At 60.1% G+C, this 40,377-nt stretch carries 32 protein-coding genes and 9 pseudogenes; 20 read left to right on the plus strand and 21 right to left on the minus strand.

What is annotated here, in order from left to right; all coding sequences use genetic code 11:
- A pseudogene (locus tag ACGYLQ_RS17155) lies at positions 1-705 on the minus strand (hypothetical protein); the annotation flags it as partial.
- A 91-nt stretch (positions 706-796) separates the two neighbouring features.
- Here ACGYLQ_RS17155 and ACGYLQ_RS17160 point away from each other — a divergent pair.
- Positions 797-1,409, plus strand: a pseudogene (locus tag ACGYLQ_RS17160) (IS110 family transposase); the annotation flags it as partial.
- Between the two features lie 189 nt (positions 1,410-1,598).
- Here ACGYLQ_RS17160 and ACGYLQ_RS17165 read toward each other — a convergent pair.
- The 5 genes from ACGYLQ_RS17165 to ACGYLQ_RS17185 all read right to left on the minus strand — a co-directional run bounded on the left by ACGYLQ_RS17165 (position 1,599) and on the right by ACGYLQ_RS17185 (position 6,837).
- Positions 1,599-3,314 (minus strand): peptide ABC transporter substrate-binding protein, encoded by a 1,716-nt coding sequence (locus ACGYLQ_RS17165; RefSeq protein ID WP_136720581.1) that lies wholly within the window; start codon positions 3,312-3,314, stop codon positions 1,599-1,601.
- Positions 3,315-3,481: 167 nt separating this feature from the next.
- The gene (locus tag ACGYLQ_RS17170) at positions 3,482-4,357 is read right to left on the minus strand and encodes a DMT family transporter (protein WP_394444070.1); all 876 of its coding nucleotides are present in this window, start codon (positions 4,355-4,357) and stop codon (positions 3,482-3,484) included.
- 62 nt (positions 4,358-4,419) lie between these two features.
- Complete coding sequence (locus ACGYLQ_RS17175; RefSeq protein ID WP_394380893.1) at positions 4,420-4,776, minus strand: H-NS family nucleoid-associated regulatory protein; 357 nt, start codon at positions 4,774-4,776, stop codon at positions 4,420-4,422.
- A 565-nt stretch (positions 4,777-5,341) separates the two neighbouring features.
- The gene (locus ACGYLQ_RS17180) at positions 5,342-5,950 is read right to left on the minus strand and encodes an SMC-Scp complex subunit ScpB (RefSeq protein ID WP_394444072.1); all 609 of its coding nucleotides are present in this window, start codon (positions 5,948-5,950) and stop codon (positions 5,342-5,344) included.
- 2 nt (positions 5,951-5,952) lie between these two features.
- Positions 5,953-6,837 carry a DUF1403 family protein gene (locus ACGYLQ_RS17185; protein ID WP_394444074.1) on the minus strand — a complete coding sequence of 295 codons (885 nt, stop codon included), beginning with the start codon at positions 6,835-6,837 and terminating at the stop codon, positions 5,953-5,955.
- 157 nt (positions 6,838-6,994) lie between these two features.
- On the opposite strand from ACGYLQ_RS17185, the gene ACGYLQ_RS17190 reads away from it, so the two are divergent.
- Positions 6,995-8,128: a tyrosine-type recombinase/integrase gene (locus ACGYLQ_RS17190; protein ID WP_067939634.1), complete on the plus strand. Its 1,134-nt coding sequence runs from the start codon at positions 6,995-6,997 to the stop codon at positions 8,126-8,128.
- Positions 8,129-8,231: 103 nt separating this feature from the next.
- Here ACGYLQ_RS17190 and ACGYLQ_RS17195 read toward each other — a convergent pair whose 3' ends face one another.
- Entirely contained in the window at positions 8,232-11,657 is a 3,426-nt protein-coding gene (locus tag ACGYLQ_RS17195; RefSeq protein ID WP_394444076.1) for an SNF2-related protein, read from the minus strand.
- Between the two features lie 117 nt (positions 11,658-11,774).
- On the opposite strand from ACGYLQ_RS17195, the gene ACGYLQ_RS17200 reads away from it, so the two are divergent.
- The 6 genes and pseudogenes from ACGYLQ_RS17200 (at position 11,775) to ACGYLQ_RS17225 (ending at position 19,352) form a co-directional block, all read left to right on the plus strand.
- Positions 11,775-12,656, plus strand: coding sequence for a recombinase family protein (locus ACGYLQ_RS17200; protein ID WP_394444078.1), 882 nt, complete (start codon positions 11,775-11,777; stop codon positions 12,654-12,656).
- Between the two features lie 329 nt (positions 12,657-12,985).
- Positions 12,986-14,188 (plus strand): plasmid partitioning protein RepA, encoded by a 1,203-nt coding sequence (repA, locus tag ACGYLQ_RS17205; RefSeq protein WP_394444080.1) that lies wholly within the window; start codon positions 12,986-12,988, stop codon positions 14,186-14,188.
- Positions 14,188-15,153, plus strand: coding sequence for a plasmid partitioning protein RepB (gene repB, locus ACGYLQ_RS17210; protein WP_394444082.1), 966 nt, complete (start codon positions 14,188-14,190; stop codon positions 15,151-15,153). The genes repA and repB overlap by 1 nt, the downstream gene beginning before the upstream one ends.
- A gap of 225 nt (positions 15,154-15,378) precedes the next feature.
- On the plus strand, positions 15,379-16,473 hold the full coding sequence (repC, locus tag ACGYLQ_RS17215) for a plasmid replication protein RepC (protein WP_394444084.1): 1,095 nt from the start codon (positions 15,379-15,381) through the stop codon (positions 16,471-16,473).
- 137 nt (positions 16,474-16,610) lie between these two features.
- A pseudogene (locus ACGYLQ_RS17220) lies at positions 16,611-18,779 on the plus strand (ParB N-terminal domain-containing protein).
- A gap of 99 nt (positions 18,780-18,878) precedes the next feature.
- The gene (locus ACGYLQ_RS17225; protein WP_394444086.1) at positions 18,879-19,352 is read left to right on the plus strand and encodes a hypothetical protein; all 474 of its coding nucleotides are present in this window, start codon (positions 18,879-18,881) and stop codon (positions 19,350-19,352) included.
- 117 nt (positions 19,353-19,469) lie between these two features.
- Here ACGYLQ_RS17225 and ACGYLQ_RS17230 read toward each other — a convergent pair.
- The 11 genes and pseudogenes from ACGYLQ_RS17230 to ACGYLQ_RS17280 all read right to left on the minus strand — a co-directional run.
- A pseudogene (locus ACGYLQ_RS17230) lies at positions 19,470-19,784 on the minus strand (IS5-like element ISPso2 family transposase); the annotation flags it as partial.
- 270 nt (positions 19,785-20,054) lie between these two features.
- On the minus strand, positions 20,055-21,083 hold the full coding sequence (locus tag ACGYLQ_RS17235; RefSeq protein ID WP_394444087.1) for an IS110 family transposase: 1,029 nt from the start codon (positions 21,081-21,083) through the stop codon (positions 20,055-20,057).
- Positions 21,084-21,171: 88 nt separating this feature from the next.
- A pseudogene (locus ACGYLQ_RS17240) lies at positions 21,172-21,614 on the minus strand (IS5-like element ISPso2 family transposase); the annotation flags it as partial.
- Between the two features lie 116 nt (positions 21,615-21,730).
- Positions 21,731-22,192, minus strand: coding sequence for a hypothetical protein (locus tag ACGYLQ_RS17245; protein WP_394444089.1), 462 nt, complete (start codon positions 22,190-22,192; stop codon positions 21,731-21,733).
- Positions 22,193-24,388: 2,196 nt separating this feature from the next.
- Positions 24,389-24,889, minus strand: a pseudogene (locus tag ACGYLQ_RS17250) (VWA domain-containing protein); the annotation flags it as partial.
- Positions 24,790-25,761 carry a hypothetical protein gene (locus ACGYLQ_RS17255; RefSeq protein WP_394444091.1) on the minus strand — a complete coding sequence of 324 codons (972 nt, stop codon included), beginning with the start codon at positions 25,759-25,761 and terminating at the stop codon, positions 24,790-24,792. The gene ACGYLQ_RS17255 and the pseudogene ACGYLQ_RS17250, both read right to left, overlap by 100 nt.
- A 26-nt stretch (positions 25,762-25,787) precedes the next feature.
- A complete protein-coding gene (locus ACGYLQ_RS17260) occupies positions 25,788-26,312 on the minus strand; it encodes a hypothetical protein (protein WP_394444092.1) in 525 nt (174 codons plus the stop codon).
- On the minus strand, positions 26,309-26,836 hold the full coding sequence (locus tag ACGYLQ_RS17265) for a hypothetical protein (protein WP_394444094.1): 528 nt from the start codon (positions 26,834-26,836) through the stop codon (positions 26,309-26,311). The genes ACGYLQ_RS17260 and ACGYLQ_RS17265 overlap by 4 nt, the downstream gene beginning before the upstream one ends.
- Complete coding sequence (locus tag ACGYLQ_RS17270) at positions 26,833-27,312, minus strand: hypothetical protein (RefSeq protein WP_394444096.1); 480 nt, start codon at positions 27,310-27,312, stop codon at positions 26,833-26,835. Before ACGYLQ_RS17270 ends, ACGYLQ_RS17265 begins: the two co-directional genes overlap by 4 nt.
- Positions 27,313-27,320: 8 nt before the next feature.
- Positions 27,321-27,860 (minus strand): hypothetical protein, encoded by a 540-nt coding sequence (locus ACGYLQ_RS17275; RefSeq protein ID WP_394444098.1) that lies wholly within the window; start codon positions 27,858-27,860, stop codon positions 27,321-27,323.
- Between the two features lie 34 nt (positions 27,861-27,894).
- Positions 27,895-28,374, minus strand: a complete 480-nt coding sequence (locus ACGYLQ_RS17280; RefSeq protein ID WP_394444100.1) for a hypothetical protein — start codon at positions 28,372-28,374, stop codon at positions 27,895-27,897.
- Between the two features lie 136 nt (positions 28,375-28,510).
- Here ACGYLQ_RS17280 and ACGYLQ_RS17285 point away from each other — a divergent pair, with 136 nt between their 5' ends.
- From ACGYLQ_RS17285 to ACGYLQ_RS17295, 3 genes are read left to right on the plus strand one after another with little or no spacing between them, the layout of a single operon-like run.
- Complete coding sequence (locus ACGYLQ_RS17285) at positions 28,511-28,990, plus strand: molybdopterin-dependent oxidoreductase (protein ID WP_394444102.1); 480 nt, start codon at positions 28,511-28,513, stop codon at positions 28,988-28,990.
- Entirely contained in the window at positions 28,987-30,321 is a 1,335-nt protein-coding gene (locus tag ACGYLQ_RS17290; protein WP_394444104.1) for a sensor histidine kinase, read from the plus strand. The genes ACGYLQ_RS17285 and ACGYLQ_RS17290 overlap by 4 nt, the downstream gene beginning before the upstream one ends.
- Positions 30,318-31,283 carry a response regulator gene (locus tag ACGYLQ_RS17295; protein WP_394444106.1) on the plus strand — a complete coding sequence of 322 codons (966 nt, stop codon included), beginning with the start codon at positions 30,318-30,320 and terminating at the stop codon, positions 31,281-31,283. The genes ACGYLQ_RS17290 and ACGYLQ_RS17295 overlap by 4 nt, the downstream gene beginning before the upstream one ends.
- Positions 31,284-31,321: 38 nt before the next feature.
- On the opposite strand, the gene ACGYLQ_RS17300 is transcribed toward ACGYLQ_RS17295, so the two are convergent.
- Positions 31,322-31,642: a conjugal transfer protein TraD gene (locus ACGYLQ_RS17300; protein ID WP_394444116.1), complete on the minus strand. Its 321-nt coding sequence runs from the start codon at positions 31,640-31,642 to the stop codon at positions 31,322-31,324.
- Between ACGYLQ_RS17300 and tnpC (ACGYLQ_RS17305) the strand changes: the two are divergent.
- Positions 31,541-32,239 (plus strand): annotated as a pseudogene (gene tnpC, locus ACGYLQ_RS17305) (IS66 family transposase); the annotation flags it as partial. The gene ACGYLQ_RS17300 and the pseudogene tnpC (ACGYLQ_RS17305) sit on opposite strands and share 102 nt — an antisense overlap.
- Before the next feature lie 2 nt (positions 32,240-32,241).
- Positions 32,242-32,463 carry a hypothetical protein gene (locus tag ACGYLQ_RS17310; protein WP_394444107.1) on the plus strand — a complete coding sequence of 74 codons (222 nt, stop codon included), beginning with the start codon at positions 32,242-32,244 and terminating at the stop codon, positions 32,461-32,463.
- Positions 32,464-32,511: 48 nt separating this feature from the next.
- Here the strand turns inward: ACGYLQ_RS17310 and ACGYLQ_RS17315 are convergent, their stop codons facing one another.
- Positions 32,512-33,138, minus strand: coding sequence for a hypothetical protein (locus ACGYLQ_RS17315; RefSeq protein WP_394444109.1), 627 nt, complete (start codon positions 33,136-33,138; stop codon positions 32,512-32,514).
- Positions 33,139-33,455: 317 nt separating this feature from the next.
- On the opposite strand from ACGYLQ_RS17315, the gene ACGYLQ_RS17320 reads away from it, so the two are divergent.
- The 5 genes from ACGYLQ_RS17320 to ACGYLQ_RS17340 all read left to right on the plus strand — a co-directional run bounded on the left by ACGYLQ_RS17320 (position 33,456) and on the right by ACGYLQ_RS17340 (position 38,407).
- A complete protein-coding gene (locus ACGYLQ_RS17320; RefSeq protein ID WP_394444111.1) occupies positions 33,456-34,979 on the plus strand; it encodes a serine hydrolase in 1,524 nt (507 codons plus the stop codon).
- A 387-nt stretch (positions 34,980-35,366) separates the two neighbouring features.
- Positions 35,367-35,762: an IS66-like element accessory protein TnpA gene (gene tnpA, locus ACGYLQ_RS17325; RefSeq protein ID WP_394444112.1), complete on the plus strand. Its 396-nt coding sequence runs from the start codon at positions 35,367-35,369 to the stop codon at positions 35,760-35,762.
- Positions 35,759-36,109 (plus strand): IS66 family insertion sequence element accessory protein TnpB, encoded by a 351-nt coding sequence (tnpB, locus tag ACGYLQ_RS17330; RefSeq protein WP_072630505.1) that lies wholly within the window; start codon positions 35,759-35,761, stop codon positions 36,107-36,109. The genes tnpA and tnpB overlap by 4 nt, the downstream gene beginning before the upstream one ends.
- Positions 36,110-36,168: 59 nt before the next feature.
- Positions 36,169-37,808 (plus strand): IS66 family transposase gene (gene tnpC, locus ACGYLQ_RS17335; RefSeq protein ID WP_394444113.1). Its coding sequence is split into 2 segments (ribosomal slippage): positions 36,169-37,027 and positions 37,027-37,808, totalling 1,641 coding nucleotides; the frame shifts between segments, so codons are not numbered across the junction.
- Complete coding sequence (locus ACGYLQ_RS17340) at positions 37,805-38,407, plus strand: plasmid pRiA4b ORF-3 family protein (RefSeq protein WP_394444115.1); 603 nt, start codon at positions 37,805-37,807, stop codon at positions 38,405-38,407. The genes tnpC (ACGYLQ_RS17335) and ACGYLQ_RS17340 overlap by 4 nt, the downstream gene beginning before the upstream one ends.
- Positions 38,408-38,445: 38 nt before the next feature.
- Here the strand turns inward: ACGYLQ_RS17340 and ACGYLQ_RS17345 are convergent.
- Positions 38,446-38,616 (minus strand): annotated as a pseudogene (locus tag ACGYLQ_RS17345) (ATP-binding protein); the annotation flags it as partial.
- A 339-nt stretch (positions 38,617-38,955) separates the two neighbouring features.
- Here ACGYLQ_RS17345 and ACGYLQ_RS17350 point away from each other — a divergent pair.
- Positions 38,956-39,441, plus strand: a complete 486-nt coding sequence (locus ACGYLQ_RS17350; protein ID WP_370232937.1) for a hypothetical protein — start codon at positions 38,956-38,958, stop codon at positions 39,439-39,441.
- 40 nt (positions 39,442-39,481) lie between these two features.
- Positions 39,482-40,300, plus strand: a pseudogene (locus ACGYLQ_RS17355) (ArdC family protein); the annotation flags it as partial.
- Positions 40,301-40,377: the final 77 nt, after the last annotated feature.

A 40,377-nucleotide genomic window follows, 5' to 3' on the forward strand; every position in this document is an offset into this window, starting at 1 on the left:
GCTATGCTGCCGAAATGACCGCCTGACAGGCAGAGGTCTCGCCCCTCTCAAATAGGCGAAAACAAGTTGGCAATCCCGGGTGCAGTGACAATAGGCGACATTGCCGCCTGGCGCATCGTGGCGTCCCTTGAGCACAGTGAGTAGAGCAATCGCCCGATCAATCTGCGTAGCATCGCGATGCTGACCGACCCCGGACCAGCAATAGTAGGCCACAGATCCGCTGTCCGAGAGCATATGCGCTGCCTCCCGAATCTTATCGGCTTCAATGCCAGTGACAGCCCCAATTCGCTCGGGTGTCCAAGGTGCAAACGATGCACGCAGATGGGCGAGGGCCGGACGGCAAGGGATCGGTCCGTCGGAGCCTGGCACCATGACACTTCGCTCTAGTTCCAGCGCCGCTACATCTGCTGCAAATCGGCGGGTCGCGGGATCATAGGGCACAGCGCCCCGGGCGGAATGCCAAGCAAGATAACATTCTTTCTCAGGTAGTCCTAAATCGGCACCGCGCAAAAAGTCCCTGGTGTCGTCACGAACAAGTAATGCCGCATTGGTCCATCGTCGCAGAAATTCCCGATCAACTCCGCCGTATTCAAACATCAGCCGTAGCAAGCCAAGCGCAAGTGGTCCGTCTGTGCCGGGTCGCACGCGCAGCCAGCTATCAGCGCTCACGGCAAACCCTGCACGGCGCGGATCGACCGAGATCACCCTGGCTCCTTGTGCCTTGGCTGCCGCGACCTGGGTCGCTTGATCCAACCAAACCGCGCTAGGGTTAAACACTTCTACAATGAGAGCGTCCATGAACGAGGTTAGCATCATCGGCCTGGATTTGGCCAAGAACGTATTTCAGGCACATGGCGCCAGGGCGGACGGCTCCGTTTTATTCCGGCGCAAGCTATCGCGTGCGCAGCTGTTGACATTCCTGAGTCATCACCAGCCTTGCGTGGTGGCCATGGAAGCTTGCGCAAGCGCCCATCACTGGGGCCGGGCAATAGGCTATCTTGGCCACGAAATCCGGCTGATCCCGCCTGCTTACGTAAAGCCTTTCGTCAAGCGTCAGAAAAACGACATGGCCGATGCGGAGGCGATCGCCTAGGCAGCGTCCCGTCCGACGATGCGGTTTGTTGCAGTGAAGAGCGAGGCCCAGCAAGCGGCGGCAATGGCGTATCGCACCCGCGATCTCTTGGTCCGGCAGCGCACTCAGACGATCAATGCGCTTCGGGCTCATCTGGCCGAGCGGTATCGTCGCGCCCGTCGGTCCTGTCCATGTTGGCCGCCTTGCCGCAGTTGTCGATGGCGACGACGGCGCCCTGCCTGCGGCGGTGCGGGAACTGGCACGCTTGCTTCTGAACCAGATCGAATCTCTAAGCGTGAAAATCGCCGGCTTGGATGCCGAGCTGCGCAGACGTGCGGTCACCGACGATAACAAGGACATATCGTTCATGCGCTAGATGTGAACATAAACCTAGATAGCAACGTCATTAGTCACAAATGCGGTGTCACTGACTTCGAACTTTTGGCCGAAATCGCTGAGGTTGCGGCGCAGACACGCGTCTAAATGTCGAAGCGGTGGCCCTGGATAGGGGCCACCGCTTTTGCGTTCAACCTTCGGTGCGATACCAATCGGCAACGTTCCACAGGTCACTGTCCCAAGCGTTCAGCTTTACGCCACCAAGGGTGTTGCCCTGTGCCGCCACTGCTGCGCGGTTGATCAGCGGCAACATGGATTTGCTTTCGGTCGTGATGATGTCGTTCAGACGTTTGACCAGACGCGCCCGCTCCTCGATTTTGCTGGTACGAGAGAGCTCATCAAGCAGAGTGTCGTATTCCTCATCGCAAAAACGGTTGATGTTCTCGCCCTGCCACTGGGTCGAAGGCTTCGGCTCATTCCCGCAACGGCGCTGCGCAAGATAGGCTTGCGGGTCGGTGCCGTCATAGAGGTTCGCATACATCTCAACATCGGCATAGAACTTCGGGAATGTGTCGGGGCTGCCGGGATCGCCGCCGAAAAAGACCGAGGCATCGATGTTCCGCAGTTCGACCTCGATACCGATCTGGTTCCACCAATCCTTGATCAGCGCCTGAAAGTCCTGACGCACGGCATTGGTAGAGGTCTGGAACAGGATCGACAGACGCATACCGTCTTTCTCGCGCACGCCGTCTCCGTCTTGGTCCTGCCAGCCTGCTTCATCCAAAAGCTCTTTCGCAGCTTCCAAATCCTGCGTCATACATTCGGTATTGTCAGAGCTATAGATTGGCGGCGCGGGGACCAGATTACAGGTTGGCCGGCCCGCCTGCCCGTAACCGATTTCGTTCAGTAGTTCGCGGTCAATCGCCATGCTCATGGCTTGCCGCACACGGCGATCGGTCAGGAAAGGATGCGGCTCTTCAACCGTCGCGCGGGTTTCGGGCGGCAGGTCCGGAGAGGGGTTCGTCATATTGATCTCGATCCGCTCCACCAAGGGGCCGAACTCGAAGATAGGCTTACCGGTGCCACCTTCGGCGATTTTCTCCAGCACGTCGGGCGCCATCAACAGATCCCAAGCGTAGTCAAATTCGCCCGTCTCCATCACCGCCCGCGCGGCCGAGACGGAATCCCCGCCGCCTTTGAAGTTGAGCTTAGCAAAGGCCGGCTTGCTCGGATCGCGGTAGTTCTCATTCGCCACAAGCTGGATCGAGTCGTTGGGGCGGAAGTCTGTCACCACAAAGGGGCCGCTGCCAATCGGGTTGAAGTTCTCCTCCGTGCAGCCGGGGGCCCGTGCGCCGGTGCAGTCCGCGAACTGGGCCGCCTGAAGGATGGGCGAGGCCGCGCCCACGAAAGGCAGATAGGGGTATGGTTTCGGCTCGTCGAAATGGATCGTCACGGTGCGATCATCAATGACTTCGACTTCTTTCACGTCATTGAACTTTGACAGTTGTGCGCAACCGCCTTCGGGGTTCATGCAATAATCTGCCGTAAACTTCACATCCTCGGCGGTAAGCGGCGTGCCGTCGGACCAAGTCACCCCTTCCTTCAGTTTCCAGGTGATGGTCTTGAGGTCTTCGGTCATGCCACCGTTTTCGACCGTCGGAATTTCGACCGCCAGTTTCGGGACCAGCTCGCCTTTCTCATCGGCGTTGGCCAAAGGCTCCAACACCATGCTGGAGGCATCACGCTCTTTCACGCCACCCGAAAGATAGGGGTTAAGGATCGAGGGGGCCTGCCAGTAGATGATATTAAGTTGCTCATCGCGGCCGCGCTCGCCCTCCTGCGCGATGGCCATCGTTGACAGTAAGGTCAGGGAGGTGGCCCCGAGTAAATGGGCTGATAATCGCATAGTCTATCCTCTCTCTAATTCGCGCCTAACAAAATCACTTGTTAACTAATCAAACATATTTGCGCTAAATTGCAAGTTGCGGGAGGGGGGTGCGGATTGATGCGGAAGAACATCTTCGCCCGACGTGTTTAAGTGATGTCATACCTGTTGACGGCACCCCGGGGCGATCAAACCTTCATCTGACCTTCGCGGTATACGATAAATGCTCCGCTAAATACGATGACCGCAGTCCCGACAAATGTTGCGAGGTCAGGTACCTCACGCCAGATAAGCCACCCCAACAGGGTAGCCCATATAAGGCCAGTATACTCGAAGTTCGCCACGGTAGAGGCTTCAGAGAAACGAAAAGCCTGAGTGATTAGGGTCATGCCAGCTGTGCCAAACACCGTAATCGCCCCGAACCGCCAGAGATCTTCATATTGGACTGGCGTCCAATAAAACGGCGCAAACAGAGCGCTTATCAGCGCGCCTGCGCCGACGAGCCAAAGCATGACGGTCCAAACACTTTCACGTGGGTCCACCCAGCGTGATCCGATCATTAGTAAAGCATAAAATAGCGCCGTTCCGACCGGGAAAAGCGCCGCCGGCTGAAAAGCAGCACTTCCTGGCCGTACGACAATCAGCACACCAACAAAGCCGATGATGACCGCCGCCCCGCGTCGCCAGCCGACGTGCTCTCCGAGAAACAGGCTTGAAAGCGAGATTATGAAGATGGGGGCAGAAAATGTCAGGGCGGTCGCTTCGGCGAGATCCAGATATTTCAGACCCGTAAAATAGAACGTCGCTGCACAAGTCCAGAATGCACCCCGCAACAAATGCGCCAATGGCCGACGCGAACTAACCGCTGTTTTACCTCGCAGGAGAAGAACCACGACCAATGCGAACGGAAGGGCAAGGATGTTACGCAGGAACAAGATTTGAACGGGTGCATATCCCTCGGTCAGCACTTTCGCGAACGCATCGTTAATTGCGATGCATGCAATGCCCGCGCACATGAGAAAGATTCCAGATCCGGAGTGAGAAAACGTTCGGGTTGCCTGCATAATACGCCCCTCCGACAGGTGCCCTGAACGGGCTCGTCCCCTCTACGAGCCCGAAGTTCTCGTCAATTTTTAATGCGCATCGTCTCGGGATCCGTGCCGGTAGCAACCTGTTCACGATACCAGTTCGGTTGCCGCCCCTTCCCAGTCCAAGTCTGTGTCGCGTCTTCCGGATTTGCGAAAACCGGCTTTGATGGCTTCTTGGCCGCCTTTGTTTTGGTTTTCTTCTTCTTGGGAAGCGGCGCTGCGGTTTCGGCAATATCGTTTAGCGAAAAACCGAACTCCGCAGCCGCCTTCGCCGCGGCTTTTTTGGCCTCTCGCTGATCCCGAGCCTTTGCAGACGCCAGTGCTTTTTTGACGTCCGCCAGCAGCTTTTCAAGCTCTTTGCGCGGCATCGCTTTCAACTCACTCTTATCGAACATGAAATTCTTCCGTTTGTTTGCTGGGCTAAGTATTTAAGAAGCCTCATATGCTTGATCATCTTACTATTCAATGTATCGATGCCGACGCACTGCTCTAAACAGGAAAGTTAGATTACATTTTGTTTAACCAACGCGACATTATTCAGATGTTTCGTGGCGGAGATATTGCTTAATCTGAAAGCGTAATCTGTGACCGATTGCGTGGACTACCTTTGGGGCGCGTCGAACGTTGGCCGTAGGGATCGAAATATCCGGCATCGAGGCAATAAAGCGAGAGCAGGCCCCCCGCTATGCAAAGCAAAAGGTGAGCGCTAAGTCAAACCTCACCCGCGAAATCAATACCCGATTGATCAGAAATCACCGCGAGCAACGTGATAGATCAGACGTTCCCATTCTATAGAGAAAGAAAAGCGACGACCCCAGATGCCAGGGAATGGTCGGAGGCCGCCGCAGTTTGGCGAGGCCCATGGGAATACAAGCCTCAGTAGAACAGGGAGTCACCCGACCCCCTAAAGTTGCTTAGGCCAAAACCATTCACAAGGCAAACAGCTCGAGTAACGTCTATTCACCCAGCTTCCCCGTTGTCTACGCTTAAACCGGCATCTGACAATTGTTCCTTGTCCGGAAGGTCTCGCAAGCTCTCAAGATCAAACGCGATCAAAAACTGCTCTGTCGTCACAAACGTGTAAGGTGCCCCTCTCTGAGGTAATCGTGGACCCGTTCCGATCAAATCGCGCGCATGTAAGCGGCCAATCAAATCGCGACTGATCTCTTTACCAAAAATATTCTTCAGCCCGTCACGTGTGATCGGCTGATGGTAAGCAATGGCCGCCAGCACCGCGACGTCGAATTCATTTAGGTCCAACAGCTGTTCTCCAACATCCGCCGCCGCGCGGATCGCGGGGGCATAGGCAGATCGTGTGCGCATCATCCAGCCCCCCGCCACCTTAGCAACTTCGAACGCGCGGCCACCCAGATCGACGGCCAGATCCTCGACCAGCAGATCGACCGACGCCCCCTGCCCCACCACGCGCGCCAGCTCGTCGCGCGGCACCGGGGAGGCAGAGGAAAAGAGCACCGCTTCGATCCGCCGTATCCATTCCCGCCACCGCAAGTCTGGCGGCAGGTCGGGCAACTCACGGTCAAGCTCCGGTTCGGGAGGATTCCTGACCATCGCTACCCCCCATAGAGCCGGAAGGTGTCGCGGCCGGTCAGTTCGCGCACCGCGCCGAGGTCGACCAGCCTGTCACAGAGCCGCCGCGCGGCGCGATCCGGCAAAGGCAAGGCCGAAGGTGCCACGGCGTCGCGGGTCAGGAACATCTGCACCGCTTTCCCTGCCCCCTTGGCGCGAAGTTTGGGCGCAACCGCCTTCAGATGCGCCGCCCGCCGCGCGAGGTCAGCAGAAAGACGCACTACCTCGACCCCCGAGGCGATAAGCGCCCGATGACAGGCCAACCGCAATTCCTCGCCCTGCTTACGTAGATCCACGCGTTTAATGCCAGCCGCCAGCAGCGGCACAATGCGATCCCAACCGAGTGCTTTCGCGAGAGCGGCATCGGCGAGGATCAATGCTGGACTTTCGGCACGTGGCGTCTCGCGCAGAACGGCTTCCAGCGCCATCGCGGCCCGGGTCACCGGCGCCCCTTTCCCCGCATCAAGCCACGTCGCGATCTGGCCCGGCTCGAGGGTCGGCAAGGCTCGGCCCAGAGCCTTGATCGACAGCGGGCGTTCCACGGCGCGACGCCAGGCCAGACAGGTTGCGCCCGCCGGACCGGGCAAGTCGCCGGGGCGCAGAAAATGAACCGCGTCGCGCAACTCCCCCGCCCGCTCCGGTCGGCCCGAAAACCTGACGCAAGCTTCCGCCGCCCGTAGAGCCAGCCGGGCGCGTATTAACGTCACAGGCACGTCGTCCCGCGCCATCAAGAGATGCAGGTGGTTCAGGGCCGCGCCCGACAAAAAGGCCATATCTTCAAGGGTTCCAGAACGCGTGGAGGTGACCCATTCAGGCAACCGAAGTAGCGTATCAAGGTCTCCGCTGTGATCTGGTTGGGCAAAATTCATGCGCGAAGTTTACATCATCGCGGCGCTTTAGGCTATCGATGAAAGCGCAAACCGCCCTACCTTGGCGCTTGTATATATGTCCAATAAGTTTACATTATCGGACACAAAGGAATATGCTGTAACATAGGCTTAAAATGAGTGGATTTTTGGAAAAATGATGGGCGCAGAACACGATAAATCGACCTCAGCACGCTCTGATAAGTTTGATGATGCTCAGGGTGACGAGAGCCGTCAAGAGAAAAGCGACTGGATCGCCCGGCCGGCTCATGTTGCTGGGTCTGGCACCCTCGATCGGCTGGTAGATACCGCCCGCGGCTACGCGCGCGCCGCGGCCTCCGATAACACACTGAAGGCCTACGCAAAGGACTGGGCGCACTTCGCGCGCTGGTGCCGACTGAGGGGGGTGGAGCCCCTGCCCCCCTCGGCCGAGATGATTGGCCTTTACCTCGCGGATCTCGCCTCCGGGTCCGGTCCCTCACCATCGCAGTCCACGTTCGGACCGCAGTCGGCGTCCCGCCCCCTGTCTGTCAGCACGATCGAACGTCGCCTGTCAGGCCTTGCCTGGAACTATGCGCAACGCGGCTTCACCTTTGAACGTAAGAACCGCCACATCGCAACCGTCCTTGCCGGGATCAAGCGCAAGCACGCGCGACCGCCCGTGCAAAAGGAGGCGATCCTGGCCGAGGACATCCTCGCGATGGTGGCCACCCTGCCCTACGACCTGCGCGGGCTCAGGGATCGGGCGATCCTGCTGAACGGTTATGCGGGCGGTATGCGCCGGTCAGAAATCGTCAGCCTCGACGTGCACAAGGACGACACGCCGGATTCTGGTGGCTGGATTGAGATCTTCGACAAAGGCGCCCTGCTCACGCTCAACGCCAAGACCGGCTGGCGCGAGGTCGAAATTGGCCGCGGCTCCAGCGATCAGACCTGCCCGGTCCAGGCGCTGGAACAATGGCTGCACTTTGCAAAGATCGACTTCGGCCCTGTCTTCGTCGGCACCTCGCGGGATGGCAAGCGCGCATCTGAAACACGCCTGAACGACAAACATGTCGCACGACTGATCAAGCGCACTGTCCTCGACGCCGGCATCCGATCCGAACTGTCCGAAAAAGAGCGCCTGGCGCTGTTTTCCGGCCATTCCTTGCGCGCCGGTCTCGCGAGCTCTGCCGAAGTCGATGAGCGCTACGTCCAAAAGCATCTTGGTCACGCCTCAGCCGAAATGACCCGCCGCTATCAGCGTCGCCGCGACCGGTTCCGCGTAAACCTGACCAAGGCTGCGGGGCTGTAATCTTCGGACCTTCGGCGCGTTTGCCAGAAATGGTCAGCAACACCTCAAGCCGGAAGAGCCGCGTTCGCATGCTTTGGCGCAACGTCTAGGCGGCGAGCCCCTGTCACACTCCGAGCGGCGCAAACAGATCTTGCAGTATCGCCTCGTCCAGCAACGGGCCAGCCTGTCCCCCATCCTTGTCGAACAAGGCGTCGGCCAGCGCCTGTTTGTGCGACTGCATGTCCAGTATCTTTTCCTCTACCGTGCCTGCAGCGACCAGACGATGCACGAATACCGGTTTGTCCTGACCTATGCGATGGGTGCGGTCCATGGCCTGACGCTCCACAGCTGGGTTCCACCATGGGTCATAAAGGATCACCGTATCCGCCTCGGTCAAGGTCAGCCCAAGACCACCGGCTTTCAGGCTGAGCAGGAAAACCGGCGCAGTGCCTTTTGCAAAGCTTTCCAGTACATCGGCACGCTTTTGCGTCTGGCCCGTCAATGTCAGATGGGGGATACCGGCGGCCGCAAGATCCACTTCGATCAGATGCAGCATTTCAACGAATTGCGAAAACACCAGAACGCGGCGACCCTCGGCCACAAGCTCGGCCAGCAATTCACGCAAACGCACGCGTTTGGCGCTGTCCGCCACCGCGCGCGCCGCGTCAGTCTTGACCAGCGCGGGGTCGCAGCACACCTGCCGCAGCTTGAGCAGCGCATCGAGCACAGTAATCCGCGCTGCGGCCAGACCACGGGCGCTGATCGCCTCGCGCACCCGGGCATCCATGGTGCTGCGCACGGTTTCATAAAGCGCTTGCTGCGGCTTTGGCAGCTCCACCCGTTCCAGGATTTCGGTCTTAGGAGGAAGTTCGGTTGCGACCTGCTCCTTGGTGCGACGCAGCATGAAGGGGCGCAGCCGACGGTTGAGACGCGATTGTGCGACCGCGTCACCATGCTTTTCGATCGGGGTGCGAAACAGTTTCTGAAACTCTTTTCTATACCCCAGAAGACCCGGATTCACCCAGTCGATCAGTGTCCAAAGGTCTTGCAGCGAGTTTTCCAGCGGCGTGCCGGTCAGCGCCAGCCGCCCCTTGGCAGGAATGTTGCGCAGGCTCTTGGCCATTTGCGACGCAGGGTTCTTGAGGGTTTGCGCTTCGTCCAGGATCACCAGAGGCCACTCTGTCGCTGTCAGCCAGTCTTGATCACGCGCCAGCAACGGATAGGTGGTGACGACCAGATCGGCGCGCAGAGCCTCGTCGCGCAGCGCCGCCCGGCCTGTGCCATGCAGGACCACGAGTCGAATATCCGGTGTGAATTGCGCGGACTGCATCTGCCAGCCATGCAGCAGGCTGGTCGGTACGATCAGAAGCGCCGGGCCAGCTGCTCCTGCTTCGCGACGTGCCTGCAAGAGGGCCAACACCTGAATTGTCTTGCCCAGCCCCATATCATCCGCCAGAACTCCGCCAAAACCGGCTTCGAGCAAGCTGCCCATCCAGGCGGAACCATAGGCCTGATAGGAGCGCAACTGCGCGCGCAATCCCTTTGGTGGAGCAAAACTCTCGGCCTCGGCCAATGCCTTCAGGCTACGAGCCAGCGGAATGATCCCGGCGTTATCGGCGAAGTGTACCGAGCTGCCTGCCAGCGCCTTTTCTGCCAACCGAGCGACATCGGCATCCGACGGGTGCAGCGCGCCCAACTCGGCATAATGCGTCAGCACCAGATGGAGTAGGGGTGCCAGCGGACTGAGGTCCAGGGGGGCATAGCCCGCCTTGCCCCGGTTCAGGTAAACCGGCCTATCGGACAGATGCTGCGACAGGACGTCGACATCCGGCACGGCGTCCCATTCGTCACGCACCTGTTCAAGAAAGGCCGCGATCAGGGGCGCGACATCCACTGGCTTGCCGCCGATCTCGGCTTCAAACCCCAGCGAGAACCAGTCGTTGCCGTGGAATGGGTCGCCTGCTTCGGCCTGTGTTGCAACCGTCAGCGCGGCAGCTTCATCGCTCAAACGGAAGGGCCACTTTGATGTTTCAATGATTTCCCAGCCTTCGGTCCGCAACCCGGGCAGCGTCCGGAACGCAAACTCGAGACCATCGCGCGACGACGGGAGGCGCATACTGTTCGCGCCCATCTCCTCCTCAGCGAAGACGAAATCGCATTGCGGCATTCGAGCGCTCGGCAAAAGATAGTCCATTTCGTCAACGGGTATCGCCCCTGCATCCATCAGCCGGATGACGCAAGCAGCTTCCCATTGATGATCGCGCGTCAGCGTTACGACCTCGTTGTTTTCAACGACCCGGGGGTCGGCGTCGCCTTCCCAAACCTCCTGCCCGTCATAGACAAAGCGCAATGTCAGTGTTGGCAGAGTGACAGAAACGCTGTCCCAACGCCTATAGCCGTCACGTGCGCTCTCCGCTCCAAGCGTCAAACGAGCGATGCGTTTATGGGCCGCGCGCCGTCTCTGTCGCGCCACATGCGGCGGCGGCAAGGCCAGTCCAGCGAGCGTGGCGGGCATCTCCGCAGCCAGGGCCGCCGCTTCATCGGGCGCGACTTGGGGAGCGCTCTGGACAAGCTGCAGCGCCTCAATCTGCACCGGCTGTGCCAGCGCCCCGATCTGACCGTGCGCGGTGTTCACCCATAGCGCTGCCCCGTCCAACGCCCGCAACTCCAACTGTATGCCGTCTGCGTCCTCAAACCCCAGGCTCTGACTGCCATCCGCCGCCATGCGCCAGGCCAGTCTGGCCTTTGGACACGCTTCTGACCAGCTCAACTCCGCGTCCGGAGAATTGTCATGGAGGAAGCGACCCGTGTCGCACAAGCGCCGGATCAGGGGCAAAGCATCCTGCCCCTTTGGCTTGAAAATACCGGGCAGGCCGTAGCTATAGTGCGTTTCCCACAGTTGGGTCTGCGCCAGCGCAGACAAAAGCTCCAGATCGGTCGGTCGGATGAATTTTGCCACAGCGTTGCTGCGCAGGGCATGCAGCGCATCATAGCGCCGGATCGCCTTGTTCAGGCCCGTGCCAGCAGCATTGATACGGCCCTTGTAAATGTCGATCCTGACTTTTGTTTCATTCGGGATCAGGACATAAAGCAGGCGTTCCTTCACCTTGTCCGGATAGTCCTCGGGACGTGCCTCAGGCGGCACTAGGGCTGTCGGCTGCTGCTTGACACGGGTCAGCCAACCCCGCACCGGTGCTGCCAGTTGCGGGGAGCTGGAATCGCGTTCCGCCGATGTCATCAAAACAGCGACCACGTGCTTGCAATTATGCCCCACCGGGCAAGAGCAAATCCCGTCCACAAAGCTGTTGCTCAGGGTAATCCGCTGTTGGTAGCTTTCCCCGCGCCCATTCAACACACGCCCGCGGATACTCCCATCCGGCAGAGGCTCGACCGTCGCGACCAGACCGCGATGCGCATAATCTTCACCGCGTTGCAGCGTGCCGACATCAAAATAATCCCTCAACCGTAAGTCCATGCAACACCCCAATGCCCGCCCCGCAGACCCGGCCCACAGGTCTCCCGCATATTCTTCCAGATAGCGGTTTTCCATTGCGCCGCCTATGTGGAACTTACAGAAAAAAGGTGGCACCAACCTCCGAAACGTTATTCTTCTGCCATCAATCGGTCGTTTATTAGCGATATATTAAATTGCAAACGGCCCGGTTTCATGCCCCTGATTGGCTATGCGCGCGTCTCCACCGAGGATCAGACCCCCCTGCCCCAGTCTGAGGCACTGCAGTCTGCGGGATGCGCCGAGATCTTTGAAGAGCACGCCTCGGGCGGCAATCGCGCGCGGCCCGTGCTTGCACGTGTGCTGGAGCGGATCGGCAAGGGCGACACGCTGGTCGTCGTGCGGATCGACCGGCTTGCGCGGTCTTTGTCGCACTTGCTTGAGGTGATCGAAAGACTGGAGGGCAAGGAGGCGTTCTTCCGCTCTCTGCAGGACCCCATCGACACCGCTTCCCCGCAGGGCAAGTTCACATTGCAGGTTCTGGGCGCCGCGGCCGAGTTCGAGCGCGCGCTGATACGAGAGCGCACAAAGGCCGGGCTTGCCTCTGCGCGCGCCAAAGGGCGCGTTGGTGGCAATCCTGGGCTACGCGCCAAGGATCCCGCTGCGCTGCGCAAGGTGCGGCTGGCGCGACAGGACGGCTACATGGAGCGCCTCAACGAGACCGCGCAGGATTGGGTGCCCCATGTGCGCCGCTTGCGGCCGGATATGGCCTGGGAAGACCTGCTGCGGATCATCAATGGCCCCCTGCCCCCAGATCGCCATTGGACACAAAGCCGCCTGCTCCGCGCTGTGAAGGCATATGTGCGCGACGGGTTCCTTCCTGCCAAGGTGCTTGGACGCGCCGGACGGCGCGAAACCGATGACCGCCTGCCTGCCATCGTGGCGGCCATTAAGGGCGCGGATCCAGACATCACGCTTCAGGCAATCTGCGACCGGCTTGAATCGATGCGTGAGCGCACCCCTCGAGGTCGCACGAGGTGGCAACCATCTACCGTAAGGATGCTGTTGGAACGGGCCGAGCGACTCGGGCTCGTCTAATCGGATATTCGGTGCCAATCGCTTAATCCTTCAGAAGCGACGATTCGTCGGCAGTCCCCGCCGCGATACCTAGGGGTAGGCTGCAGTGAAGCCACAACATGTTCGACACGGCGCTAGAGCGGACTGAGATTTATCCTGATCTACTAAATACTTAGACAACTTTCTCACGCCAGAATGCACGCCCAGCTCAAGTTCGCGCCCTCCGCCTTCAAAAAAATTGTTGTCTGGCGATAAGTTGCGTGTCATGAGTGCTGTAGTCGCAAAAAAGCGAAAATCGCGCACTTTAGCGACGAAACACAATCGACCCACCAAGAGGTCACGAGGGCAGCATGAACAGCAAGGCAGATTTCCCCGGCGCAAAATCCATTGCAGCTTCCATTTCTGCCAACGCCGCGCGTCTGTCGGATGCTCTCAACCATCATATGCGCAACAGCTTTCAACCGGAAAGCAGAAAGACGCTGCGGAAGTTTCACCCTGCAGAGGTCTCTGAGCTGACTGGCATCAGCATGTCGAACCTGAGAACGCGCCACCAGGAAGGTGATTTTCCCGAAGTCGAAACCGACTCTCGCGGCAGGCGTCTCTATTCCGCTGAAGAGATCGATCAAATCCGCAGGGTGATGGCGCGGACCGGTCGTAACGGAGAAGCTTACATGCCAGGCCGGCGGGATGGCGATGGACTTCAGATCATATCCATCGTGAATTTCAAAGGTGGGTCCAGCAAGACGACGACAGCAATTCATCTAGCCCAACGCTACGCCCTTAGAGGGTATCGCGTCCTAGCCGTAGACATGGACCCCCAAGCCAGCCTAACGACTATGTTCGGATACCGTCCAGAAATCGAGTTTGCTGAAAGCGGCACGGTGTACGACGCCCTGAAATATGAAGATCCGGTTCCCCTGAGCCAAGTCGTGCGCAAGACTTACTTCCACAATCTCGACCTCGCGCCAGCCGGATTGTTGCTGTCTGAGTATGAAACCGAGACGGCTTACGCGCTTCAACACAAGGTTGATCCTCCGTTCACTCAGAGGTTGGCCATTGCGCTCGATGAGATCGAAGCCAACTACGATCTGGTGATCATCGATTGCCCACCGCAGTTGGGCTTCACGACGATGACGGCCTTGCTCGCGTCAACCGGCCTCCTGATTACCGTGGTGCCGAGTATGCTGGACGTCGCCTCCATGGCGCAATTCCTTGAGATGGCGGGAGAAACCGTCAGGACTTTGGAGGAAGCAACAGGACCGATCGACTGGTCGTTCCTCAAGTACCTCGTCGCGAGGTTCGAACCGACCGATGTCCCACAATCGCAGATGGCTGGGTTCCTAAGGTCGATTTTGCTCGACCAGGTTCTCACCACGCCCATGCTGAAATCCACTGCCATTTCGGACGCCGGGATGACGCAGCAGACAATCTACGAACTAGAGCCAAGCCAGGTCGTCAAGAAGACATTGGACAGGATACTCGAAAGCGTAAACGGCGTCGCAGACGAGTTCGAAAAGACGATTCAACAGGCTTGGGGGAGGACGGTCGAGTAATGGCGCGTAGAAACCTTTTCCAGCCCCCTCCCCCACCGGACACCACCGAGGATGTGGCAACGGCTGACCTTAAACCTCGTTTCCCCAACACCGGCGCGATGAGCGGTGTGAAATCGACCCTGAAGGATCTATCCAGCAACGCCGTACGGGAAATTCCGGTCGATCTCATCGAGGAAGACGGGCCGAAAGACCGTCTTTCATTCTCCGATGCCGACGTCGCGTCTCTTGCCGCGAGCATCAAGGAACATGGGCAGCAGGTGCCGATCATGGTCCGTCCGCTTGCGGACAAACCGGGTCGGTACAAGATCGTTTATGGTCGTCGCCGACTGCGGGCCCTGCAATCGATCGGAGTATCGGCCAGAGCCTTGGTGCGAACTCTTTCGGACGAGGAGGCGATCCTTGCCCAAGGCCAGGAAAACTCACACAGACTGGACCCTAGTTTCATTGAAAAGGCCCTGTTCGCCGCGCAGCTGAGCGACAATGGCTACGAACAGCCAGTGATCCTCGACGCACTTGCCATCGACAAGCCTATGTTGTCGCGAATGACCAAGGTCGCGCGCACGATACCAGAGACTGTGATCCAGTTGATCGGTTCAGCGCATGGCGTTGGACGCCGCCGCTGGGAAGACCTAGCAGACAAGGCGAAGGACAGCAATGCTGACCTAGTTAGGATGGCCTCCGATTTGGGCTTGGATCAGATCCCTACTTCGGACGACCGTTTTGCGCGCGTCAGCGACGCCGTTGCGGGACTTCGCAAAACTGCAAAGTCCACAAAGTCCGCAGCGCATATGGTTGTCTCAAGCGACGGCAAGACACTTGCAGAGGTCAAAGATAGCCCGCGCGCTTTGACGGTGAAAATGTCCAAGGTTGATACCCCAGAGTTCGCTCAATGGATGCGAGACAACGCGGAAGTTGAGTTGAAACGTCTCTATGAGGCGTGGAAGTCGGGCCAGAAATCCGGCTGACAGACAGGCGAGCAGAGCAACAAAAAGGAGCACGAAAAACAGCCAGAAAAGAAAGAGCCCCCCAAGGTCATCCCCGGAGAGCCCAATCTGTTCTTAGCACCCTCAGATGTACCAGCTTCTCCGTAGCAGTCAATAACAACCGAATCGGTTGAACGATGATCTGTTGCCTTTTCTCAAGAAATCGGGGGATCTGGGCCTTTCCCGACCGGTTGTCGTGAAAAATTCATGGCATTTACTCAGGCATCCGCCTCTATTGGAGAGCGGACAGAGATACTGTTGTCCGCGGACAACGACCGCCCCGAACGTCACATAATCATCGACACACTGCGCCAGGCGGCTCCGTTGATGGGTCTAAAAGCATCAGTCATTGCCACGCTCGACGCGATGCTCTCGTGCCTTCCGCCGAAAAGGCAGCACAACACCGTTTTCGCATCGAATGCCACGCTTGCGTTCCGGCGAAATGGGATTTCTGACCGAACGATAAGGCGCCACGCAGCCATTCTCCAAGAACTCGGGCTGCTTGTTCGCCGCGATAGCTCAAATCGAAAAAGGTTCAGCAAGCGAAACGTAACCGAAGGCACCGCCCTTCGATTCGGGTTCGACATCACACCCTTGTTTCAACGCTTCCCAGAGATCGCAGAGCTCGCCGCCCAGGCCGTTCGCGAAAACGACCAGATCGCCTACCTCAAAGCGAAGATACGAGCCGCAGCAAACGACATCCTGCAAACCGAACCCGAAGACGTTGGTGCGTTACTCGCTATACGCACTCTTCGCAGAAAGCTTTCACTGGATGAATGCTGCAACCTCTTGGCTGGCCTAGACGTCAAGGCCATGGAAGTCGAACAACCTTGTGAAGCGGTCGTCGCCGGAGAGGAAAAAATGTCCGGCAACGACGGCCAAAATGTCCGCCACCATCATAACTCAAACAAAGAACATATTGATAAAAGAGACCAACGCACACCGAAAACTCGCCCCTCATACCCAAGGGCAATGCTCATTACCGTTCCCGAAATTCTTAGCGCCTGCCCTGAAGCAGCCCAATTTTCACTCAAACCAGTAAAGACTATGTCCGACGTGGTTTCACACGCGCGAACTCTCGCACCAATGCTCGGGATAGACTCAAGAAACTACCAAGATGCTCAAGAACACTTGGGCATAGAAGGGGCAGCGCTTACCGTCTGGGCCATCATGCAGTTCCACGACAAAATACAAAAGGTCGGTGCCTATTTTCGGTCGATAACGTCTGGAAGAAACAGCGCTGACTTCGTTCCAGAGCAGCTTGTTAGACGTCTCTGTCGGGCACAACCACAACCGACTTAACCGGACAGTGCTCTACTGCTTCCGCCAAAAAAATTGTCCGCGGACAACTGCGGTCGAGGGAGAGAGGGGTTGTGAAAGGGATGACGGGAAGTGAGATCGGAAGAGTGGCTTCCGGCGCCCGTCGTGGAGAAGATCTGATGGCGAAATCTGCCCAGAAAGTCACCCTGTCCCCGTCCCGGGACATTCCCTTCGACAAGCTCGTGCTGAGCCAGTCCAACGTCCGGCGCATCAAGGCCGGCATCTCGGTCGAGGAACTGGCCGAAGACATCGCACGCCGCGGGTTGCTGTAGAGCCTGAGCGTTCGGCCCGTTCTGGCGGATGACGGGTCCGAGACCGGCAAGTTCGAAATCCCCGCTGGCGGCCGACGATTCCAAGCACTCTCGCTCCTGGTGAAGCAGAAGCGTCTGGCCAAGACGACGCCCATCCCCTGCATCGTACGGGATGCCACTTCCGCGATCCTCGCCGAAGACGACTCGCTCGCTGAGAACATGCAGCGTGCAGCCCTGCATCCGCTCGACCAGTTCCGCGCCTTCGTTGCTTTGCGGGAGAAGGGTCAGGGCGATGAAGAGATCGCGGCCGCTTTCTTCGTCACGCCGCAGGTGGTCAAACAGCGCCTGAAACTCGCCGCCGTGGCCCCTGCCCTGCTCGAGCTTTATGCCGAGGACGAAATGACGTTGGAGCAGCTGATGGCCTTCACAGTCAATCCGGATCATGAGCGCCAGGTTCAGGTCTGGGAGGCGATCCGGTCGTCCAGGAACAAGGAGCCCTATCAGATCCGACGCATGCTGACGGAAACCTCGGTACGCGCCTCTGACCGTCGGGCCGTCTTTGTCGGGGTCGAGGCGTACGAGACGGCTGGTGGCACCATGTTGCATGACCTTTTCCAGGGCGATGACGGCGGCTGGTTGGAAGACCCAGCCCTGCTCGATCGTCTGGTCAGCGAGAAGCTTCAGGCTGAAGCCGAAGCCATCGCGGCCGAAGGGTGGAAATGGATCGAGGTCTCGCTCGACCTGCCCTATGGCTACAGCCACGGCTTGCGGCGGCTCAACGGCGACCCGGCGCCGATGACGGATGACGAAGGCGCCGCCCATGCCAAGCTGCTTGCCGAGTACCGGGCGCTCGAAGAGGAATACGAGGGCCAGGATGAATTCCCCGAAGAGATCGACGCGCGTCTTGGCGCGTTGGAAGTCGCGATGGAGAAGCTCGAGGTTCGACCGCTGATCTTCGACGATGAGGAGATCGCACGGGCAGGGGCTTTCGTGACGCTTGACCGCTATGGCGAGCTTGCCGTTTATCGGGGCTTCGTGCGGCCCGAGGATGAGCCTCGGGAAGATGCCGACGTCCACAGCGGTGAACATGCGGCAAACGGGCAGGGCGTTGAGCTTTCAGCGGGGAGCAATGTGGATGGTATCGGCCACGGCACGGTGATCACCTCTGCCGGTCAGGCGCTTGGTGCCAACGTGCCCGACGACGAGGACGATGGTGCGTTGAAGCCCTTGCCCGAGCGGTTGGTCATGGAACTGACGGCGCACCGCACCCTGGCATTGCGGGAAGCTGTCGGGCGTTCGCCTGACGTCGCCCTGACCTTGCTGCTCCTGAAGCTCGTCAATGACACCTTCCGGACGTCCAGTTCGGCCGGCAGCTGCCTCGAGGCTTCGGTGCGTCACGTCTACATGTCGGCGCAGGCGAGCGATCTGAAGGACAGCGTGGTGGCCAAGCTGGTGGACGATCGCCACGCGGAATGGGAGGCCTACTAGCCGCTCGGCGACGATGCCGCGCTCTGGGACTACCTGACCTCCCTTGATCAAGGGAGCCGGCTGTCGCTACTCGCGCATTGCCTCAGCTTCGGGATCAACGCGCTCCATGAGAAGGTGAACCCTTATGGTGCCGGTATCTCCGCCAGTGGTTTGACCAGGCGGATGACCCAGTCTGACTTGGTCGCCCAGGCGGTCGAACTCGACATGTTCGAGGCGGGTTGGCAGCCGACGGCCGATACCTACCTGAACCGCGTGCTCAAGGCCCGGAACCTCGAGGCCGTGCGTGAGGCGAAAGGGGAGGGGACGGCGCAACTCCTCGATCACCTGAAGAAGGGCGAGATGGCGAGTGAAGCCGAGCGTCTGCTGAAAGGCAGCGGCTGGTTGCCGGAGGTTCTGCGCCGTCACGATCTAGCAGCACTCGATGGCGCGGAAGGGCAGGGGGCGCCTGAGCTCGTTTCCGACGCCAGTCAGACCGAGGATGTCGACCTTCCCGCCTTCCTCACCGCTGATCTGCCGGGTGATGATGCGTCGATGATGGCTGCCGAGTGATCCGCGCCATCCGAGGGCGGGGAAACCCGCCCTCAATCACATAAAATACAACAATATCAATAAGATGAATGCAAAATGACGCATTCAGGATGAGGAATCATGTCTGCAACCACCATTCTCGAAACCGCGCCCCTGGGCGCGCTCATTCGCTACACCGATAGCACAACGAAACCGCCCGCCCGGTTCACAAAGAAGCTCGCGGCCTGGGAGCGCTCGAACGGCGTCGGCCGTCTCGTCAAGAAGGAGCCGCCGCGACCCTATCCGACCTGGACGGCGCCGGCGTCGTTCACGCTGCACGAGGGGAACTTCTCTTCCGACGGGGTCATTCTTGTCACCATCATGCGGACTTATTCGGTTGAAAGTGCGTTGACATTCGAAGTGGCTGAGGAGCCGAAGCCCGGACAGGTGCGCGTCGTGCTGGATTTCGGCGGTTGCACGGAGCTGCTGCATCTGGCCGAGTCCGTCACGGCTGCCGAGCTCTGGATCGCCAGGGAAGGCTATCGCAACGCGCGGCTCGAAATCGTTGGCAAAGAGGGCGGCGATAGGGCAGGGGGCGCGGAGCTTGCCGCCTGAGCCTATGTAGAATCAAAGGGGTCCGCCCAAGCCCGGGCCTCTCACCCATCACGGCTCTCTCCCGCGAGATCGCGGGGCACCATAGGGTCCAATCCAACACGAAACTAGGGTCAGGATTCATAACCAATAGATGACGAGAGCCGCGAGGGCGATGGCTGAGAGGAACACCTTGGGGCATCGGTCATAGCGGGTCGCGACGCGCCTCCAGTCCTTGAGCCTGCCGAACATGATCTCGATGCGGTTACGCCGCTTGTATCTCCGCTTATCGTATTTGATCGCCGTCTTGCGTTTCTTCCGGCCTGGGATGCAGGCACGTATCCCCTTGTCCTGCAACGCTTCTCTGAACCAGTCAGCGTCATAGCCACGATCCCCGAGTAGCCATTTGACGTTTGGCAGGCCACTCAGCAGGGCCCGAGCGCCGATATAATCGCTTCTGTGGTTGCCGCCCTTAGCGCAAGAAGTTTCTGACCTTGTTGGCGTGTGATCGAGTGCGAACTTCTGTGAGGCCTTCATGACGCGGCGATTCCAGAAGCCGCAGGCCGAGATGGTGATCAGCGAATTAGGTCCAAATCTTACTTTCGAGCTCTTAGCTCGTAGCGATTAACTGGTTTTCCCAACCCAGATCTGTTCGATCGTTTTGCCCATTCAGGTCGTCGTCTTCCCACACCCCTTGGCACCGTTGCTAACAGTTCGGCATGAACATTATGCTGTGACTGCAAGCGCGGGATTCTTGTAGTTCTCGTTCTTCGTCAGCATCGCCCAAATCTGCCGGGCCATCTTGTTGGCCAGAGCGATCGCGACCAACATCTTAGGTTTGCGTGCCAACAAGCGTGAAAGCCAGCTCCCTTCTACAATGGTGCGCTGCCCAAGCCAGTTTAACCGTGACATTGCGCCAATGATAAGGAGACGTCGGATATCGGCCTGACCGGCCTTGGTCATTCGACCCAGACGCTCTTTGCCTCCAGAGGAATGCTGTCTTGGCACCAAACCCAACCAAGCCGCAAAGTCACGTCCAGTCTTGAACTGTGCCATGTCAGGTCCGAACGCTTCCACGGCGACAGCCGTCAGGGGGCCAACACCCGGCATGGTTTGTAGCCGACGCGCCCTGTCCGACTGGGCGGCCAGAACTTTGAGTTTCGTGGTGCGCTTGGCAATACGCGTCGTTTTCTCTGCAATCTGCGCCAGCAGATCCTGGCACTCCTCCCGGATCAATGCTGGCAGTTCGGATGCCGCATCCTCCACAAATGCTACCATGCGGTCGAGGTAGCGTATTCCCGCGGGAAATACGTGGCCATGTTCGTACAGTAGCGCCCGCAAGGCGTTCACATCCGCAGTGCGCTGATGAACCAATCGTTCCCGGCCCCGGAAGACCGCCGCGCAAGACTGCTGCTCGACTGTTTTGGGCTCCACGAAACGCATCTCAGGCTGGCGTGCCGCAATGACAAGCGCCTCAGCATCGGCCGCATCATTTTTCTGCCGCTTCACAAAAGGGCGCACATATTGCGGTGCGATCAGCTGTACCTCGTGCCCAAGAGATTCCATCTCACGGGCCCAAAAATGTGCGCTGCCGCATGCTTCGAAAATCACCATGCTAGGCTCTTGCTGCGCCATAAACGCGGGGAATTGCTTTCGCGTCAGTTTTTTGCGGAACTGGACCTCCCCCGTTCGAAAGGCACCATGAACTTGAAAAACTGCCTTTGCCAGATCGACCCCGATCATCATATTCTTCATCTCGCCGTCCTCCTTTGCGCGTGGCGTTGAAAACCACGACCTTGGCACATTGCGATGCCGTCTAGGGAGGGCGGCAACCACTCCATCTGACCTGTCCAGCGGTGACGAACAGGTCGATCGGTCGCCCCTGACTGTCGCAGATGGCGTGCAGCTTGGTGTTCATACCGCCTTTGGTTCGGCCGATCAGGCGACCACGCCCCCCTTTTTGGCGGCCATGCTGGTCGCCGTTCGATGGGCTTTGAGGTATGTTGCGTCGATCATCACGGTCGTTTTCTCGCCGTGTTCCGCCGCCAGCCCGGCCATCATCCGCGCGAAGATGCCCTTTTCGCTCCAACGCTTCCACCGGCTGTAAAGCGTTTTGTGAGGGCCATATGCAGCAGGAGCGTCACGCCAACGCAAGCCATTGCGATTTATGAAGATAATCCCGCTCAGCACCCGTCTGTCATCAACCCGGGGCTTCCCGTGCGACCTGGGAAAGAAGGGAGCCAGGCGCGCCATCTGCGCGTCGGTCAGCCAGAAGAGATCGCTCATGTCACCACTCCGTTTTCGGAGGCGTGAATCACGCAGCGCAACAGAAATCAATGCATCCTGACCCTAGGGAAAACGCCGCGGTCCTCACTGCAACTCACCCAATACGGCTTCAAACGTCAGGCTAACACTGAGAGTACGTTGGGGTCAGGATTACGAAGGGCAATCCGGTCCATACTGGTTAGAACACCTTCCACCTGGCCCGCGATTGCCAGCACATCGCCTTGGTAGGAGGCGCTCGTAATTGTCAGGGAGAGTTCATCGTCCAGGTCCGCACGGTAAACGCGATACGGATCGGTATTGAGAATTGGAACGTCGATTTCTGCGGAAAAGAGGCCACCATCGAGATCGCCGATCCACTCTGCGCCGACGGACAAGCTGCCCAGGCCGCGCTCCCTCAGTGCCGGTGCTCGAAAATAGATTGAAAAGCTTGAAGACGTGAAGTCGGACTGCTCTGTCCAGACCGACAGTTCAATCTCTTCGCCTGCGATCGTCCCGGATGCCGTTCCCCCCGGCTCTGCGGCTACGGCAGGCACGACAAGGGCCAGAAGGCCAAATGCCGTAATGACTGATCTGAGCATGGTTATGAATTCTCCTGATTTTTGTGACGCCCGTCATTCGCCAAGCGTGATGATCGCGCGGCCGAGAACTGCCCTTTCCGTTATGTCCAGATAGCGGATTTCGTAGGTGCCGGGCGCATCCGGCATTTCGATCTCCAGGCTGTCGATCCCGACGGCGCTTGCGAAACTGATCCAGCTGAAATCCGCCTGATCGGCGCGAGCCAGCGCAACACGCCGGTCCTCGCTTTCGCCGCCGCCGGTCCAGCGCACGACGATGGTCTCGCCCGGCCTCGCGGTGGCGGGCACGACGAGCCCGGCACCCTCATCCATCGGCGCATTCGCCGCCAGCACTTCGATCGGCCGGCGCGCCATGACCCGGTCGCCATGATCCAGATGGTAACGGACTTCATAGGCGCCTGGCGCCGCCGGGGCGGTGAACGTGCCGCGATCAGCATCGCCAACGCGGCGATAGCCGCTTTGCTCGCCGTCGGGCGTGCCGATTGGAACGATGGCAACGTAATCGCGCGGATGGATGACGCTGCTCCATGATACGGTGATTTCCGTTTCGGCCCGCACCCTGTCGGGTCCGTTGAGCGAGACATCACCCTCGATCACCTCGACGGGCGCGCGGGCGAGAACTCGGTCGCCGGTGTCGAGTTGCAGGCGTACCTCGTAAAGCCCCGGTTCGGCCGGCGCACGCAACTCGCCCTCGGCATCGCCTTCCATGCGGTGGTAATCGCCATAGGCTCCGTCATCTGCCCCTGCGGGCACGATGGTGACGTAATCGCGCGGATGCAGGCCCTCGGCCTGCCAGGTGACGGGGAAGGCCGATCCGACGACGACCTGTGCCGGCGCCGATACGGTGACGTCCGCATCGACCACCTCGACGGGTGTGCGGGCGAGAACCCGATCGCCGGTGTCGAGTTGCAGGCGCACCTCATAAAGCCCCGGCTCGGCTGGCGCACGCAACTCGCCCTCGGCATCGCCTTCCATGCGGTGGTAATCGCCATAGGCTCCGTCATCTGCCCCTGCGGGCACGATGGTGACGTAATCGCGCGGATGCAGGCCTTCGGCCTGCCAGGTGACGGGGAAGGCCGATCCGACGACGACCTGTGCCGGCGCCGATACGGTGACGTCCGCATCGACCACCTCGACGGGTGTGCGGGCGAGAACCCGATCGCCGGTGTCGAGTTGCAGGCGCACCTCATAAAGCCCCGGTTCGGCCGGCGCACGCAACTCGCCCTCGGCATCGCCTTCCATGCGGTGGTAATCGCCATAGGCTCCGTCATCTGCCCCTGCGGGCACGATGGTGACATAGTCGCGCGGGTGCAGACCTTCGGCCTGCCAGGTAACGGGGAAGGCCGATCCGACGACGACCTGTGTCGGCGCCGATACGGTGACGTCCGCATCGACCACCTCGACGGGTGTGCGGGCGAGAACCCGGTCGCCGGCGTCGAGTTGCAGCCGCACCTCATAGAGGCCGGGTTCGGCCGGGGCGCGCAGTTCGCCCTCGTTCTGGTCCTCGAGCCGATCGTAGTCGCCATAGATCCCGTCCTCTGCATCGGCGGGCACTATTGTGACGTAATCGCGCGGATGCAGGTCCTCGCCTTCCCATGTCACCCTGAACGCGGACCCGACAACGGCCTGCGCCGGAGCGAATACCTGCGCGAGGGGCTGCTCTGGCGCGATGGGCGGGAAGATCGCGTGGACATTGCGTGCGCTGTCCGATGCCAGACTGATTTCGGTCTGCGAGAAGTCGTTCTGAGCCGTCGAATGGACCGTCACGATATAATCGCCGAACGGCAGATCGGCGGTGAAGGGATTTGCGGTGCCCGTCCGCATCATGTTGAACCCGGTGTCCGAGATTTCCCAGATCACCTCGCCGGGCAGAAGGAGAATATCCAATGGCATCGACGGTTGGTCCCAGACAGGTTCCTCGCCGATCTCCTCGCCACCGAGAATGGCGGTGAAGGTGAAGGTTCCCGAAGGTGGCGCGGCGGTGACTTCACGCAGCGCGTCGGTCAGTTCGCGGGCATTGTCGGCGGTCAGGAAGCGGCCGCCGGTCTCCTCGGCGATACATTGCATCTGCATCAGCGCCTCGGCCTCGCCCCTGACGTCGAAGCCGATGACGTGGGCGGTGAAGTCCACGCCGGCCGCCTCCAGCGCGCGGGCGGCAGCGCAGGGATCGGGGTTGCAGGTTTCGATGCCGTCCGAGACGAGGATCACGGTTGCCGCCTGTTCGGTATGGCGCAGCGCTTGGGCAGCGGCGATGACAGCATCGGTCATCGGGGTCATGCCGCGCGGGTTCAGTTCGTTAACGATCCGGGCAATCTCGTCGGCGGTGCCCGGCGCCGGCGCAACAACGGTCTCGATATCCGAGCATTGTCCGCGCTCGCGGTGGCCGTAGGTGACGAAGCCGAGATTCTGGTCTGCGGAGAAATCCGACAAGATGTCGGCCACCACCTCACGGGCGATGGTGATCTTGTTCACCCCGTCGATCTGGCCCCACATCGACCCCGAAGCATCCAGCACGAGGATCGTGTTCTGGCGTTCCTGGGCGAGCGTCGGCGCTGCAAGGGATAACGTCAGGGCGGCAAGCCCGGCGGTCACGAGCGGTTTCATGCGGCTTCTCCGTTGTGCGTGGCTCCGAAGCGAGCGCCCGCGCGCTCTTTCAGTTTGCGAAAATGCGAGGACATCTGCTCCAGCCGCGCATCCCATTCCGGGTCGGGCTGCTGGCCGTCGGTCGTTTTGAAATAGACCTGCATCAGGCAGGTGACGGCGAAGGGTTCCAGGAAGGCCGCCTTGACGCTCCATGCGAACAGAAGCGCGAAGACGAAGCCGCCCGCCGACCAGGCGCCGGGGATGGCGTAGACCAGTGCCGCAGCCGGGGCGAGCATCACGAGGAAGATCAGAAAGGCGAGGCCGTAGGTAAAAAGCGTCAGCCAGGCGGCGTTGCGCAGCATTACTTTCCAGTTCTGGCCGTAGAGCACCAGCGCCTCACGCGCCGATCCCCAGGCGTCCGTCGAGCGGGTGCGGATCGCATGAGCGAGGATCACCTCGTCGATGAAGCCCACCGCCATGCGGAGAAAGGCCTGCACGACGCCCATCAACTGCCGGACATAGGGGATCGGCAGGATGGTCAGAATGCCGCGCACCAGCCCTGTAATGGCACGGATCACACCCTTGACCAGCTGGTCCAGCGCGAAGAGCAGCGACGCCTGACCGAACCGTTCCTTCACCTCGGCCGTGGCATGGGTGATCTGGCCGCGCCCCTGCGGCAAGGGTTTGCCGTCGATCAGCTCGACCAAAACCGCGACATGACCCGCCTTGACGACGTAGAGGATATACTCGCGCAGCCAGTACATCACCGCGCCGGTCAGGCCGAAGCCCGCGATTCCGCCCCAGGTCATCGAGGCCGCGCGAAAGTCGGCATCCCCGAAGGCGCCGACGCCCCAGCCGATCACGACGCCGGCGCCGGTCGCAAGGATATAGGCCAGCGTGATCCCGAAATAGACCGCCGCTCGCAAGAGCACGAAAGGCAGCGTCCGCATCATCAGGCTGAACGCCTGTCCGATATTGAAATCCCACAAAGCTCCGGTTTCCTTTCAGGTGTTGATCAGTCTGGGTGTTGACAGTTGGGGGCGGTCGCTTCGTCCCCGAAATGGCGCCGCAGCCAGGCGTTGATGTCATTGGCGATTAGCGCGGGCCCGTCGCCGGACACGCTCCACCGCGACAGCGCGACCCGTGTGGCTGGGCGCGTGTCGCGAAAGACCAGAACCACCTTCGAGGTGCTGCGGTCCTCTCGCGCGGTATGGCTGCGGTCCAGCTCGGCACTGTCCAGCGTCTCCAGCGGGTAGTCCCGCCGGAGCGTGCTGAGGCGCGATGTCCGGGTGATGCTGGCCAGCCCCGTCCCCGCATCCAGCCGGAGCCGCGTGCGCTCGGACAGGGCAATGTATCCCGCGATGAAGGCCCCGTTCAGCCCGGCCAGAAGCACCAGCGCGGTCAGGAACTCGCCGCCGATCAGATTGGCAAGCCCGATCAGCGTGACCGGCAGGACAGGCAGCATGACGAACCACAGGGTGAAGCGCGGTATTCCAAGTTCCAGTTCCAGCAGATCGGGGGTATTCGTCTCAATACTCATGACGGGTTTCCCTTTCCCTGGCGGGAAAGCCAGCCATTGACGACGCCCGTCAGACGCGCCACCTCTTCGGGATCCGGGCGGAACATGGGCACTATGATCTCGCGCCGTTCTGGTCCCGATCCGCAAATCAGCACCAGCCGGGTCTCATCGTTTCCTGCCGCCGTGCCATAGTGCGCGACGCTTTCCAGCTTGTGCAGGTCCGAAAGTGCGAATGTCTCTTCACGCCGCCCGCGCAATGTGGTCACACGCAGCCGGACAAGGCCGGCATGCCTGTCCAGGCTCAGTTGAGTCAGCTGCACCAACTCGTGCATGTAGAGCCAGCCGATCAGGCCCACCACGGCAAGCACGATGATCCCCGTTCCGGTCGCACCATCCCCGATGGCTGCCAGGCCCGCCGCGATCGCCACCAATATCACCGCCGCAGCAATCACCGCGCGCCGGACCGGACGCTTCTCGATCTCCAGCACGCTGTCGGAGATTTGCGTCACGCGCAGCGGATCAGCCAGAAACTCGGCCAGTGTCATGGGCCGGCACCCAACGACGTGTCGATCCGCCCCTCGACGTCGCGACAGTCGTCCGGGGCATCCCGGCGGCATAGGGTTGCTGCAAAGCTGGCCTGGATGCGGCCTTCATCCTCAAGATCCAGCAGGTCGATCGACATCTGCGGCGGCTCTTCCTCGCTTTCCCAGACCGCGCCCGCCAACGCCCCGCGATCGGGCCGCATGTCGATGGTCAGACCGGTGGGCGGCGTATCTCCGGAGGGCTTGCCGTGAAAGATTAGGCCGATGGAAATGCTGCCGTCGCCAAGTGCATGCAGTTCGATCATGGTCAGCGGGCCGATATCGGTGATCTGCACCATCGCCGAGCCATCATCCTGACGCATCACCTGCCAGTTCAGTTCTTCACCGTCCAAGTTTGCCCCGATCTCGCCGATGGCGTCCAATGCACCAGCCGGGGTTGCGATTCCGAGGGCCAAGACAAGCGGGACAAGCACCTTCATTGGCATTCCTATCGGCTGATCAGCTGTTCGCGGACGCCCCGCGCCGAATTGCGTTTTGTTCCCATCGCCTCATTGGCCGAGAAGAAACTGATGATCCCGTCCGAGCGCCGCGCACCGGTGCCGAATTGCCATTCGAATTGCGGCGCCGAGGCAATCTGGCAATCCTGAACCAACGCCCATTCCCAAGGCTCCGCGCCGGGCTCGGAACCCGTTGAAGTCAACATATAAAACTGCGGGTCCATTGGCTCGCCACGCACAAAGTCAAAGCGCAGCGGCTTGTTGCCACCTCGAACCGGTACAAGTTCGGTCTGAATGCCGTCCGAACCCAGATACAATCGGTTGCGGTTCCGATCATAAATGATCTCGAAGGTACTCTCCTGAACGCCTATTGCCACACTCGTTCCGATGGCGGCTTCGGCCCACGTTCCCGCGATCAGCGGACCAATCTGTCGCAGGTCAAAATTACCGGCGCGATGGACGTCCGCGTGGCAGACCGGGTTGGACGGTTCACCGGCCAGTGCTGAGGTTGCCGTAGCGATCAGCAGCATGGCCGCAGTTCGGGCAAGGGCGGGTCCAGCCATCTCAGTCAAGCTCTTCAAGCCGGGTGTCGAAGCTGAAGGTGACAGGCCGGGTTTCGGACGAGGGGCCACCGCTGACTTGCCCGGTGAGCGTGCCCTTCAAGGCGACAATCCCGTCGCCCGGCGTGAATTCCTCCAGGGTCAGTGTCAGGCTGTCCTGATCGCCGGTCCAATTCCGTCCCATGTCGCGCGCGAAGGTGATAGTCAGCGCCATTTCGCCCGGCGAGGGCAATTCGCCATTGATCGTCAGTTCCAGATTGACCGGCCCCTGATCGCCCTCCATCTGTGCGGCAAGCAAGGAGGCATCGGCGTAGTTGCCAATGATCGTCGCGCCGGACAATTCGGGGGCAACAGTCAGCTCCAGCGGCTGATCGCCAAAACTGCCAGTAACCAGCCCTCCAGGCTCATCAGCCAGCACCGGCAGCGCCAGCAGACAGGCCAGAACAGCTATGCCCGCCCTTCGTATGGTCGAGAAGATGGTCAAGAGTAGATCCTCCTCCTGTTTGATTCTGAGTTTAGCTTTGCTCAACACGGGCCGCCCCGTTCGTTTGAACGGGGAACATGCAGTCTCTTGTGATAGAGTTCAGGCTGGAACCGGGCTTTTATTTTGGATTGTGGCCATGAGATTGCGGTACACCGCTCAAACCGCGTTGATGACGGCACTTGTGTTCATGGCCGTACCAGCGGCTGCCGAGGATGTCCTGCTGACCCTGACTGGGGCGGTCACGGACGGCAGGGTGGAGATGACGCGCGCGGATTTCGATACGATGGACTGGCATGAGTTTTCGACATCGACCACCGTCACAGATGGCAGGCCGGAGTTCCGCGGCGTGCTGATGCGAGACATCCTCGCCCATGCCGGGGCCGAGGGAAGTAGTGTGCGCGCGACAGCGTTGAACGACTATGTCGTCGATATCCCTGTCGAGGATTTTCACCGGTTTGATGTTCTGGCCGCGCTTTACATGGATGACGTGCCTCTGACCCCGCGTGACAAGGGTCCAGTCTGGATTGTCTATCCGCGCGACAATCACGGCGTTCTGGCCGATATACGGTATGACATGCGATGGGTCTGGCAGCTTGTCGCGCTGCATGTGCAATGACCACCCGCCAAGAGTGGATACGATATTTGGGGCTGGGCGGTCTGGTTCTGGTCTGCCTGGGCCTTCTGGGGCTGGCTGCGTGGCAGCTAGTTCAGTTGGAACGTCAGATGCGGATCGGTGCCAGCGAAAACATGATCTGGGTCTTTGGCCAAGCGCAGATAGAGGCATTGAATCTCGCGCTCGCGCTTTCTGACGAGGCGCCGCCGCAACAGATTCAGACCCGCTTTGACGTCTTACTTTCCCGGCTGACGCTGCTGGAAGAGGGGCCACAACGCCGCTTTCTCGAGGATGCGGGGATCTCCGAAACGCTTGCTGGTTGGCGCAGCGGCCTTCTGGCGCTTGATCCCGTGCAAGGGGCTGATCCGGCTGCGCTGCGGGCACATGTCACGGCTCTGGTCGAAGCCCTGCGGGGCAAGGCCAGTCTGGTAATGTCTCATGAATGGCAGATTCAGGCTGAGCGGCTGGACCGTCTGGGACATTTGCACCGGCTCGCGCTGGTGTCGGTCTTGGGGGCTGCATTGGCAGGATTGGGGTTAGCCGCAATCCTGATCGATCGCGAGAGGCGGTTGATGAGGGGGCGGCTGGATCGCCTGCGGGCTGAAGAGCTGGCCGGCGATCTGGAACGCGAGCGCGAAACCTCTGAGAACCACCGCCGATTCGCCGATCTGATTGCCCATCAACTCCGCACGCCGCTGGCTGTGATCGACAGCGCCATGCATCGCCTGACCCGGCGCGGCAGCCCGGTTTCGCCGGAATTGGTTTCGGAAAAGGCGGCCGTCTCGCGCGAGGCGGTTGCGCGGCTTGTGAAGCTGACGGATACCGCCCTGATGATGTCACGGCTGGAACGTGACGGGGTTCTTCCTCACCTCGGTGCTCATGACCTGCGTGATCTGGCAGCCTCGGTCATTGACGACCTGATGATGTCGGCGCAGGGCCGTGACCCGTCGCGTATCCGGCAGCCGGCGCAGATAGCTCCGATGGTCGCGCTTTGCGATCCGGCGTTGACCAGCGAAATCCTGTCCAATCTGCTCCACAATGCGCTTTTGTACTCCCCATTGGATTGCTGCGTCGATGTCGAGGTTTCACAGTCGCAGACTCACATCGTCTGTCGGGTTGAAGACCGAGGAAGGGGTATGTTGCCTGACGAGATAGCGTGCGCCTTCGACAGGTTCCACCGTGGGAGTGGGCACGAAACCCTGCCTGGCTCTGGGCTGGGGCTGACGCTTGCGCGCCATCTTGCCCGGATGCAGGGAGGTGATGTGAACCTGACACAGCGTGCCGGAGGCGGTCTGACCGCCGCGCTTTACCTGCCGAGGGAGGTCTCCGCATGACCGCGCCACTGATCCTGTGCGTGGAGGACGAGCCGTCGCTGCGCGACGATATCGCGTTCGAACTGCACGAGGCCGGCTATGCCGTGGCGGCTGCCGCTGATGCGCGTGAGGCGCTGGCCATTCTGGAAAGCCGGCGCCCCGATCTGATCCTGTGCGACATCCTGATGCCCGGCATGGATGGAAGAGGGTTCATATCCCATTTGCGCAAGACTCACCCCGATCTCGACGACGTGCCCTTCGTCTTCCTGACCGCTCTGTCTTCACGCCAGCAGGTGATCGACGGGCGCATCGCCGGGGCCGACGATTATCTGACCAAGCCCATTGACTACGACCTGCTGCGTGCGACCGTTGAATCGCGCCTGAACCGGATGCAGCGATTGCGCGCAATGCCGGGAAACCGTTCCGGCCTGGCCGCGCTGGATCGCCTGGCCATCGGCGTGGTGCTGCTCGACGCCAAGGGCGGAGTGGTCCATGCCAATCCTCTCGCCCGGCGCCTGTCGGACGAGGCCGGCATCGTGCTTGGCGGGCGCATCGCCATGGGCGGTGAAGATGGACGGAAACTGACGGCGCTGATCGCCGCGCTGATTTCCGATGAAGGGGTGGCGCCGGAGGGCCTACGTCTGGACGGTGAGTATCATCTCATGGTTGTCGGGATGTCGCTGCCGGCGCGCGCGCACCATGACGATGCGGTCGCCATGCTGATACTGAACGGCGCGGATGGCCAGCCCCCTCCGGACAATGCGACCCTTGGCCAGTTGTTCGACCTGACTCCGATGGAAGCCCAGGTCACCTGCTTGTTAGCAGAAGGACTGCGTCGCAACCAGATCGCGGAACGGTTAGCGATCTCGGGCACGACCGTCGCCTTTCATTTGCGAAACATCTTCGCCAAAACCGGCGTGCAAAGGCAGGCGGAACTGGTGGCGCTGGTTCTGTCGGTGCCAATGGCCCGGTCCGAAATCTGAGCGCCGGAGGAAAAGGATGCATGTGGCATGGAGATGGCTCATTTTTCGGTGGTATGCGCGCCTGCCGGACGTTCCATCTCGAACGCCATTTTTCCGAGTTTCTTCCATGTATCGCGCGCATGTTCGCCGCCCTCTCTCTTGAGCTTATCGGCGATCCAGAGCATCGCACCGTAGATCATGGCGCGGTCGTCACGGGTCAGGTCCACGATGCCCGCCTTGACGACGAGGCCGCAGCACTTCGGCGATGGTGCGGTAGCTTTCGCGGTATCCTGCAAGCCGACGCCTACGGCGGTTACAACGACCTCTACAGCGCCCAGCATAAGCCAGCCCCGGTGCTCAGCGCGCTGTGCTGGTCGCATGCCCGGCGCAAGTTCTTTGAGCTGGCAGACATCAAGGCCACAGCCCGCAAGGGCTAGAAGGTCGCCGAGGAGATCTCGCCCATCGCGCTGGAAGCCGTCAAACGCTTCGACGCCATCTTCGATGCCGAGCGCGAGATCACCGGCCTGACCGCCGCGACCCGCCATGACGCCCGCCAAAAGCTGGTGCGCCCGATGGTCCACGAGTTGCACGACTGGTTGCGGGCCGAACGCGCCCGAATGTCGAAGCACAACCCCGTCGCCAAGGCCATAAACTACATGTTCGAGGAGGACGGCCGCTGGGACGCCTTCACCCGCTTCCTCTATGATGGCCGCATCTGCCTGACGAACAACGCAGCGGAACGCGCGCTGCGGGGCGTCGCCCTCGGGCGGAAAGCCTGGCTCTTCGCCGGATCTCCGCGCGGTGGCGATCGCGCCGCCTTCATGTATTCCCTGATCGTCACGGCCAAAATGAATGACGTCGACCCGCAGGCATGGCTTGCCGAGGTTCTCACTCGGTTGCCGGATACGCCCCTGCCACGCCTGCCGGAACTGCTCCCTTGGAACTGGAAGGCCCGGAGTATGGCTCAGGCCGCCTGACCATGCAGTTGAACAAGGTTTACGCCGTCAAGACCGTGGACCGCGTCGCCGTCGAGCTGGGCGAGACAGTCGATCGGCTTCATGATCTCGCCATCGGCATGGAGCCCGAAGACGGCATAATCTGGGTCTACGGCACCGCTGATGTTGAGGTCCTTGCCTTCACCCCGTTCGGTGTCGAAAACCTACTTGAGATGATCGCCATGGAACGCGACCGTCAGATCTGAAGTCGCCGCGGCCTTCACCGGATGGATACGCCCAGACCAGCACAGCCATTAAATAACGGGGTTTCCTTCCCGCCTACGGATCGGGCACACCGCAGCACACGCCGACTGTCGCCGCTGGGTGGGCAGATGACGAGAAAACCTGTGTCGTTGCAAAAAGTCTTGGCGATGGCGTGACATTGGCCGAGGCCGCACGAGGCCAAGATGTATTTCGCTCTCAGCTTCACGATTGCTGCTATGGGAACAAACACGTGCGGTTTTGGTTCCGGCGCGCAATTCTTGCGCGTTCTGACGAATATGCATGATTGAACGGTCTTCGGATGCGACCGTGACCACGGCTGCCCGGGAATGTTTGACGGCGTTGGTGATGGCTTCCTGCACGATGCACATGAGAGCCAAGACATCCGACGGTGTTTGATCGTCCAGCCGGGTTTCGCCATCGACCTTCCACTCGAACTGCGCGCTGTGGCGCACCAACAACGGCTCCAGCCGAGTGCGGATCCTCCCGAGCATGACAGGAATATCGTCCTGTAGACTGAGACTATCGATCATCAGTCCCATATCGCGTAAGGCGTCTACGATAGCGTTCTGAAGCACCGGATCGTTGTGGTCTGAGTTTTCCATATAGGCGAGGGTGTTCACCAGTTGGCCGCCGATGCCGTCGTGAAGATCCAGCATGGTCCTCTGTCTGTCATCCGACCAAGGCTTTCTATACCGCGCCGAGGCGTGCCGAAGCCGTCATTCGCTGCGGTGGCGTCGGCTTCTAATCCGCGAGATTTCTAGTAGGGTGTGAGTGCCCTGACCTGATGAATCATTTTTGAGAGAAGGGACAGTAGAACTCGAGAATGCGCCCGGAGTCGCCAAGCATGCCAGCCAAACCGCATCGATGGCGACGGACAGGACGCCGGAGCGCAGATCGCAAGCGGCTCGGCACCGAACTGATAATCGCCGGTCTGCTAACCCTCACATTGCCGGGTGGGGTAAACGCAGACAACATGCCGTCTGCGATTGCCTTACCCGAATCGACGATCGCACCGCCCATTGCCGTGCTGTTGCCTGTTTCGGAGGAACGAATCGCGCGAGCGATTGCGTCGCTGGATGAGCTCGGCGAGAACGTTCTGGAGAGAACCGGAATCCCAGGGCTCGCCATAGCTGTGATCCACGATGGACAAACCGTCTATGCACGGGGCTTTGGCGTCCGTGCCATCGGGCGCCCGGAGGCCGTCGATGCAGAGACGGTCTTTCTGCTGGCTTCCGTATCAAAACCGGTCGGAGCCACAGTCGTTGCAACACAGGTCGATGCGGGTCGTGTGCGTTGGGACAGCCCGGTGCGCGATTTCCTGCCCTGGTTCGAAATGGGCGACCCGTGGGTCAGCAATCATGTCACTATCGGGGATCTCTACGCGCATCGCTCGGGCCTGCCGGATCACGCAGGTGACGATCTGGAGGACATCGGTTTCGGCCGCCGCGCAGTGCTGGAGCGACTTTCGCTGCTCCCAAAAGGGGATTTTCGAGCCGACTACGCCTATACCAATTTCGGACTTACTGCGGGTGCCGAGGCCGTGGCAGCGGCGGCAGGCACTGATTGGGCCAGCCTGTCCGAGACCGCGCTCTACACTCCGCTTGGTATGACGTCGACCAGCTCGCGCCACGTCGATTACATGATGCAAAGCAACCGCGCAGCGAGCCATGTCGTTGAGGGAGTGGGTTATGCAATCTCCGATCGTCGCCAACCGGATGCCCAAAGCCCCGCTGGCGGGGTCAGCTCCAGCGCGCATGACATGGCGCGCTGGATGGCGTTGGTGCTCGGCCGCGGCACGGTCAGAGGCGTCCAGGTGATTTCCGAAGATGCGTTGGTTCCGGCGCTCTCCGCCCAGATGATCCGCGGGACGCAGATGAACATTTCCGCGCGACCCGGTGCCTATGGGTTCGGCTTCAATGTCGATACAAGGTTGACTGGGAGGGTGATGCTAAGCCATTCGGGCGCCTTTGCGCTCGGGGCGTCGACCAGCGTCGTGATGGTGCCTGACCTCGATCTCGGCATTATCGTGCTGACCAACGCCCCCCCAACCGGGGCGGCCGAGGCTATCACGGCAAGCTTCATTGACCGCGCGGAATTCGGGACGGACAGCCGTGACTGGCTGGCCGCCTATGCACCGATCATGGCACCTCTTTCAGCGCCTGTGGGACATCTAGTCGGCTCTGAGCCGCCCACCGAAGCCACCCCGGCGGGACCGTCAGCAACATACGTCGGTGACTATGAAAACTCTTACTTCGACCGCGCATCGGTTATCGAGACCAGCGAGGGCCTTGTGCTGCGCTTGGGGCCAGAAAACCTCGAGCTGCCCATGCGGCATTGGAATGGTCACAGGTTTGCGGTTTATCCTGTGACTGAAAACCAGCCGGCGGGTTCGGTCTCACTCGTCGAGTTCTCTGAAACGCCCTCATCCGCCGGAATGAGTATGCAGATCGAGCACCTCAACGGTGAAGGGATGGGTGTCTTTCGACGATTAGAATAACGCGACAGAGGTGCCTCCGGGAACAACATACTCGCTGATATCCGCTCGCCCCTCCACCTCGATATCGCGCACTGTCGCGCGGATCGCATCACGGTAGCGCAGACGCAGCGTTTCCGGATCGGGTAGTGACTTCACCATCGCCGCATAGTGTTGACAGGAGTGCGGATTTCGGCAATTCCGGACAGCGATTTCACTAAGTCCCGGACAGTTGAGCGGCGGCTGGTCCTTGCGCTGCTGTTAGTCTTCGTTGGTGATGATTTCTGGGTTTTCGCCCCGGGTCAATCCGGGCGTTGCGCTTTTTCTGCGCATGCTGTCTCCTTTCAGTTGTAAACCTCCGCCGAGGGCCGTCTGGCTGCTGAGCTGTGAGATCGTTTATCGAGTGTCCTTATGGACGCACACGAAGACACCCCCCGCATTCAAGTTTTGTCAGTCTCTGATACCGGCCGCCGCCGGCGTTGGTCTGATGACGAAAAAATCCGTATCGTTGAGGAAAGCTATGGCGACGGCGTGACAGTGGCGGAGGTAGCACGACGCCATGAGGTATCGCGGTCTCAGCTTTATGATTGGCGTTATCGCCATAAGAATGGATTGCTTGGTTCTGGCCCGCATTTTTTGCGCGTTATGAAGATCGAAGATGCTTCTGATGGCACTGACACTGCGCCAGCGCCGCAAGCTCCTGTCATGACTATTGATCTCGGAAAGCGGTGTCGTGTGGCGATCCCGTCAGGTTTTGACATGGAAGCTGCTGCGCAGCTGCTTAACGGCTTGATGGTGCGGTCATGATCGCGTTTCCAGCTGGAACGAAGGTGTGGATTGCAGGTGGTGTGACGGATATGCGCCGAGGCATGAATACTTTGGCGCTGACAGTGCAACAGGGGCTTGGGCGTGATCCGCATGCGGGCGAGATCTTTTGCTTCAGAGGTCGAAAGGGTGACCTGGTGAAGCTGCTCTGGCATGACGGGGTGGGCATGTCGTTATATTTGAAGCGTCTTGAAGCTGGAAAGTTCATTTGGCCGGTGAGCCAAGACGGGACGGCTGTTGCGATATCTGCGGCGCAGTTGGGCTATCTTCTCGAGGGTATCGATTGGCGCAATCCACGCTGGACGCAAAGGCCCAAAGCGGCTGGATAATTTGTGCTGAAGCGCTTGTTTTTATTGGCGTTTAATGGCTTCTGTGGTAAATATTTGCCATGTCCGACGCCGCTTCCGAAATTGCCAGATTAAGCGCTGCACTTGCCGCGCAGACCGCCCGTGCGCAGGCTGCGGAAACCGAATTGGCGCAGGCTCGCGCTCTGGCCTCCTGCACAGACGCAATGATCCAAGAATTGAAGCTGGAGATCGCCAAGCTTCGGCGTGACAAATATGGCATCACCTCCGAGCGTCGCACGCGGCTGATTGATCAGCTGGAATTGCAGCTTGAGGAATTGGAAGCGGCCGCAACCGAGGATGCACTGGCAGCTGAGCATGCTGCGGACAAGGCGAACGCCGTGCGTGTCTTCACGCGACGCAAGCCCGTGCGCAAACCTTTGCCCGCTCATCTACCGCGCGAGCGTGTGGTGGTAGAGGCCCCAACAAGCTGCACCTGCTGTGGTTCAGACCGCATCGTCAAAATGGGCGAGGATATTACGGAGACACTGGAGGTCATCCCACGCCAGTGGAAGGTGATCCAGACGGTCCGCGAGAAGTTCACTTGCCGAGCTTGCGAGAAGATCAGCCAACCGCCGGCCCCGTTCCACGCCATTCCGCGCGGATGGGCAGGGCCGCAACTGATCGCGATGATCGCCTTCGACAAGTATGGACAACATCAACCTTTGAACCGGCAATCCGAGCGCATTGCACGAGAGGGCATTGATCTGAGCCTGTCCACCTTGGCTGACCTGATCGGCCATACCTGTGTGGCGTTGACTCCCATTCATGCGTTGATCGCGCGCCACGTGCTGGATGCTGGCCGTTTGCATGGTGACGATACCACAGTGCCGCTACTGGCGCGTGGTGGCGCAAAGACGGCGCGACTGTGGACCTATGTGCGCGATGATCGACCGTGGGATGGGGTGCGCCACCTGCCGCACTCTTTCACTTCTCAACAGATCGCCGGAAAGAACACCCGACAGGGCATCTGGCCGAATGGCACGGTGTTCTTCAGTCGGACGTGTATGGCGGCTACAATGATCTGTATCTTACAGATCGTAGCCCGGGCCCGGTCCGTAGTGCGCTGTGTTGGAGCCACGCAAGACGCAAGTTCTTTGAACTGGCCGACATCAAGGCCATAGCCCGCAAGGGTAAAAAGGTAGCAAAAGAAATCTCGCCAATCGCACTGGACGCTGTGACACGGATCGATGCGATCTTTGCGGCCGAGCGTGACATCACCGGCCTGTCAGAAGCAGCGCGTCATGAAGCCCGCCAGCAGTGGGTAGCACCGATGGTTAATGATCTGCATGATTGGATGCTGGCCGAGCGGGCCCGGATGTCAAAGCACAACTCAGTTGCCAAGGCGATGAACTACATGCTCAAGGGGACAGGTCGCTGGGAAGCCTTCACCGCATTCCTTGACGACGGGCGCCTCTGCCTTACGAACAATGCCGCCGAACGGGCGCTCAGAGGGATCGCATTGGGCAGAAAGTCATGGCTTTTTGCAGGGTCTGAACGCGGTGGCGACAGGGCAGCCTTCATGTATACCCTCATTGTCACAGCAAAGATGAACGACATCGACCCGCAGGCATGGATGGCAGACGTATTGGCACGGCTGCCCGATATGCCTGTGTCACGCTTACCAGAACTGTTGCCCTGGAATTGGAAGGCCGCCATGGAATTGAAGAGGATTGCTGCATGACGCTGGTCGCGCGCATCAAGGTCACATTGTCCGATGTCGAGCCTCAGGTGCTTCGACGCTTTGATGTGCCCCTCAAGATCAAGCTGAACCGCCTGCATGATGTGATCCAGGCTGCGATGGGATGGACTGACAGTCACTTGTATGAGTTCAGAGCCGGTGGCAGCGGCTGGGGCGTGCCAGACCCAGATGGTTTTTACGATGGCCCGATGCCCGCCAGCAAAACCAGCCTGCTTGACGTGATCGAAGATGTGGGAACCAAGACCATCCATTACATCTATGACTTTGGCGACAACTGGCACCACGTGATCAAGATCGAGAAAATCGATGGATCTATCTCGGGCGCCGCATATCCACGCTTGGTCAGGGCTATCGGTGCTTGCCCTCCGGAGGATGTGGGCGGCTTCTCCGGCTACGCTGACTTCCTCGATGCCATAGCTGACCCCAAGCACGAAGAACACAGCCAGATGCTGGAATGGTATGGGGGGCAGTTCGACCCGGATGAGGCAGAGATCGGCCGCATCCTCGATAACTTCGAGCGTCTTGCCAAGAAATGGGCCCCGAAACCGCGCAAACCAAAAGCCGCACCCAAACGCCTCTGATCAATACGGCGCGCCCACGGCCTTTGCCGAATGCTTACTTTCAGTTCGATGCGATGGGCGTTGTGTATGATGCGGTCGAGGATGGCATCAGCGATGGTGGGTTCGCCGATCATCTGATGCCAGCCAGAGACTGGCAGCTGGGCGGTAATGATGGTGGACCGGCGCTGGTATCTTTCCTCAAAGAGCTCCAGCAGATCGAGGCGCTGCTGGTCGGTCAGACTGTGCGTCGTCAGATAATTTGGGACATTTGAGCGGTTTTCCGTTTGGAGGCTCTGGCTCATCCTTGATTGAGTTTATGCGGTTTCAGTTTCGTGGCGCAAGCGCCGGGTGAGCATGGTTTTTCGTTTGATCTCCTCTCGCTGTTTCAGGATCTGCTCTGCGCGCCCGTGTTCTGATCCCGTCGTACCAGTACAGTTCGGTGGCGGTTGGGTGTTTCATGGGTTTGGTCCACGAAAAGTGAAAGTGTTCTTCGGGTTTTGTGACTGACGGATGAGGGCCTTTGGGGTCCCTCAGATGGGTCCGGGCCGGGTTCCGGTCTGCCGTTCCGGATGAAGGGCATTTCCATGCAAACAGGTGTCTTGCGCGTGCTCCGCGCAACCGCGGCCTCCTGGTGGCGACATAGAGAGCTGCGCCGAACTGGCCAGACGGCGCTGGCACAGCGGCTCGAACGCCAGACCGTCCTGCGTGATCTCGGCTATCTCAGGCAGGCGGCGACGCTGCCGAATGCCCATGTGATCTGCGGGGCGGGTGGAACGTTCCTCCATCTCGGCTGCGCCACCGTATCCACCCACGCGCCAATCGAGCGCTTCCCCCTGGCCTCTCTTGCGGTCGCGCGAGGGACGCCGTTCATCGATATCCGACCCGTCACCGATGGCATCGGCTTCGCGAACCTGCCCCGTGTGACACGAGGCAGATCGGTTGACGCTGACCATTCAGGTGCCGGCCAGTCTGTCTCGCTGACCACCTACATCGACATGGTCGAGCGGCTCGGCGCGAGGATCGTCAACGATCCGCGCCCCCGCCAGTCAACCTGACCCCTAAATTCTCTCACCAACACACGAAAGGACGCCAGCCATGGCCCGATCCCGCACGCCCAAATTCGATGCCTCCGAGGTCATCACGAACGAAATCATCCGCATCATCGAGCGCGGTGTCCTGCCATGGCGCAAGCCCTGGACCGCAGGCGGCAGCTCGCGCCCCCTGCGCGTGGGCGGTGAGCCCTACCAGGGGGTCAACAACTTCCTGCTAACCATGCGCACCGTGATGGCGGGGCACAGCTCGCCCTTCTGGATGACGCTGCCGCAAGCCAATGCGTTGGATGCGAAGGTCCGCAAGGGCGAGAAGTCCTCTGTCGTCGTTTACTACGGTCAAAGCCGGAGGGACGCCGGCGGCGAGGATGACCACGGGGAGAGGGATGATCGCTCCGAGGAGGCCCGCGTATTCCGCTTCCAGAAATCCTACCGCGTGTTCAACGCCTGCCAGATCGATGGCTTGCCCGACAGCTTCTTCCCCGACCCGGAGCCCGTGCCCGAGCATCCGCCGTCCGAGCCCATCCCGCACATGCAGGCGTATTTCGACGCCATCGACATCACGACCGTCTTCACGGGAACTGAAGCCTATTATCTGCCGCCCGTGGACAAGGTCTACATGCCGTCTATCACGCGGTTCCATGACCCGCGCAATTTCTACGGGGTCTGGGCGCATGAGCTGGCCCATGCCACGAAAGCCCCGCATCGGCTTAACCGCGATTTCGGGTTCTCGAAGTTCGGCAACACCTCCTATGCGCGCGAGGAGATCGTCGCGGAATTGACCTCGGTTTTCCTGGGTCAGACGCTCGGCTTCACGGCCCATACGCTCGAGATGAATGCCGCCTATCTCCACAACTGGTTACGGTAATGACGAGCTCGTCATTACCGCAGTTATCACGAGGACGGCATAATGCGGAGGAAGTCCGCCAATGCCCTTGTTTC

This window comes from Sulfitobacter sp. 1A12779 (assembly GCF_043557315.1).
Lineage (GTDB): Bacteria > Pseudomonadota > Alphaproteobacteria > Rhodobacterales > Rhodobacteraceae > Sulfitobacter > Sulfitobacter faviae.

Excerpts from the sequence above, each read along its gene's own strand:
- tnpB (WP_072630505.1), top strand. The coding sequence starts at position 35,759 with ATGATCGCGTTTCCAGCTGGAACGAAGGTGTGGATTGCAGGTGGTGTG.
- ACGYLQ_RS17235 (WP_394444087.1), bottom strand. The coding sequence starts at position 21,083 with ATGAAGAATATGATGATCGGGGTCGATCTGGCAAAGGCAGTTTTTCAA.
- ACGYLQ_RS17180 (WP_394444072.1), bottom strand. The coding sequence starts at position 5,950 with ATGGTCAGGAATCCTCCCGAACCGGAGCTTGACCGTGAGTTGCCCGAC.
- repB (WP_394444082.1), top strand. The coding sequence starts at position 14,188 with ATGGCGCGTAGAAACCTTTTCCAGCCCCCTCCCCCACCGGACACCACC.
- ACGYLQ_RS17170 (WP_394444070.1), bottom strand. The coding sequence starts at position 4,357 with ATGCAGGCAACCCGAACGTTTTCTCACTCCGGATCTGGAATCTTTCTC.
- ACGYLQ_RS17310 (WP_394444107.1), top strand. The coding sequence starts at position 32,242 with ATGCAGTTGAACAAGGTTTACGCCGTCAAGACCGTGGACCGCGTCGCC.
- ACGYLQ_RS17285 (WP_394444102.1), top strand. The coding sequence starts at position 28,511 with ATGAGATTGCGGTACACCGCTCAAACCGCGTTGATGACGGCACTTGTG.
- repA (WP_394444080.1), top strand. The coding sequence starts at position 12,986 with ATGAACAGCAAGGCAGATTTCCCCGGCGCAAAATCCATTGCAGCTTCC.
- ACGYLQ_RS17340 (WP_394444115.1), top strand. The coding sequence starts at position 37,805 with ATGACGCTGGTCGCGCGCATCAAGGTCACATTGTCCGATGTCGAGCCT.
- ACGYLQ_RS17175 (WP_394380893.1), bottom strand. The coding sequence starts at position 4,776 with ATGTTCGATAAGAGTGAGTTGAAAGCGATGCCGCGCAAAGAGCTTGAA.
- ACGYLQ_RS17320 (WP_394444111.1), top strand. The coding sequence starts at position 33,456 with ATGCCGTCTGCGATTGCCTTACCCGAATCGACGATCGCACCGCCCATT.
- repC (WP_394444084.1), top strand. The coding sequence starts at position 15,379 with ATGGCATTTACTCAGGCATCCGCCTCTATTGGAGAGCGGACAGAGATA.
- ACGYLQ_RS17315 (WP_394444109.1), bottom strand. The coding sequence starts at position 33,138 with ATGCTGGATCTTCACGACGGCATCGGCGGCCAACTGGTGAACACCCTC.
- ACGYLQ_RS17245 (WP_394444089.1), bottom strand. The coding sequence starts at position 22,192 with ATGCTCAGATCAGTCATTACGGCATTTGGCCTTCTGGCCCTTGTCGTG.
- ACGYLQ_RS17225 (WP_394444086.1), top strand. The coding sequence starts at position 18,879 with ATGTCTGCAACCACCATTCTCGAAACCGCGCCCCTGGGCGCGCTCATT.
- ACGYLQ_RS17190 (WP_067939634.1), top strand. The coding sequence starts at position 6,995 with ATGGGCGCAGAACACGATAAATCGACCTCAGCACGCTCTGATAAGTTT.
- ACGYLQ_RS17300 (WP_394444116.1), bottom strand. The coding sequence starts at position 31,642 with ATGCGACCAGCACAGCGCGCTGAGCACCGGGGCTGGCTTATGCTGGGC.
- ACGYLQ_RS17290 (WP_394444104.1), top strand. The coding sequence starts at position 28,987 with ATGACCACCCGCCAAGAGTGGATACGATATTTGGGGCTGGGCGGTCTG.
- ACGYLQ_RS17270 (WP_394444096.1), bottom strand. The coding sequence starts at position 27,312 with ATGAAGGTGCTTGTCCCGCTTGTCTTGGCCCTCGGAATCGCAACCCCG.
- ACGYLQ_RS17260 (WP_394444092.1), bottom strand. The coding sequence starts at position 26,312 with ATGAGTATTGAGACGAATACCCCCGATCTGCTGGAACTGGAACTTGGA.
- ACGYLQ_RS17265 (WP_394444094.1), bottom strand. The coding sequence starts at position 26,836 with ATGACACTGGCCGAGTTTCTGGCTGATCCGCTGCGCGTGACGCAAATC.
- ACGYLQ_RS17200 (WP_394444078.1), top strand. The coding sequence starts at position 11,775 with ATGCCCCTGATTGGCTATGCGCGCGTCTCCACCGAGGATCAGACCCCC.
- ACGYLQ_RS17195 (WP_394444076.1), bottom strand. The coding sequence starts at position 11,657 with ATGGAAAACCGCTATCTGGAAGAATATGCGGGAGACCTGTGGGCCGGG.
- ACGYLQ_RS17185 (WP_394444074.1), bottom strand. The coding sequence starts at position 6,837 with ATGAATTTTGCCCAACCAGATCACAGCGGAGACCTTGATACGCTACTT.
- ACGYLQ_RS17165 (WP_136720581.1), bottom strand. The coding sequence starts at position 3,314 with ATGCGATTATCAGCCCATTTACTCGGGGCCACCTCCCTGACCTTACTG.
- ACGYLQ_RS17295 (WP_394444106.1), top strand. The coding sequence starts at position 30,318 with ATGACCGCGCCACTGATCCTGTGCGTGGAGGACGAGCCGTCGCTGCGC.
- ACGYLQ_RS17275 (WP_394444098.1), bottom strand. The coding sequence starts at position 27,860 with ATGCTGCTGATCGCTACGGCAACCTCAGCACTGGCCGGTGAACCGTCC.
- ACGYLQ_RS17350 (WP_370232937.1), top strand. The coding sequence starts at position 38,956 with ATGAAGGGCATTTCCATGCAAACAGGTGTCTTGCGCGTGCTCCGCGCA.
- tnpA (WP_394444112.1), top strand. The coding sequence starts at position 35,367 with ATGGACGCACACGAAGACACCCCCCGCATTCAAGTTTTGTCAGTCTCT.